This window comes from Streptomyces boninensis, from assembly GCF_048572725.1.
Lineage (GTDB): Bacteria > Actinomycetota > Actinomycetes > Streptomycetales > Streptomycetaceae > Streptomyces > Streptomyces boninensis.
In genome coordinates this window covers 4,892,139-4,947,043 of sequence record NZ_CP183837.1, presented here as the reverse complement: position 1 = coordinate 4,947,043, position 54,905 = coordinate 4,892,139, and the positions used below count along the sequence as shown (strand labels likewise).

Sequence of the window (54,905 nt, the reverse complement as noted above, 5' to 3'; positions counted from 1 at the left end):
GTGTTCGAGCCGCTGGCGGCGGATGACCCGCAGGTGGTGGCCGGATACCGGCTCGCCGCGCGGCTCGGGGCCGGCGGCATGGGACGGGTCTATCTGTCGCACACCCAGGGCGGGCGCCCGGTGGCGATCAAGGTCGTACGGCCCGAACTGGCCGACGACTCCGACTTCCGGCGGCGCTTCCGGCGGGAGATGGATGCGGCGCGACGGGTGCGGGGTGCGTACACCGCCGAACTGGTCGACGGCGATGCGGACGGTACGCCGCCCTGGCTCGCGACCCTCTACGTACCCGGCCCCTCCCTCGCGGCGGCCGTGGCCCGGCGCGGACCGCTGCCTCTGCCCGCGCTGCTGTGGCTGACGGCCGGAGTGGCCGAGGCGCTGCAGGTGATCCACGCGGCAGGCATCGTGCACCGCGACCTGAAGCCGTCGAACGTCCTGCTGGCCGCCGACGGCCCCCGCGTCATCGACTTCGGCATCTCGCTCGCCGCGGACGGCACGTCGTACACGGCGACCGGCGCCACCATCGGCACCCCGCAGTTCATGGCGCCGGAGCAGGCGGCCGCGGGCCCGGTCTCGGCGGCCACGGACGTCTTCTCGCTCGGCCAGACGGTGGCGTTCGCCGCCCTGGGCCGCTCCCTGTACGGGGACGGCCCCGCGGTCAGCGTGCTCTACCGCATCGTGCACGACCGGCCCGACCTGTCCGTACTGCCGGCGGAACTGCGCCCGCTGCTGGCCCGCTGCCTCGCCGCCGATCCGGCGGAGCGGGCCAGCCTGGCGGAGATCGTGGAGTGGTGCCGGGAGCGGCTCGGGCAGGACGCGGATGCCGGTGCGGTGTGGCGGGAGGTCACCGGGCCGGAGATCACCGTGCCGTCGCCGGCGGCGGCCGTCCCGGCTGGCCCGGCACCGACGCGCACCGACGCCACCGCGGTGCAGCCGCGACCGGCGGCCGTGGGGCCGGGCTCGCCCTGGGGAGCCGCGACGCGGCAGTCCACGCCGCAGCCCTTCAACCGCCGTGCGAAGTGGCTCACCGGGGTGGGAGTGACGGCGGGGGTGCTGGTGCTCACCGTGCTGGCGTGGACGGTGATGGACGCGACGGGGACGTTCGACCGCGGCGCGAAGGCGTCGGGTAAGTCGGGTAAGGGGAATTCGGCGGGGACATCGGCATCACCGTCGCCGTCGGCGTCCGCGTCGGGATCCAAGACCGGAGCGGGAACCGGAACGGGATCCGGATCAGGGTCCGGGGCCAATGGCGCCAACGGCGCCGACACCTCCGCGTCGCCGGTCGCCACGCCCTACCCCATGCAGTGGCTGGACGAGAAGAACTCGATGAGCCTCCCTGACGGCGTCAACCGCGAGGACCGCAAGGGAGACATCCGTTTCACCTGCGCCAAGGAGCAGAGCTGCGCGCTGGAGACCACCACTAGCGTGATCGTCCCGGTGCTCGGCAAGCCGGGCGCCGGCCTCGACGACTGCCGCTCCTTGCTCGCCGGCAAGGGCGCCGCCAAGCGCCTTCCGCTCGCCATCATCACGACCGGCAGCGAAATCTGCTTCAAGCACCCCGACGGCTACATCGGTCTGTTCGTGGTCCAGACGAAGTCGACAGCACTCCCGAAGAGCGGGTCCAGCTTCCTTACCGGGGCGCTGACGGTATGGCGGGCCACCTAGGGCGGGACGGCGCGGCCGACTGCGGGGTTCCGCGCGGGCGATCGTAAACTCGGGACCATGAGCCTGCGTCTGAGCACCGTCATCCTGCCGATCAAGCGCTGGCACGAGGGCGGCCGGGACGTCTGGCAGCGGGCCGAGGAGCTGGGCTTCCATACCGCGTACACGTACGACCACCTGACCTGGCGGGTGCCGTTCCGCGACGGCCCGTGGTTCGGCGCGCTGCCGACGCTGACGGCGGCGGCGGGGGCGACCTCGCGGCTGCGCCTCGGCACGCTGGTGACGTCCCCGAACTTCCGCCACCCGGTGACCCTCGCCAAGGAGCTGACCTCGCTCGACGACATCTCCGGCGGCCGGGTGACGCTCGGCATCGGCGCGGGCGGCACCGGCTTCGACGCCACCACGCTCGGCCAGCAGCCGTGGACGCCGCGGGAACGGGCCGACCGGCTGGGCGAATTCGTGCCGCTGCTCGACCGGCTGCTGAGCGAGCCCGAGGTCACCCACCAGGGTGTGCACTACTCGGCGCACGAGGCCCGCAACCTCCCCGGCTGTGTCCAGCGCCCGCGCCTGCCCTTCGCGGTCGCCGCCACCGGGCCGCGCGGCATGCGGCTGGCGGCGCGGCACGGGCAGGCGTGGGTGACGACGGGCGACCCGAAGATCTCCGCTACGGGCACGCCGGCGGACTCCCTCGCCGCGATCCGGGGGCAGCTCGCGCGCCTCGCGGAGGCGGGCGCCGAGATCGGCCGCGACACGACCGGTATGGAGAAGATCCTGCTGACGGGCTTCACCCCGGACCGCCCCCTGGACTCCCTCGCCGCCTTCCAGGACTTCGCGGCTGCGCACGCCGCGATCGGCATCACCGAGCTGGTGCTGCACTGGCCGATCCCGGACACTATCTTCGCCGCCGACCAGAAGGTCTTCGAGCAGATCGCGGCGGAGGGGCTGAGCTGAGCACGCGAGAAGGGGCGCACCCGGCGGTGCGCCCCTTCTCGCGTTCGTTGTTACGCGCTACCGGGAGTTACGCGTTCTCGGGGATGGGGATCGTCCGGACGCCTGTGCCGCGATAGCGCGTGGGACTGCGGGTGAGCACCGGGCGGCCGAGCGGCCATTCCACACTGGGGCGGGCCAGGTGCAGCGCATGCGTGCCGCCCCAGTCACCATGGGCGTGGTCGCGTGCCCGTCCGGCCACCGCGGTGATCGCGGGGAAGTCGAGCGGGGTGATGTCCACGGACGGCAGCGAGCTCACGTGGTCGGCGACGCCCGCCCGTTCGGCCTCGGCGAGCGTCAGGCAGAGCGCCGGGATGTAGACGCGCAGGGTCGGGTCCGTCTCGGCCTCGACCACGAGGCGTGAGGCCGACGGAGTGCCGGCGCCGAGCGCCAGCAGCGCGGTGTCGTCGAAGATCACGGCGCGGGGCGGCTTGGGCTTCACTGGACCTCCCCGAGCTTGCCGGCCGCGATGTCGGCCCACATCTGCTCGCCTGCCTTCGCGTCCTCCTCCGTGTACGGGCGGCCGAGGAAGTGCTTCTCCACGTACGCCTTCGTGGCCTCGTAGCGAGCCTGCAGCTCCTCCTCGGTCGGCGTGGCGCCGGCGAGCTCCGCCAGCAGGTCGCGCATCGAGATGCCGCGCTCGCGCGCCAACACCATCAGGCGGTCGCGGACAGCGGGGTCAACCTTGATCGTGGTGTCGGCCATGAGGACAGTATACTGTCGGTATACCGTCTCAGGTGCAGGTTTCTCCAGGGGCAGCGTCATGCTTCTTCCTTTTCCATTCTCAGTCGACAGCCCTGTCGTTGGTGCCGAGCCGGTAGACGGGGTAGTGGTTCGATTTCGGCGCGCTGATGTGGACCAGGCAGCCGGCGGCGACGAGGGTGCGGAGGCCCATGGCGGCGTCCTGGGGGGAGAGGTTGGTGCTGCGGGCCAGCTGCTCCGGGGTGGTGCGCAGCTCGCCCTGGATGACGAGGATCGGCAGGGCGTGGGTGGCGACGGTGCGCGCGGTCTCGTCGAGGAGGTGGTCGCGGCGCCAGCGGTCCAGCAGCTGCAGGGCGCGGGTCCGGCTGCCGAACAACTGGGTCGGCGGGTTGCCGCTGGGCAGCGGCGCCAGCCGTCGCAGTAGCTCGGTGACCTGCGTCGAGGTGGCGGCGAGCTCGGAGATCAGCTTCGTCTGGCGCCGCTGGACGGCGGCCAGCATCGCCTGCGTCTCATGGGCGAGGGCGGTGAGGGGATCGGGCTCCGGGGGCGTGGAGGTTGTGGATTCGGGCATGCCCGAATGAACGCTCAGCAGACGATCAGGCCGCAAGTGGTGACAACGCGTAGTTGTCACTGGCTAGTTGGGGTTTCGCGGCACCGGAAGGCGGTCGATGGCGAACGCGTTCTCGCAGGCTGCGGCGACATGTTCGATTGATCGACGGGTGGCGGTGCGGGCCCTCCCCAGCCGTCGGCCACTTCATCAATGTGGGTTACCGCTCCCAGTCAACCCCCAGCCAATGCGTACTTCGTCCGGACGACGTATCCCCGCGATTGCGTCGCCCCGCATGGCATCAATCGAGGTCAACCGCGCATTCGCATCCGCATCAGCCTCGGTACCTCTCCGTCAGCGCGTCCATGCGCCGCGCCTGCACCTCCCGCTCCACCGCCGCCGCGACAAACTCCGCCACCCCCTGCTCGCCCACCAGTTCCCGCACCGCCGCCACGGTCCCCTCCGGCAGCGCCACCGCGGGCCGCTCCTCCTCCGGGCGCCCCCGTACGGCCGGGCGTCCTCGTACGGCCGGGGGCTCGGCCAGGCGGCGGCGCAGATGGCCGGTGGCCTTTGCGCGGAGGGCGCGGGCGAGTTCGGCGTCGATGGTCTGCTGGGCGAGGGGGCGCAGGCGGCGGACCAGGGCCGCCGCCTCCGCGGCCTCGGCGTCCGTCGTCGGGTGGTCGAGGTAGCGCTGGAAGAGATGCTCGGTGGTGAAGGTGAGCAGGCTGTCGGCGATGTCCTCGACCTTGCGGCGCAGCTTGCGGGTGTACGCCGTGATCGCCGCCAGCGGCACACCCGCGGCGTGCAACTCGGCGGCGACCCGCAGCTGCTGCGGGCTGGGCACCCGGAAGAGCCCGTCGTCGTCCGCCACCCGTTCGAGCACCCCCAGCGCGACGGCGTCAGCCACCGCCGCGTCGTCCGGTATGCCCCCGAAGAGCAGGTCGAGCTCGGTGCGGGTGAGGTGCGAGGGCTCCTCGTCCGACCAGGGCCCGTCGAGCTCGGCGACCAGGCCGAGCACGCCGCGCAGGCCGCGGCCCGCGTCCCACGCTTCGAGGAGCTCCTTGATGGAGACGAGCGTGTAGCCGCGGTCGAGCAGCTCGGCTATCTGCCGCAGCCGCGCGAGATGCGCCTCGCCGTACACATTGGCGCGGCCGCGCCGCTCCGGCCTGGGCAGCAGTCCGCGGTCGGCGTACGCCCGTATCGTGCGCACCGTCGCGCCGCTGACATGCGCGAGGTCCTCGATGCGGTACTCGACGCGGTGCTCGGGCGCTGCGACCTGATCCTCCGTGCTCAACCTGGCACCCCTCCTACGAGACCGCCTTGCGCGCGATCTGCCCCGCCGCCGCCCGCGCCGCGGGCGAGCTGGCAAGATACTCGACCGCCCGGCTCAGCGACCCCTCCTGGGACGGGTGGTACGACCTGCGCAGATACCGGGGTATTGCGCGGCCGAGCTCACCCCACGTGGGCAGCAGCCCCTTGCTTACGGCCCGATTGTGCGCGCCCAGCGAATACCGCAGCCGGCCGCGCAGCTGCGGGTCGTGCTTGATCAGATACGCGGCGCCGGCGAACCACAGATACGCCAGCACCGGTGCCGTCACCGCCATCCCGCCGATCCGGCGGGCATAGCGGGGCAGGCCCTCGCCGCCGCAGTGCTGGTACATGTCGAAGGCGACCGCGCGGTGCTCGACCTCCTCGGCGCCGTGCCAGCGCAGCAGGTCCAGCATCACCTCGTCCGGGTCGGCCCGGTCCAGGCCCTCCGCGCCCAGCACCCAGTCGCCGAGCACGGCCGTGAACTGCTCGATCGCCGCGACCAGCGACAGCCGGAAGCGCAGCCACTCCTTCTGCGGTATCGGGGCGCCGAACGGCGGCGTCTCGCCGAGCAGCACCTCGAACATCCAGTCCACGTGCCTGGTGTACGGCTGCGTGTCCAGGCCCTGCTCCGCGAGATGGTCGAGGACGTAGGAGTGCTGCACGCTGTGCGTGGCCTCCTGGCCCATGAAGCCCTTGACGTCCTTCAGCAGCTCCGGGTCGCGGACCAGCGGCAGCCCCTCCTTGAACACCTTCACGAACCACCGCTCCCCCGCGGGGAGCAGGAGGTGCAGCACGTTGATCACGTGGGTGGCGGTGGGCTCGTCCGGTATCCAGTGGAGCGGCGTCTCCTGCCAGTCGAAGGCGACCCGGCGGGGCTTGATGGCGTAGTGATCGTCGTCGAGCGTCATCGGGTCCTCCTCACAGGGGCGGATTGATGCGGGCCAGCGCCCGCAGGGCGCGCGGGGACAGGCGCGACAGCGCCCTCGCCCCGCGGGCCTCCGGCGTCACCGGCACCACCGCCTGGTTGCGGGCCACGGCGCGCAGGATCACGGCGGCGACCTTCTCCGGCGGATAGCCCCGCTGCCCGTACAGCCGGGTGGCGCGGCGCTGCCTGCGCTTCTCCTCCTCCGCCGATACGCCGGTGAAGTGGGTGTTCGCCGTGATGCTGGTGTGCACGAAGCCGGGGCATATCGCCGACACCCCGATGCCCTTGCCGGCCAGCTCGGCGCGCAGGCACTCGCTGAGCATCAGCACCGCCGCTTTCGACGTCGAATACGCGGGCAGCGCCCTCGACGGCTGATAGGCGGCGGCAGAGGCAGTGTTGACGATGTGGCCGCCCTGGCCGCGCTCGGCCATCTGCCGGCCGAATATCCGGCAGCCGTGGATGACGCCCCACAGATTGACGTCGAGGACCTTCCGCCAGTCCTCCGCGGTGGTGTCGAGGAACGCGCCGGACGCGCCCACCCCCGCGTTGTTCACCAGCACATCAAGCGCCCCGTACTCCGCGGCGGTCTTGGCGGCGAGCTTCTCCATGGCCTGCTCGTCCGCGACGTCCACCGTCTCCGCCCACGCCTCCGGCGCCCCGATCAGCCGCGCCAGCTCGGCCGTCCTGGCCGCCCCCTCCGCGTCCCGGTCCACCGCGATCACCCGCGCCCCGGCCTCCGCGAAGGCGAACGCCGTGGCCCGCCCGATCCCGCTCGCCGCGCCCGTGATCAGCACCAGCCGGCCGCCGAACCGGTCGGCATACGGCCCGTCCGCCGTCACCTGGTCCACCGGCTTGCCGTCCTCCTGGGCCCGTACGAACTCGGTGATCCACGAGGCCAGCTGGTCCGGGCGGGTGCGCGGCACCCAGTGGCGCGCGGCGATGGTGCGCCGCACCAGCCGCGGCGCCCAGCGGTCCAGGTCGTCGTAGAGCCCGGGGGACAGGAAGGCGTCGCCGGTGGGCGTGATCAGCTGCACCGGCACATGGGCGTACGCGTCCGAGCGCGGGCCGCGCAGCCGCGAGCGGACATTGTCGCGGTACAGCCAGGCGCCGCGGGCGGCGTCCTGCGGCAGCGACGCCGTCGGATAGTCGGCCGTACGGACCTTCTCCATCGCCTCGACGATCTTCGGCCAGCCGCGGCCCAGCGGCCCGCGCCACGCCAGCTCCGGCAGCACGGGGGTGTGCAGCGCGTACACATACCAGGACTTGGCGCCCTGGCCGAGCAGCTGCGCCGCCCGCCTCGGCGTGGGCCGCTTCAGCCGGCCCGAGATCCAGTGCCCGAAGTGGTCGAGCGAGGGGCCGGAGATCGACGTGAACGACGCTATCCGCCCCTCGGTCCGCTTGACCGTGGCGAACTCCCAGCCCTGCACCGAACCCCAGTCATGCCCGACCAGATGAACCGGCGCATCCGGCGACACCGCGTCGATCACCGCGAGGAAGTCGTCCGTCAGCTTCTCCAGCGTGAAGCCGCGCTTCAGCGGCGCCGGGGGCGTGGAGCGGCCGTGCCCGCGCACGTCGTACAGCACCACATGGAAGCGGTCGGCGAGCCGGCGGGCCACCGGCGCCCACACCTCCTTGCTGTCCGGATAGCCGTGCACCAGCACCACCGTCGGCTGCGCCGTCTCGCCCAGCTCGGCCACGCACAGCGACACGTCGTCCGCGCCCTGCACCCACCGCTCCCGGAAACCGGCCGTCGAAGAAGCCGAAGAAGTCGAAGAAGTCGAAGATTCCGTCATGCCGCCGCCCTTCCCTCGGCCCAGCGCCGCACATGCGGCAGGTCGTCATCCAGCCAGAACGCGCTCTCCTGGGGGTCGGCCGAATCCGTCACCACGAGGATCTCCTCGAACTTCGCGCCCGTGCCCCTGAATCCCAGATGCGGCTCCACCGCCCACAGCCCGGGCTGCGGCGGATGCTGCGAGAAGCGATACGGGCTCCACAGCGGCGACCAGCCCTCCCGGTGCCCGTGCAGCGCGTCCTTCGCCAGGCCCTTCAGCGATTGGGTGCCGAACCCGAAGACATGCGGCGATATCCGCCGCTCGCGCACCCGGTCCACCTTGTGAGCGATCACGCCGAAGGGATACGCCCGATGCCGGTTCGCATACCCCTGCTTGATCATCAGCCGTTCGACGTCCTCATAGATCTCCCGCAGCGGCCGCCGCTCCCGCACCTCGGCGAGGATCAGCTCCCGGTGCGCCTGCAGATCGTCGAGCAGCCGGTCGTGTACGGGATTGAGGCCGAGGCAGCCGGAGTATCCGATATCGGCCGTATATCCCTTGAATACGGGCGCCATGTCGAGGATGAACGGCATCCCCGGCTCCAGCCGCCGGTTCGTCGGGAAGAACTGCAGCGGCACCTTGAAGCCCGTGAACGCCGTACGGTCCCCGAACCAGGCGAACGGCAGATGGAACCAGTCCCGCACCCCGCGCTCGCGCAGCCAGCGCCGCTGCATCCGCGCGGCCTCCCGCTCCGTCACCCCGGGCCGCAGCTGCGCGGCCACCGCCTCCGCGCACTCGTACGCGAGGCGCTGCACCTCGCGGAACCCGCGCAGCTCACTGTCAGCCATCTCCGGCCCTCCCTCGGGTCGTTGACGTTGCCACTGACGACTGTGACAACGACCGGAGGCAGGGTCAATACATGTGCACCGCCTGTGGATACCGGAGGTAACACCTGTCGAAGGATGCACATCCCCTACGGGCCGCTCCACCCTTCGGCGTACAAAGATGAGAGCAGAACGAGACTTCCGTCCGTACCCCTGCACCCGCCACGGCCACTACGGTCGGTGGCGTGACTGTGATCGCGACCGAAAGCCTCAGCAAGCGGTTCCCGAGGGTGACCGCGCTCGACAGGCTGACCGTCGGCATCGGGCCGGGTGTCACCGGCCTTGTCGGCGCCAACGGGGCAGGTAAATCAACCCTCATCAAGATCCTGCTCGGCCTGTCTCCCGCCACCGAGGGCACCGCTACCGTCCTCGGCCTCGACGTCTCCCGCGACGGCTCCGCCATCCGCGAACGCGTCGGCTACATGCCGGAGCACGACTGCCTGCCGCCCGACGTCTCGGCCACCGAGTTCGTCGTCCACATGGCGCGCATGTCGGGCCTGCCGCCCACCGCCGCCCGCGAGCGCACCGCCGACACGCTGCGCCACGTCGGCCTCTACGAGGAGCGATATCGCCCCATAGGCGGCTATTCCACGGGTATGAAGCAGCGCGTCAAGCTCGCCCAGGCGCTCGTCCACGACCCGCAGCTGGTCTTCCTCGACGAGCCGACGAACGGCCTCGACCCCGTCGGCCGCGACGACATGCTCGGCCTGATCCGCCGCATCCACAGCGAATTCGGCATCTCCGTCCTGGTCACCAGCCACCTTCTCGGCGAGCTCGAGCGCACCTCCGACCACCTTGTCGTCATCGACGGCGGCAAGCTGCTGCGCTCCTCCTCTACCTCCGACTTCACCGGCGCCACCACCACCCTCGCCGTCGAGGTCACCGACACGGACGCCACCCCGGACGGCACGGGCGCGGTCCGCACGGCATTGTCAGAGGCGGGACTTAGCCTTCAGGCAGATGGACACGTGCTGTACGTGGAGGCCGAGGGCGACGCCACGTACGACACCGTCCGCGACACCGTCGCGAAGCTCGGCCTCGGCCTGGTGCGCATGGAGCAGCGCCGGCATCGCATCGCCGAGATCTTCAGCGACAACAACGGGGGTACCGATGCCGCCTGAAGCCATGAACCAGCAAGCCACCCAGCAGCCGGGCCGGCAGCCGGGCCAGGGAGCCGCCACCGAGGCGGCCGCCGACGTCATCCACGACATCGGCTATCGCCACTACGACGGCCCCCGCCTCGGCCGCGGCTATGCCCGCCGCTCGCTGTACTCGCAGTCCCTGCGCGGCGCGTACGGCCTCGGCAGGTCCGCGAAGTCCAAGGTGATGCCGATGATCCTCTTCGGCGTCATGTGCCTGCCCGCGGTCATCATCGTCGCGGTCGCCATCTTCACGAAGGCGGACGAACTCCCCCTGGAGTACACCGCCTACGCGGTCAACCTCCAGATGGTCATCGCCCTGTACGTCGCCGCCCAGGCCCCCGTCTCGGTCTCCCGCGACCTGCGCTTCAAGTCCGTACCGCTGTATTTCTCCCGCCCCATCGAGCGCCTCGACTACGTGTCGGCGAAGTTCGGCGCCCTCGCCACGGCCCTCTTCGCCCTCACCGCCATCCCGGTGCTCATCCTCTATGTGGGCGCGCTGCTCGCGAAGCTCGACTTCTCCGAGCAGACCAAGGGCTTCGTCCAGGGCATCGTCTCCGTGGCCGTGCTCTCCGTCCTCCTTGCCGCGATCAGCCTGGTCATCGCCGCGCTCACCCCGCGCCGCGGCTTCGGCATCGCCGCCATCATCGCGGTGATGTTCGTGCCGTACACCGCGGTCAGCGCCGTCCAGGCCATCGCGTACGACCAGAACAACCCCGACGCCGTCCCCTGGATCGGCCTGTTCTCGCCGACCACGCTCATCGACACCATCAGCGCCGCCTTCCTCGGCGCCACCCCGTCGAGCCCCGGCCAGGTCGACCCGAGCAAGGGCGCCGGCGCGCTCGCCATCCTCGTCACCGTCGTGCTCATCGCCGGCTGCATCGCCCTGCTGCTGCGCCGCTACCGGAAGGCGGGCCTGTGACCGCGATCCAGATCGACCGCGTATCCCGCTGGTTCGGCAATGTCGTCGCCGTCAACGACATCACCATGACCATCGGCCCCGGCGTCACCGGCCTCCTCGGCCCCAACGGCGCCGGCAAGTCCACGCTGATCAACATGATGGCGGGCTTCCTCCCGCCCTCCTCCGGCGGCGTCACCCTCGACGGCGCCCCGATCTGGCGCAACGAGCAGGTCTACAAGGCCATCGGCCTCGTCCCCGAGCGCGAGGCCATGTACGACTACCTCACCGGCAAGGAATTCGTCGTAGCCAACGCCGAACTCCACGGCCTCGGCGACGCCGCCGCGCAAAAGGCCCTCGCCACCGTCGAGATGGAGTACGCCCAGGACCGCAGGATCTCCACGTACAGCAAGGGCATGCGCCAGCGCGTGAAGATGGCCTCCGCCCTGGTCCACGAGCCGTCGGTGCTGCTCCTCGACGAGCCGTTCAACGGCATGGACCCCCGCCAGCGCATGCACCTGATGGACCTGCTGCGCCGCATGGGCGCCGAAGGCCGTACGGTCCTCTTCTCCTCCCACATCCTGGAGGAAGTCGAGCAGCTCGCCGCCCACATCGAGGTCATCGTCGCCGGCCGGCACGCCGCCTCCGGCGACTTCCGCAAGATCCGCCGCCTGATGACCGACCGCCCGCACCGCTACCTGGTCCGGTCGTCCGACGACCGCGCCCTGGCGGCCGCCCTCATCGCGGACGCCTCGACCGCCGGCATCGAACTCGACTGGTCGGAAAAGGCCCTGCGCATCCAGGCCATCGACTTCACCCGCTTCACCGAGCTGTTGCCGCGCGTCGCCCGCGACCACGGCATCCGCCTCTACACGGTCTCGCCCTCCGACGAGTCCCTGGAATCCGTCTTCTCGTATCTGGTCGCGGCGTAAGGAGCCGATGTGTACAACCCCACGGTTGCCCGGCTCACTTACCGGGCCCTCCTCGGCCGCCGCCGCGCCCTGATCATGTTCGCCCTGCCCGCCCTGCTGATCATCATCGCGTCGGTGGTACGGGCCCTGGTCGGCCCGGACGACGACGTCGCCAGCGAACTGCTGAGCTCCTTCGCCCTAGGCGCGATGGTCCCGCTCATCGGCGTCATCGCGGGCACAGGCGCGATCGCCCCGGAAATCGACGATTCCTCGATCGTCTACGTCCTCGCGAAGCCGATCCCCCGCTCGACGATCATCATGACGAAGCTGGTGGTGGCGGTAGGCGTCACGATGGCCTTCTCGGCGATCCCCACCTTGATCGCCGGCTTCATCCTGAACGGCAACAGCCAGCAGCTGGCGGCGGCATACGCCATCGCCACCCTGATCGCCTCGATCGCATACGCAGCCCTCTTCCTTCTCCTGGGTACGGTCACCAAGCACGCGGTCGTCTTCGGCCTCGTGTACGCGCTGGTCTGGGAGGCGCTCTTCGGCAGCCTGGTCCCCGGCGCCCGCGCCCTGAGCGTCCAGCAGTGGGCGCAGGCGGTGGTGGAGAAGGTGGGCAGCGGCGACTTCATCACGTCGGAGGTGTCGACCGCGACGGGGGCGGTGTTGTTGGTGGTCGTGACGGTGGGCGCGACTTGGTATGCGATGCGGAGGCTGCGGGTGCTGACGCTGGCGGGCGAGGAGTAAGGGCCGGGGGGCGGGACGGGCTGACTAACGCCCTCGCTCGGCGCCCCCATTGACCTGAATCACCTGCGAGGTGACGTGCTGCGCAGCGGGAGACGCCAGCCACCGCAGTGTCTCGGCGATGTCCGCGGTGCTCCCGGCCCGCCCGGTCACGGTCTCGCCGATCCGCTGCTGCCGCCGTTCCTCAGGGATCCCGTCCCCGAAGAACTCGGTGCCTTCGGTATAGCCGGGCGCGACGAGATTGACGGTGATCCGGCGGGGTCCCAGCTGCCGGGCGAGATCGTGCGCGTACGGATGCAGCGCGGCCTTGGCGGCTGCGTACGCCCCGGAGCCGGACCCGCGATAGGCGGCGATGGAGGAGAGGAAGAGCACGCTGCCACCGTCGGCGATCTGCGCCTTGAGAGCCTCGGTGAGGAGAGCGGCGGTGAGGACATTGATCCGGAAGTTGGTGGCCCAGTCATGGGCGACGACATCGAGCGGATCGGCACCCTCTGCGCCGGCGGCGGGCTCCAGCAGCCCATTCCCCCCAGCAGAGTTGACCACCACATCAACGGACCCGAACCGCTCCTCCACAAACGCGGCCACCCGCCGCGCCCCGGCCGGCTCGGCAAGATCAGCAGCACAGACCACAGCCCCAGGCACCTTGCCGGCAGCCCGCTCAAGGACATCGGCCCGGCGGCCGATGAGTACGGGGGTGTCGCCGCCCTGGGCAAAGAGCTCAGCGGCGGCGAGGCCGATGCCGGTGCCGCCGCCGGAGATGACGATGGTGCGATTCATGGGGCCGAGGGTAGACACACGAACGCCGCTTGGGGCAAGGACCCTTGCCCCAAGCGGCGTTTAGCGTGACCGGACGTCACGCTTACCGGCGTCGCCTCATCCGGTCCTCGACCTGATCCATCCGGTCCTCGGCCCGATCCTGGCGATCCGAGATCCGCCGCAGTACGCGACTGAGGTCCCGGGCGGCTGCGCCGACGTCATCCAAATCCACTTCGGCGACGTCGGTCCATGAGCGCTCCTCGGCGTCGAGGAGATACGTGCGCACGCGCCGAGCGATGGTGCTGTCGCGGAGCAGCATGGCCGCGTTCAGCACGGCCCGGCGCGGCCACAGCGCCATGTGCGGGCGGCGCCCGACCGCGGATGTAAGCTTCAAATTGAAGCTTACATATTCCTGCAGGTCAGCGCCTCGTAGAACCTTGAGTCCGTTCGACTCGAGCTCCTCGCGATGACGGACGAGCAAGTTGTTCACAGCCCGCTCGGTGACCTCGAAGTACTCGGCCACCATCCGCGTCGTCACATGCAGCCCATCAGGCAGCAGCTCCAACACCCGGACCTTGTCGAGGACTTCCATGCGTCGGCAGACGCTCTCGCGCAGGGCGCGCGACTCCAGTAATGCAGTTTCGGGCGGCATCGAGCCAGCCCCTTCCGTGTGGAAACGGTCATTGGACTTGCCCGTATCCAGGGCACAGGAGCGGAGGCTGCAGTTTCGACCCACGTACTCAGTGACCGGCCGTTCCGTCACACCAAGACCGGCAATCCCCAAACCCACACGTTACGTATCAACTAGCGTTCCGTAGTTGCCTCCACGCACCAGGGGCAACGAACGGATTATCGGAAAGTTACGTACCTCGGGACCTACGTACCGCTAGGTACTCAGCCCACCCAGCCTCACCCACCGCTGCCCCCGTCGATCCACCGCCACCGCACCATCCTCGATCCGCATCCCCGCCGCAGCACACGCATAGGCCAACTCGCCAGCGTCGTACGGAAACTCCCTGCAACGCTGCCAGAACCGAAAGTGCCAGTGCGCAGCCGGGTCCGCCTCCCGCGGCCACAACCCGATCTCCTCGCGCATGACGACCTCCCCATCCCGAGCCAGCGTCCCGGGCGTCCCACCCTTCGGGTTGAAGTAGACCCCGTACGCCACCGTCCCCACCGACACCGGCCGCAGCACGTCGCCGTCGCCCGGCAGATAGCCGCTCTGCGTGATCACACACCCGCCCGGCCTGCCCCGCACCCGCGTCACCGCCACATGGCGCAGGGACTCCTCGAAGTCCTCACGGTCAAAGGGCAGATCGTCTGAATCCACCACCCGGCACCGCGCGGGATCGGCACCCAGCCGCCGTAACACCTCCGCCTCAGTCACACCCCTCACGAAGGCGATCCCGAGTCCTTCGGTAAACAGTTCCGCCCGCCCAAAGGCCGCGATCAGCGCATCAGCCGCCCTGAACGCCGCCACCTCCGCCGCCGGCAACTCCACCGCCCCCGGCAGCTCCGCGACCATCGAAGCCAGCGGCGTGGTGAGCAGCAACCGCCCCGGCGACCACGGCCCGACCTGCGGCGTCCACACATCAGCCCCGGCCTCGATCAACGCCCGCACGCAGCCCGCATCCACCCGACAGGCCGCATACCAGAGCGGCGTGTGCCCGTCCTCGTCCTCCGCATCGACCCGCGGCCTCGGCTGACGCGACAGCAGCTCCGCCACCGCCTCGCCCGAACCCTGCTTCGCGGCGTGTAGCAGCGGCGTCGTGCCCTGCCGGCCGCCCGGCTCATCGACCGGCGCACCTCCCTCAAGACGGGCACGTATCAGCCGCACATCCGCCCAGTCCTCGTAGACCATCCCCTCCCAGTCCGCCCGCGGCACATAGCGCAGCCGCGCCTCCTCCTCGCGCCGCCGGGCCTCCAACTGCTGCTCGGTCAGGGGCGGCGCCAGAAAGCCGGGCGGCCCGCTCGCCTCCACATACGTGACCACGCGCGACCGCCCCGCCGGACCAGGCCCTGCCGCCTCCGGCTCCGGCGGCTCAAGCCCCGGCCACACCTCCACCACCCGCCCCGCCGCGGCCCGCAGCGCGGCCACATCCACCGGCACCCGCGTCTCGGCTATCCCCTCATCCGGCCACTCCACGACCAACTGCGCCTCACCCGCAGGCGGCAGCTCCGCCAGATACAGATCGACATCGGTCCTGAAGCGCGACCGGCGGGCCGCCCCCAGCCCGGTGTCCAGCGGTATCAGGCCGATGGCCTGCGACGTCTGCGTGAAGTCAGGCCGCCTGCCCGGCCCTCGCACCATCCGCTGAATCGTGCCGTCCAGCGACGTCACCCGCCGCCCGTCCGCCAGCAGCAGCCCCACCCGCAAGCCCGACTGCCGCCCGCCGATCGATGGTCCCAGGCTCCGCCACCGGGTCCTGAAGAAGACCGCCAGATGCAGCGTTACGGACCGTGGCCACACCGACCAACCCGTCAGCAGCACCTTGGCATCGGGCCCCGAGCCCACCTCCTCAGGCGCCCCGCCACGAAAGCAGCACAGGCGCGCACCAGTCCACGGGCGGCGCATACCGCTCCGCGTCCTCCCCCGGCGGCCTTAACCGGGCCAACACGGCCCGCTCAGCGGCCGGTTCGTCCGGCATCACGAGATCATCGAAGAACCCCATGCCACGATCGTGGCAGCCGGGTCTGACAATTCAGCCGCAGTACAACTCAGCCGCCGCACAACTCAGCCGCCGCACAGCTCACACCCCGTACAACCGCTCCAGCACCACAGCGATCCCGTCCTCGTCATTCGACGACGTGATCTCGTCCGCCACCGCCAGCAGCTCCTCGTGCGCATTCGCCATCGCGACGCCGTGCGCCGCCCAGCCGAACATCGGCACATCGTTCGGCATATCGCCGAAGGCGATCGTGTCCGCCGCCTTGCAGCCCAGCCGCCGCGCGGCCAGGGACAGCCCCGTCGACTTCGACAGGCCGTGCGGGAGCAGCTCGACCGTGTCCTTGCCCGCCATCACCACACCCACCAGGTCGCCGATGACCTCCTGGGCCGCCGCCGTCAGAGCGTCGTCGTGGAGGGAGGGGTGCTGGATGTAGAGCTTGTTCAGGGGCTCGGCCCACAGCTCCGCGCGGTCGTCGAAGGTGATCACCGGAAGGTCGCCCCGCGCCACCGCCCCGAAGCCGGGGCCGAACAGCACCTCGCCCGCCAGGCCGTCGCGGCTCGCCGCCACCGCCAGCGGGCCGACCTCGGCCTCCAGCTTCTCCAGCGCCATCGCCGCCAGCCGGCGGTCCAGGGTTACGGACGTCAGCAGCCGGTGCTCGCCCGCGTGGTAGACCTGCGCGCCCTGGCCGCAGACCGCCAGGCCCTCGTAGCCCAGCTCGTCCAGGATGTCGCGGGTCCAGGGCACCGCCCGGCCCGTGACCACGATGTGCGCCGCCCCCAGGGAGGCGGCAGCCTGCAGCGCCCCCCGCGTGCGCGGCGAGATCGTCTCGTCCGTACGCAGCAGGGTGCCGTCGAGGTCCGTCGCGATCAGGCGGTACGGGAGGTCACCTGCCACGTCGCCCGGAAGGTCGTGCGCCCCGCTCACTTCGAGGACACCGGCTCGAGCACCTCGCGCCCGCCCAGATACGGCCGCAGCACCTCCGGCACCACCACCGAGCCGTCCGGCTGCTGGTGCGTCTCCAGGATCGCCACGATCGTGCGCGGCACGGCGCACAGCGTGCCGTTCAGCGTGGCCAGCGGGCGCACCTTGCGGTCCTCGCCGGTGCCGCGCATCCGGACCGACAGCCGCCGCGCCTGGAACTCATTGCAGTTCGACGTCGAGGTCAGCTCGCGGTACTTGCCCTGCGTCGGGATCCACGCCTCGCAGTCGTACTTCCGCGAGGCCGAAAGCCCCAGGTCGCCCGTCGCCGTATCGATCACCCGGAAGGCCAGGCCGAGCGAGGTCAGCCACTGCTTCTCCCACTCCAGCAGCCGCTGGTGCTCGGCGTCGGCGTCCTCCGGCGCGATGTACGAGAACATCTCGACCTTGTCGAACTGGTGGACCCGGATGATGCCCCTGGTGTCCTTGCCGTGCGAGCCCGCCTCGCGGCGGAAGCAGGGCGAGAAGCCGGCATAGCGCAGCGGCAGCTGGGCCTCGTCGAGGATCTCGTCCATGTGGTAGCCGGCGAGGGTGACCTCCGAGGTGCCGACCAGGTACGCCTCGTCCTTCTCCAGGTAGTACACGTCCTCGGCCGCCTGGCCGAGGAAGCCGGTGCCCTCCATGGCGCGCGACTTGACCAGCGCGGGCGTGATCATCGGCGTGAAGCCCGCCGCGCCCGCCTGCGCGATCGCGGCGTTGACCAGCGCGAGCTCCAGGAGCGCGCCGACGCCGGTGAGGTAGTAGAAGCGCGCACCCGAGACCTTGGCGGCCCGCTCGGTGTCGATCGCGCCGAGGATACGGCCGAGCTCCAGGTGATCCTTGGGCTCGAAGCCCTCCGCGGCGAAGTCGCGCGGGGTGCCGACCGTCTCCAGGGTGATGAAGTCGTCCTCGCCGCCGACCGGGACGTCGGGGTGGACGAGGTTGCCGATCTGGGCGAGCAGCTTCTGCACCTCGGCGGCGGCCTCGTCCTGCGTGGCGTCGGCGGCCTTGACGTCGGCGGCGAGCTGCTTGGTACGGGTGAGGAGCTCGGCCTTCTCCTCGCCCTTGGCCTGCGCGACCTTCTTGCCCAGCTGCTTCTGCTCGGCGCGCAGCTCGTCGAAGCGCACGCCGGACGACCGCCGCCGCTCGTCGGCGGAGAGCAGGGCGTCGACGAGGCCGACGTCCTCTCCACGGGCGCGCTGCGATGCGCGCACACGGTCGGGGTCCTCACGGAGCAGGCGAAGGTCAATCACGCGGCCAAGGTTACCGGGGTGGGGGAAGGTGCTCGACCTGATATTCCGTTGTGTCCGGTTTTAGTCTTCTGTGAGGGGTTTGAGAGTTCAGGTCAAGGGGATTTTCGGGATTCGCTTAAAAGGGTCATACGGCGCATTTTGCATGACGCTTCGATCTTGGACTGACCTTGATCGGAGAGGGAGTTGAGCCCGCACCCCTTAGCTTTTCCACAGGCTGGCGGGGGTGGCGGCTTCCTTATCCACAGGCTGTCGATGTGGTCTGTGGATGATGGAAGTGATCATTCCTGGGGGCTGCGCTGCTGCCACAGGATTCCCGCTTCAAACGTCATCTACACCGTCTTTAGAGTGGGATTGCCTAACTCCAAAGAGTGGATCGATGGAATTGAGTGGACGAGGTGGGATCTGTCCCCCTGTGGAGGAAAGTGGGTCAGTAGACCGACTTGTCGACAGTGTCCGATTGCTGTGTCGACTTATTCACAGGTCGAGAGACGCAGCCTGTGGATAACTTCACGGAGCTGTGTACAAGTGAAGCCGGGGTGTGACGATCCCCTGATCAGCCCCGACCATCGAGGCAGCGGTTCAGCCAGTCCGCCGCCGATGTGAAGTCGTCGTCCGAGGTCCCCGCGCGAGCCGGCGACACATCTTCCGCGCCGACCCCCGCCCTCGGGTACGAGCCCAGGAACCGCACCTTCGGGCACACCCGCTTCAGCCCCATCAGCGCCTCGCTGACCCGACGGTCCGAGATGTGTCCCTCGGCGTCGACCGAGAAGCAGTAGCGCCCGATCCCCTCACCCGTCGGCCGCGACTCGATCCGCAGCAGGTTCACCCCGCGCACGGAGTACTCCTGCAGCAGCTCCATCAGCGCGCCGGGGTGGTCGTCGCCCAGCCAGATCACCGTCGACGTCTTGTCGGCGCCGGTCGGCGCCGCCGGGCGGGCCGGGCGGCCGACGAGGACGAAGCGGGTGGCGGCGTTCTCCGCGTCGTGGATGTCCTTGACCAGGGGCTCCAGGCCGTACGTCGCGGCCGCGAACTCACCCGCGAAGGCGCCGTCGATCTTGCCTTCCTGGACCTGGCGGGCGCCGTCGGCGTTGGAGGCGGAGGACTCCCACACGGCGTCGGGGAGGTTGGCCGCGAGCCAGCGGCGGACCTGGGGCTGGGCCACCGGGTGGCCGGTGACGGTCTTGATGTCCTCGATCTTCGTCCCCGGCCGTACGAGCAGCGCGAAGGCGATCGGGAGCAGCACCTCGCGATAGATCATCAGCGGGTCGCCGAGGGCGAGTTCGTCGAGGGTGGCGGTGACGCCGCCTTCGACGGAGTTCTCGATCGGGACGAGGGCGGCGGCCGCGTCGCCGGTACGGACCGCGTCGAGCGCGGCGGGCACCGAGATCATGGGGACGAGTTCGCGGGTGGCGGACTCGGGGAGGGTGCGGAGGGCGGCTTCGGTGAAGGTGCCTTCGGGGCCAAGGTAGGTGTAGCGGCTCGCGGACATCCGCTCACGATAGCCGGGGGCCGGGGCCTGCGGCTGGGGGTGTCCAGGTTGTGGTCCGTGGTGATTGCGCGCCCGCGGTGTGGGTCTACGCCTCCAGGAGCCGCTGTCCTACGTACTCACCTGGTGCGCAGCCGCCCGGTACCGCGAACAGCGCGCTTGCCTCGTGGCGGAGGAAGCGGGACAGCCCGTCGCCCCGGTCGAGTTTCCGCTGGACCGGAGTGAAGCCGTGGCGCGGGTCCGCCTGCCAGGCGATGAAGAGGAGGCCCGCGTCCGGTGCGCCGTCGTCGCGGAAGCCGTCGTGGTACGAGAAGGAGCGGCGCAGCATCGTGGCGCCGCTGTTGGATTCGGGGGCTGCGACCCGGATGTGGGCGTCGCCGAGGATGGCGAAGGAGCCGTCCTTGTTGATCTTGTTGAGGGCCACGGGTGTCGTTTCCGTGCCGCCGGAGAGGGGTGCGCCGTCCGATTTGCGGCGGCCTATGACCCGTTCCTGGCGGTCGGCGGGGAGGTGGTCCCATGTGTCCAGGAGCATGCGGATGCGGCGGACGACGGCGTACGAGCCGCCTGCCATCCAGGCGGGAGTGCCGTCTTTCGGTACGAAGATCTTCGCCGCGAAGTCCTTGTCCTCCGGCTTGGGGTTGTTGGTGCCGTCGACCTGGCCCATCAGATTGCGCATGGACATGGGGTGTGCGGTCGCGCCCGGGGTGCGGTTGAAGCCGGACATCTGCCAGCGGAGGGTGGCTGTGTCGGCGGCCTCGCGCTGCAGGGTGCGGAGGGCGTCGAAAGCGACGAGGGGGTCGTCGGCGCCGATCTGTATCCACAGGTCGCCGTTGCTGCGCTTCGGGTCGAGGTGGTCGGCGGTGAAGTCCGGTAGTGGGGTCAGCGCCTCGGGGAGTTGGGCCTTCAGGTCCGTACGGGCGAAGAAGGTGCGGCCGAAGCCGAAGGTGATCGTGAGGGCTGACGGGCCCGCGTCGCGGGCGATGCCGGTGTCGCGGTCCGGAGGGTTGCCCTCGGTCAGTGCGGCGGCGGTGCGGGTCCAGCGGCGGAGGAGGGCGGCGGCCGAGCGGCGGTCGGCGTCGGCTGCCAGGTCGAAGGCGGCGAGGTGGCCGGCGGCCTGGAGGGGGGTGGTGATGCCGGCCTGATGTTTCCCGTGAAACGGGATGTGGGCGCGGCCTACTGATGCCAACTCCGTGGGCTGGTCGCGCACAGCGCTCGCCGCGGCCGCGCCGCCGGCGCCGCCGGCGACGAGGCCTGCGGCGCCGGTGGCGCCCGCGGCGCCGAGGAGGCGGCGGCGGGTGAGCTTGCCGGGTTTCTCGGTCATCGTTCCTCGGTCATGAAATCTTGATCTTCTTTGTCTCGGTGACCTGGTCGACATCCGAGGTGCGGACGGTCAGCGAGATCTCCCACTCGCCCGCCATGGGCAGCTGTACGCCGGCCGCCGACCAGTGCCCGGCGTCGGCCTTGCCGAGCTTCGGGGTGAGCGGGCCGAGGTCCTTGGCGGGGAGGCGGAAGGAGACCTTGACCTCGGGGGCGTCGACCAGTTCGCCGTTGTCGTTGGTCAGGTAGACGTGGAGGGTGTTGTCGGTGCCGGCGCGGGCCGGGTCCATCGTCAGCTCGGCCTTGCCCTTGCCGCCCTGGCCGCCGGTGTCGTACGGGATCTCGACGGTGACCGGTCCTGCGGCGGCTTCGGATTGTGCGGCGCCGCCGGCTTGCTGGTCGGTTTCGGCGCGGCCCGGCTGGGTGCCGGTCAGGACGGTGGTGACCGACAGGAGGATGAGGGCGATGGCGACCTCCACCAGTACGGATTTGCGCAGTCCGCTGCGGTTGGGGTCGGCGTCGCGGGCCCGGCGCTCGCGGGCGGCCTCGACGGCGGCGCGCTGGCGGGCGAGCTGGGCGCGGCGGTCGGGTGCTGCCGCGTCCGAGTCCGAGTCCGAGCTTGAGCCCGCGTCCGCGTCCGCCTCCGCGTCCGAGTCCTTGCGCCCCCGGCCCGTTTTCGCCGCGGCCTTCACCGGCTCCGCGGCCTTGTCCCGCTCCCCGGCCTTGGCGGTTGCCTCCGCCTGTGCCGGCACGGCCCCCGCCTCCCCCAGCCGCGCCGTCCAGCGCCGCGAGATCCAGGCGACGCCGACCAGCACCGCGACCAGGCCCACCTTCACCAGCAGCAGCTGTCCGTACCTCGTCGAGGTCAGCGCGCCCCACGAGCCGACGCCGCGCCAGGCCTGGTAAAGCCCGGTGGCGACGAGCACCAGCACGCTGCCGAATGCCAGCTGGGAGAAGCGCTGCACGACCTTCCGCTCGACCGGCGGCCCGCTGCGCATCGACACCGCCAGCGCGGCCAGGCCGCCGAGCCATACCGCCACCGCGAGCAGGTGGATCGCGGTCACCGGCATGGCCAGCCAGGGCTGGATGCCGGCGGAGGCGTGTTCTGCCATGGCCCAGGTGGCGGCGAGGCCGGCGGCCACCACGGCGCCGCCGATGCCCAGGCCGTACGCCAGGTCGCGCTGCTCGCTCGCGGTGCGGTCCGTATCGCGGCCGTTCTTGCCGCCCGCGCGGCTGCGCTCGTACGAGCCGAAGAGCACCGACAGGAAGACCGCCGCGGCGCCGAGGAGGAGCAGTCGCGAAAGGAGCGCCGCTCCGGGGCGGGTGGCGAGCACCTCGCGCGTCTCGGTGAGGCCGAAGCCGGCGCCGGTGTACGGGCCGCGGAGCAGCAGCAGGGCCACGGTCGCGGCGAAGAGCAGCACCCAGCCGCCGGCCGCGAGGCGGCGCACCATGGGCGAGCGGCCGCCGCACCAGCCGGTGAAGACGCAGCCGCCGACCATCAGCACGAAGCCGCCGTAGGCGATGTAGCGGCCGGTGTCGTAGAGCGTCTTCACGCCGCTGTCGGAGGCGCCCGAGCCCACCGTCACGGAGGTCTTGGATTCCTTGCCGATGGAGAAGGTGAAGGCCCCGGCCACCGGGTGGCTGTCGGCGGAGACGGCCTTCCATGCGACGGTGTAGGTGCCCTCGGGCAGGCCGCTGTGGAGGGCGACCGCCGCGGATGCGGCCTTGCCGCCGACGTGGTGCGGTTCGCCCTTGGCGACGTCGCGGCCCTTGGGGTCGAGGACCCGTACCGAGTCGTCGGACAGCTGCACGCCCTCGGAGAAGGAGAGGGAGATGTCCTTCGGCGCGGTCTGGACGACCGAGCCGTCCTTGGGGTCGGTGCCGGTGAGCGCGGCGTGGGCGGCGGCGGGCGTGGCGCCGAAGAGGCCGCCGGCGAGGGCGCACAGCAGCGCGGTGAGGACGGTGGCGGCCAGCTTGACTATGCGGGGCCGCCGCCGCGCGATCCGGGAGGTCATGCCGCTCAGTCCTTCTTCGGCGGTCGGTAGGTGGTGGGCTCGACCGGCACCTCGACCTTGATCGGCTGCGACTTGGCGAAGTGCAGGGTCAAGGTCACCTTCTCACCGACCTTCGGCTTGCGGCCGAGCTTCTCCAGCATCAGGTGGTTGCCGCCGCGGGCGAGCTCGAGTTCGCCGCCGGCGGGGACGTCGAGCTGCTTCACCTGCTTCATGGTGTTGTCCGTGGTGGTGTGCAGGGTGACCTTGCCGGCGAGGGCGGTGGTGACGGAGGTGAGCTCGTCGGCGGCGTCGCCGTCGTTGCGGACGGTGACGTAGCCGGCGGCCATGTCCTCCATGAGCGGCTGCGGTACGAAGCCGCCGAGGGCGCTCAGTTCGGGCTTGCCGTCGCCGCCGGAGCAGGCGGCGAGGGTGGTGAGCAGTACTCCGGCCGCGGCGAGGGCGGCCGGCCTTGCGTAGGTCACGGCTTCTTCCCCTTGAACGGCTGCTGTCCCTTGATGAGCTTGGGGAAGTCCTTGGCGTACTGGCTGGAGTCGACGCCGGCGAGGTAGATGACGTGCGCCTTGTCGTCCGTGGGGGAGTAGGCGAGGACCTCGGAGCTGTGGGCGACGGTGTAGGAGCCGTCCTTCTCCTTCTTCGGCGGGTCCATGAAGATGCCGACGGTGCGGGCGCCGGCCTCGATGGTGTCCCAGTCGCCGGTCAGGCCGATGAAGCTCTTGTCCTGCATGCCGAGCCACTTCTTGAGCCGCTTCTCGGTGTCGCGCTTGGGGTCGGTGGTGACGAAGACGACCTGCAGCTTGTCCTGCTCGGCCTTCGGCAGCTTGGACTTGGCGAGGGCGATGTCGCTCATGATGACCGGGCAGACGTCCGGGCAGTGGGTGTAGCCGAAGAAGACGAGGGTGGGCTTGCCCTTGGTCTCCTTGATGAGGTCGTACTTCTTGCCGTTGAAGTCGTTGAGGATGAGGTCCGGCTTCTCCTTGGGGGTGTCCAGTACGGTGCCGGCCTTCTTGGCGCTGTTGTTGCCGCCGGAGATCTCGACGGCGGGCTTGGCCTCGTCGCCTGAACCGCATGCGGCGGCCGTGACGCCGAGGAGGAGCGCCGCGGCGACGGCGGCGGCCTGCCGGGTCCGGCGCCCGGCGCGGGGTGAAAGTTGAGCTGTGCGCATCTGCTGCTTCTCCGAGGGGTGTGTCATTCCAGACATTGCGTGCCTAGCGTGGCTCCGGCGCGCGGGTCCGGGACGGGCGGCGCGCCCGTCCCGGACCCGCGGGGTCGCGGGGTGACCAGCCGTCAGGCGGACTTGCGGCGGGCGAGTACGCCGAAGGCGACACCCGCGGCGCCGACGACGATGCCGACGATGCCGAGGGCGCGGGCGGTGGTGTCGCTGCCGCTGTCGTCGCTCTCGGCGCCGGCGTTCGCGGTGTCCTTGTCGGCCGAGGCCTGGCCGGCGCCGGCCTTGGCGTCGTCGCCGTGGCCGCCGTCCTTGGCGGGTACGAGCTTCAGCACCGGCGCGGGGCTCTCCGGCTCCGGCTCGCCTTCCTTCGGCTCCTCGATCCAGCGCACGACCTCGTTGTTCTTGTCGTACGTCTGCAGCGCCTTGAAGACCAGCTGGTCGGCGTCCTCGGGCAGCTGCCCGACGGAGACCGGGAACTGCTGGAACTCGCCCGGCTGGATCTTCCCGCCGGTCCAGGTGATCTTGGAGACCACCTCGGTGATCTTCTCGCCGTGCGATTCGATCGGCTTGTCGAGCTTCTTCTTGCTGACCTTCACATCCCAGCCCGGCACCGGCTGCGGCATGGCGGAGGTGAGCGGGTGGTCCTCGGGGAGGGTGACCTCGAGCTTGACGGTGGAGGCGTTGTCGCGCTCGTTGGGCACCTTGAAGTTCACGGTGGCGTAGCCGCCCTGCTCGGCCTCGTCGGGGTTGACCGAGACGTGGGCGGAGGCGGGGACGGCGAGCAGCAGGACGGCGCCGGTGGCGAGGCCGCCGATGGCGGACAGGCGGCGCAGGGACTTGGCATGCATGGCAGGACACTCCTGGATGCGGTGATGGGTGAAGGGGATCGATCGCTCGGCGATGCGCGCGTGCGGCGGCAGCGCGCGTCCCGCACCCGTGCAGCGCCCCTGCTGGGGCGGGAGTGGTGGAGCCGCGCGTGTCAGGCCGCGAGGGCGAGGGCGGGCGGGCCGCGGCGCTGGACGCTGTGCTGGAGTTCGGCCGTTATGGCCGCGGGGCCTGGTGCTTCGGCCGTACGGGCCGGGCCGCCCGGCTCGGGCAGCGTGGCCCGCAGCCCGGCGCGCAGGGCGGCGGCGAGGCGTACGGCAGCGCGGAGCGGAGCGCTCGTGGTGCGGGCGGCGCCTGCGGTGAGGCGTACGAGCCGCCACACCGAGGCCTCGCCGCGGCGCAGCAGCCAGCCGGCGGCGAGGGCGGCGAGGACGTGGCCGAGCAGCATGGGGAGGGAGTAGACGGAGGCGTCCCAGAGAGAGGCGGCGTGGCTGCCGCCGTCGGCCATGGCGCCGTGGGTGGCGCCGCTCGGGGCCAGTCTGTCCGGGTTGATCCCGGCGTTGGCGACGATCTCGCGGGCGCGGCCTTCGCCGAGCGGGATGGTGTGCTCGTTGCAGAGCAGCCGCTTGGCCAGGGACATGGCGCCGCTTTCGTGGCCGGGGCCGGCCCCGGACGTGGCGGCGGTGTGCTGCCCGGTCCCGTAAAGGCAGTGCAGTCCCAGCTGTCCGATGGCGAGCAGCGCGGCGATCCCCGGCAGTGAGCGCTCGCGTCCGGCGCAGGCCGTGGCGACCGCGAATACGGCGGCGGCCGCGAGGCCGAGCGTCCACAGCGGGACGGCGGTGCCGGAGGCGAGGACGTGTCCGCCCGCGGACAGCGCGATGCAGACCGCGGTGAACACCGCGGCCCGGGTCAGGCGCAGATCGGCGCCGGCGCGCTGGGCGGGGACAGTCATGGCGGCGCAATCATCTCACCGCGTCCCGGGTACTCGTCCGCCAGCCCCGGCACTCGGTCGAATCCCGCCACCAGGCAGGCCATCGCGATCCGGCCATGGGCGCCGAACGCCTATATCGCACCAACCGGAATAAACACATCCGCCGGATGAGCGTTCTCACCCGCGAAGGGCGATTGGGCGGCGGGCTTCGCGGTTATACGTACCGATGTGTCGAGCCGCAGCCGGGAGGCTGAAACACGATGAGCATCTGGTGGTCGCTGCGATTGCGGCGTGAGGCCGCGAGCGTCCCCCTCGCCCGGAAGCTGCTGGCCGGAGCCATGGACACCGCGGGTGTCGACCCGGACATCTCCTTCGACCTCTCCCTCGCGCTGACCGAGGCCTGCGCCAACGCCGTCGAGCACGGCGGCGCGTCCGGCGACTACCGGGTCACCGCCTTCATAGACGGTGACAAGTGCCGCATCGAGGTCATCGACTCCGGGCCCGGCTTCGCCGGGTCCCCGCCGGCGCCGGACCCCGCCGACCCGCCGCGCACGGACGAGGGCGGCCGCGGGCTCTTCCTGATCGAGCACCTTGCCGATCACGTCGACATCCACAGTCGGCCGGGCCGGGGTGCGGTGGTCGCGTTCGACAAGATCCTCAAGTGGCGGGCGGATGCTCCGCTGATGGCGGTCTGAGCGTCGCCTGACGGCGGTCTGATCGTCATCCGTTCGGCCGGGGACCCGTGCTCCGCACGGGTGGTTGCGGTTGCGCGCCAGCCAGTTATGTCTCATTTATATGTGATTGCTCCGATGTACTGCTTTCGCTTCACGCGTTCCGGAGTCGTGAACGATCAGGGAGAGCAGAGTGCGGAGCTTGAGACAGGTGGTGAGCGGCGCCGCGGTGGCGGTGCTGGCCGCCGCAGTAGTAGTGGTGCAGGCAGGTGGCCTGGGGGCCGTCGCCCAGCAGAAGCAACCGGTCGAGATGAAGCAGACCGAGATCCCCGTGACGATCGCCGGCGGCGACGGCACGGCGAAGCTCTCGCTGCTGTCCGGCGGCGATTCCGTGGAGCCGCTGGAAGGCGACCTGCTGCGCATCGAGCCGCCGACGGGCACCAAGCTCAAGGACATCTCGTGCGGCACCATCAAGGAGATCGACCCGAAGGGCGCCTGGGGCACCTGCCTGGAGCCGAGCTACGGCACCAACTGGGGTACGGAGCGCCTCGCGACCGTGACGGTCGACCCGGACACCCAGCCCGGTGACCTGACCGACGGCAAGGCCACCTTCGTACACAACGACGGCACCCCCGACACCGTGACGTCCTGGACCGTGCGGGTCCTCGGCGCCAAGGTCAAGCAGGACTCGGTGCCGACGCTCGCGGCGGGCACCGCCACCGAGACGACGTTCACGCTCCAGATGGAGAACGGCGGGAAGGTGCCGCCGGTCGAGGGCGACGTGCTGCGCTTCGAGCCGCCGACGGGCACGCGCATCATCGACCACTCCTGCGGCACCATCAAGGAATCCGACCCCGACGGCGCCTGGGCGACCTGCACCGTGCCGGGCAACGGCTCCGACTGGAACCCCAAGCGCCGGGTGACGGTCGCGGTCGACAAGGACACCAAGCCGGGCAAGCTGGACGACGGCAAGGTCACCCTCTCCGCCAAGGCGAGCAACCGCGCCGCCCAGACCGCGCCGAAGGCCGAGAACAACTGGACGGTGCTCGTCCCCGGCGCCCAGGAGCCCGCGCCCGCGCCGCGCACCGTAGAGCTCGCGCAGGGCGGCGACGCGCCGACCGCCGGGGCAGGCGCCCCGGACCCGACCGAGGTGCCGCTCACGCTGAAGCAGCCGGACGGCTCCGCGGTCCCCGCCGAGACGGGCGACGTGCTGCGGTACGAGGCGCCTGACGGCATCACGATCACCGACATCAGCTGCCCCGACGGCATGACCAAGGCGGTTGACCCGAGCGGCACTTGGGCGACCTGCACCAACACCAGCGGCACCACCTGGGACACCGAGCCGACGGTGTCGGTGAAGGTCGGCCCGGACGTCGAGCCGGGTGAGTACGAGGGCACGGTCAGCCTCAAGGACCAGGACGGCACGCTCCTGGACGAGGGGCCCTGGACCATCAAGGTGCTCGCCCCCGAGGTCACGCAGGAAGGCGCCGCCCCGACGCTCGACCCGGGCCTGGCCAAGGAGGTGCCCGTCACCCTGGCGCTGGAGGACGGCTCGGCGGCTCCGGCGGCCGCGGGCGAGGTGCTCCGGTACGAGGCGCCGCCCGGCACCGAGATCACCGACACCACCTGCGACAAGGACGAGGAGATCGCCCCCGACGGCTCGTGGGCGACCTGCACCTCCCCCGAGGCCGGCACGTGGAGCCCGGACGAAGGGGTGACGCTGCGGCTGGCCCCGAACGCCCAGCCGGGCGAGACCAAGGGCAAGGTCACGCTGTCGGACGACGACGGCAATGTGGAGGCGCAGGGCCCGCTGACGGTGCGGATCCTGGCGGCGGAGCCGGAGGTCGAGTCCGAGCCCGAGGCCGAGGCGGCGCCGGAGCCGGAGGCCGACGCCGATCCTGCGGCGGAGCCGGAGGCCGACGCCGCTGAGGACCCGGCCGCGACCGATGGGTCGACGGACGGTGCTACGGATGGCACGACCGATGGCTCCACGGACGGCTCGACGGATGGCACGACCGATGGCTCCACCGACGACTCCACGGACGGACCGACCGGCCCGGCGGCCGACTCCGCGGACGAGCCGGCGCCCGACGCGGCCGCAGACGCGACCGACGGCACCACCGCCGGCGCGACCGGCGGCTCGACCGCCGGGTCCACGTCCGGCTCCACCTCCGGCTCCACGGACGGCGCCACCGCGAGCACCTCGGAGTACTCCACCGCCTTCTCCACCAGCGGCTCCGGCACCTTCTCCGGCCAGTTCTCCACCGGCTCCGGCCGTACGGAACTGTCCACCGAGTACTCGTCGGAACTGAACGGCAAGCCCGGCGAGTACTCCAGCCTGATGTCCACCACCTTCTCCACGGAGATGGCGACGGAAGGCCCGGGCGACAAGGACAAGGACAAGGCCCTGGCCGCCACCGGCGGCGAGAGCCTCGCCCTCCTCGGCGGCCTCGCCGCGGCCCTGATCGGCATCGGCATCCCGCTGGTCATCTCGGCCCGCGGCCGCCGCAGGTCCTGACCGCATCGCCACAACACAACTGAACACACCGAAGGCCGCCCCGACCCGGGGCGGCCTTCGGCCTTGTTCACGTAAGCCCGCAGCTCACGACGCCAGCTCCCGCCAGTGCTGCCGCGTCCCCTCATCCCGTACGACATACCCCAGCCGCTCCGCCTCCTCGCGCAGCTCCAGCGCATCGGCGGCGTCCTTCTTCTCCAGCGCCGACTTGCGGGCCCGCAGTACGGCGTTGACCGCCGCCGGCAGCTCCGGGGCGCCCGGGATCCAGCGGTGGTACGCGTCCGCGTGCGGGTCGGCGGGCAGCCAGCGGTGGCCGTGGGCGGTGAAGGCCGCCGCCAGCCGGGCGGCGGGCAGTTCGCAGCGGCCGCGGAACAACTGGCGGGTGCCGGCGTCCAGGACGACCAGGTTCTTGCCGGCGGCGAAGACCACGTCGATCGCCGCGGCCGCCACGGTGGCCTCCTCGCCGTCCTGGACGATCCGTACCTCCGGGCCGTCGAAGGTCACCTTCGCGCCCATGGCCACCGCGAAGAGACCGCCGCCGAGGCCGACCAGCAGGCCGACGCCGACCACGGCCCACGGACCCCAGCGGCCGTTCGCCCCGGCGATCAGCTCGAACCAGCTCCCGAACGGCGCCGACGGCAGCCGGGTCACCCAGTCCGCGAGCAGCGTCACGAGGTAGCCGAGCAGCGCGCCCGCGGCGGGCCCGCCGAGGAGCAGCAGCCACCGCTCGCCGGCCGGCTGGCCGACCTCGGCGGCCGCATCGCCGTGCTTGCGCAGGTTCATCACGTCACCCGTCGTCATCGCCCACACCTTCCTTCTCTCGCTCCCTTCCGACGCTAGGCAGAGCCGGTAAGGCGGGGTATCGGCCGATGGTTTGCGGGCGGCCGGTGCAGTACGACTTTGGTCTACGCCTCTGAGCGCCGCAGCTACGGTGGCGCGAACCCTTCCCGCCCTGTCATGTACGAAGTAAGGTGCGCTGTCACTCTCCGCGTGACGCAGGCCACATGCCGACCGCGCGCGGTGCCCACGACGATGTGGAGGCAGGGGGTCACCCATGGACTTGAACGGTGGCGAGATCTTCCTATGGGAGCTGCTCGGTACCACGCTGCTGCTGCTCCTAGGCTGCGGCGTCGTCGCAAACCATGTGCTGCGTAAAACGAACGGTCATGCGGCCGGCACGTTGTTCATCAACATCGGCTGGGGTTTCGCCGTGTTCACCGGCGCCAGCGTTGCGAACCCGACGGGCGCGCATCTGAACCCCGCGGTCACCCTCGGGCTGTGGGTCAGCGACAAGATGGACGGCGGGGACGTGCCCTGGTATCTGCTCGGGCAGATCTGCGGCGGTATCCTCGGCGCGATTCTGTGCTGGGCCACGTACAAGCTGCAGTTCGACGACCACCCCGAGCCGGAGAACACGCTCGGGGTCTTCTCGACGATTCCGCAGATCCCCAACAAGCTGTGGAACACGGTCACCGAGGTCATCGGCACCTTCGTGCTGGTCGCCTGGATCCTCTTCTCGCCGGGCTACTCGGAGTCCGGCGGCAGCCCGGTCTTCGGCAACGCGGCGCTCGGCTACGCCGGTGTCGCCTTCGTCGTGCTGGTGATCGGCACCTCGCTGGGTGGCCCGACGGGCTACGCCATCAACCCGGTTCGTGACCTCGGCCCGCGCATCGCGTACGCCTTCATCCTGCCGATCAAGGGCAAGGGCGACGCGCAGTGGGGCTACTCCTGGGTCCCGGTGGCCGGTCCGCTCCTCGGCGGTCTGCTGGCGGGTCTGCTCTACAACATCTGGCCGGAGTTGCCGTAGGGCTAGCCCTCTCGCCGACCAACGGCAGCGGCGCCGCGGTCCCCGACAGCGGGGGCAGCGGCGCCGCTGCCGTTTCCGCGCAGCCCCGGAATCAGCACGGCCGCCACCGCCAGGTGCATCAGCGCGAGCGCGGTTCTGGTGCCGCCGTCCATGTCGCCGGTCAACGGCAGGAAGGAGACGGCGAGTACGGCCACGGCCGACGCTGTCCAGACGGCGCGGGCGCGCCGTGCCGCGAAGCGCTCCAGGGCGGCAAGCAGCCCCCATCCGGCGAGCGCCGCCAGCAGCGCGACCGCGACGACGGGCACGACGCCGAGGTCGAGTGTCTGCTCGCCGTCGGTGATCTGCAGTCGGTGCCCCAGCACCGGGTCCGTGACCAGCCATATCAGGAGCGGTCCCAGGACCGCCGCCCCCGCGACCGCCAAGCGGCGGCGCCGCGCGCTCACTTGGCGCCGCCAGGCTGTCCGAGCGCGCCGTGCAGGAAGACCTCCACCAGCTCCTGCGGGGTCAGTTCGGGGGCGTCGTCCGCGCGCGGCTGGGTGAAGAGGAGGCCGAGGAAGAGGGCGGCGATCTGCTCCGGGGGGCGGCGCAGGGCGGCCTGGTCGGGTTCCAGCAGCTCCGCCAGGGCCGCGCGGGTCCGGGCGGCCGACTCCTCGCGGCCGGCGCCGCGCACCGTGCCGGGGTGCTTGCCGCCGCGGTGTCCGAGCGAGCCGACGATGGCACCGATCCGGTCGAGGTGCGCCTGCAGCGCCTCGGCCGCCTCCGCGAGGCGGTCCGGCAGCGGCTGGGTTACGTCGATCGCGGCGAGCTCGCGGACCGCGTGGTCGGGCGAGAGCGCCTCCTGCACGCAGGCCTGCAGCAGCTCGTCCTTGTCGGCGAAGACCCGGAAGATCGTGCCCTCGCCGATGCCGGCGGCGCGGGCGATCTTCGCGGTCGTCACCGCCGATCCGTACTCGGCGATGAGCGGGATCGCGGTCTGGATGATCATCGTGCGGCGCTCGTCCGGCGACATGGCGGGGGCGCGGCGGCGGGGGTTCTTCGCTTCGGGGGTCATGGGTACGACAGTACGGAGTGAGTCCTCACTCCGTCAATGAGTGAGGACTCACTCCGTAAGGATTACTCCTTCACCGGCACCCCGGCCAGCTTCGACTCGTCGACGTCGATCGCGACCGTCGACAGGAAGCCCTTCTCGGGGCCGGTGATATGGGCCATGTACGTCGAGCAGTCGTCGCCCTCGCATACCTTCTGGCCGGTATTCACCTGGTAGTCGACGGTGACCTTGTCCGCGCCTGCCGTTGACTTGTTGATCGTCCCGACCGCCTTCGAGCCCGGGTCGGCCGTCTCGTGGACCACCCAGCGGGTGCCCCAGGTCGGGAAGGACTTGCCCTCCGCGGGCGGGGGCTGCTCGCCGCCGTTGCCGCCGCCTGCGAGTTTCCTCAGGTCCTCCAGGCTCTTGCGGTAGACGTTCACGTCCACGGCGTCGTCCGGTACGCCCGGGACCTGGCCGTCCGAGGCGTACTGCCAGATCTGCCAGGGGGCGCCGGCGCCCGGGATGTCCTGCGGCTCCATGTCGCCGCTGCCGTAGCGGGGCTGCCAGAGGAGGTAGCCGCTGAAGACGGCACCGTCGCCGCCCATGCACTGGTCGGTGAAGGACTTCGACGTATAGACGATCGGCTTGACGCCGAGGCTGCTGTGCACCGTGTCGAGCCAGGCCTTCACCTGGGCGGTGTCGAAGCTCGGCGGGCAGCCGCCGTTGATCTGCTCCAGGTCGAGGACCGGGGGGAGTTCGCCGGCGTTCTTGCCGGTGTAGCCCTGCTCCTTGATCGTCTTTACGAAGAACTCGGCCTGCTGGGCGCCGTCCCCGGGCCCGGCGGGGTTGTAGAAGTGGTACGGCGCGCGCAGGATGCCCGCGTCGGTGGCGGCCTTCCAGTCGCGGGCGAACCAGTCGTCGGTGTAGTCGATGCCCTCGGTCGACTTCATGAAGGTGTACTCGAAGCCAGCACCCTTTGCGGCGCCGTAGTCGATCGGCGAGCCGTCCGGGTGCTGGTGGTGGCTCGTATCGAAGCCCTTCACCGGATACGCGTCCGGGGGCGCGGCGCTCGCCGTGGGGTTCACGGCGAGCAGGGTGCCGGTGGCGATGGCGGCTGCGCCGCCGAGGGCCGCGGCGATGGTGCGCTTGCGCATGCGGCGGTTCCTTTGGGTGGGGGACAACGGAGCGGTTTACGCTGCCGCTTGGTCCGCCTGCGCGGGGAGGGCTTTGCGTCTCGTCTTGCGTCTCGGGACGATGGTGCCCGCCCACCCGCCCGTTCCTCCGTGGCGCAAGGCTGATCACCGGGGCTCCGCCCCGGGCCCCGTCGGCGCTTCGCGCCTCGCCCTCAAGCGCCGGGCGGGCTTGAGGGCCACTCGCCCTCGAGTTCCGGGCCTGCCTGGTTCACGCCGCTGATCGCGCCAGCCAGCGTCCGCCGCTCCGCTCCACCGCGATCGCGCGGCCGAAGCACTCCGTCAGCCGCGCCCCGGTCAGCACGTCCGCCACCGGGCCCGACGCCTGCGTCCGGCCCTCCCGTAGCAGCAGCGCGTGCCCCACGCTCGGCGCCAGCTCCTCCAGGTGGTGCGTGACCGTCACCGTCGCCAGTGACGGGCGGATCGTCGCCAGGTGGTTCATCGTGTCGACCAAGTCCTCGCGGGAGGGCAGGTCCAGGGCGTTGAACGGCTCGTCCAGGAGCAGCAGGCCCGGGGCGGACATCAGTGCCCGTGCGATCAGGATGCGGGCGCGCTGGCCGCCCGAGCAGACGCCGTACGGGCGGTCCGCCAGCTCCTTCAACTGCAGCTCGGAGAGCAGCTCGTGGGCGCGGTCGCGGGTCTCCGTGTCGTACTTGCGCCACAGGGGCTGGACCGTTCCCGTCGCACCCGTCAGCACCACCGTGTGCGCCGACGCGTCCAGCGGGACCTTCTGCGCCGGGCTCACGAAGCCGATCGCCGCGCGCAGCTCGCGCATGTCGACGCGGCCGATGCGGTGGCCGAGGACGTCGACCGTGCCGGTGGTCGGGTGCATGACGGCGCCGAGGAGGCGCAGGATCGTGGTCTTTCCGGCGCCGTTCGGGCCGAGGAGCGCCCAGTGCTCCCCGGCCCGTACGGTCCAGGAGATCTCGTCGAGGATCACCTGGTCCGTCGTGTAGCGCCGTACTCCGACGCCGGTCAGCTCCGCGACAACATCCGCCATGTGCAACCTCCTTCGGATCTTGCGGAGGTTACGCCTGGCGGTGCCGGGAGTGCTGGGCTGTCTCAGCCCTTGAGCTGCGCCATCCACGCCTCGACGTCGGCCGAGGTGCGGGGCAGCATGCCCGAGAGGTTCCGGTTGCCGTCCTCCGTCACCAGGATGTCGTCCTCGATGCGGACGCCGATGCCGCGGTACTCCTCCGGCACGGACAGGTCGTCCGCCTGGAAGTACAGGCCCGGCTCGACCGTCAGGCAGATGCCCGGCTCCAGGTCGCCGTTCACGTACTGCTCGGTGCGGGCCGCCGCGCAGTCGTGCACGTCGATGCCGAGCATGTGGCCCGTCCCGTGCAGGGTCCAGCGGCGCTGCAGGCCGAGCTCCAGGACCTTCTCCACGTCGAGGTCGCCGAGCAGGCCCCACGCGACCAGCTTCTCCGCGAGGACGCGCTGGGCGGCGTCGTGGAAGGCGCGGTACGGGGCGCCGGGCTTGACCGCGGCGATGCCGGCCTCCTGGGCCTCGTACACGGCGTCGTAGATCTTGCGCTGGATCGGTGTGAAGGTGCCGCTGATCGGCAGCGTCCTCGTCACATCCGCCGTGTAGAGGTTGTTCGTCTCCACACCCGCGTCCAGCAGCAGCAGGTCGCCGGAGCGGACCGCGCCGTCGTTGCGGACCCAGTGCAGCGTCGTGGCGTGCGGTCCTGTGGCGCAGATGGAGCCGTAGCCGACGTCGTTGCCCTCGACGCGCGCCCGCAGGAAGAACGTTCCCTCGATGTAGCGCTCGCTGGTCGCCTCGGCCTTGTCCAGGACGCGTACGACATCCTCGAAGCCGCGCGCGGTGGCCTCGCAGGCGAAGGTGAGCTCGGCGATCTCGAAGTCGTCCTTGATCCGGCGCTGCTCGGAGAGGAAGACGCGGAACTCGTCGTCCCGCTCCGCTGTCACCTTGTCGGTCAGCGCGGCCTCGATGCCCGCGTCGTAGCCGCGCAGCACGCGGACCGGGCCGGTGGCCTCCTTGAGCGCCTCGGGCAGCTCGCGGACGTCCTTTACGGGCATGCCGAGGAGCTTCTCGTTCTCGGTGAGGCTGTTGCGGCGGCCGACCCACAGCTCGCCCTGGCCGGACAGCCAGAATTCGCCGTTCTCGCGGTCGGAGCGGGGCAGCAGATACGCCGTGGCCTGGTGGCCGCCGTCCTTCGGCTCGAGTACGAGCACGCCGTCCTCGGTCTTGTCGCCGGTCAGGTAGGCGTAGTCCGAGGAGGGGCGGAAGGGGTAGTCCGTGTCGTTGGCGCGGACCTTCAGATTGCCGGCCGGGACTACCAGGCGCTCGCCCGGGAAGGCGGCGGAGAGTGCGGCGCGGCGGCGGGCGGTGTGCGCGGCCTGCGGGACCGGCTGCAGGTCGTGCCGCTCGGTGTCGGCCCAGCCCTGCTTCATGTTCTCCGAGAGCTCGTCGGAGACGCCGCCGTAGAGGCCGTTCTTGCGCTGCTTTATTGCCTGCTCCTGCTCGCCCTCGGTGGTCTCCGGGGCTTCGGCCTCGGCCTGCTCCTCGGTCACGGCTGCCTCCTGCCAGATGTTCTGCGTATGCCATCCATCGTATGGGCGTGACAAGGGGACGAAAGGGGCATCGGCCTGTGAGAGGTCACACCTGCCCCAGCCGCCTCACGCGGTCAGCCGCGCCGCCAGCAGGACGACATCCTCCGGGTGGTCCGCCTCCGGGTCCGGGATCAGCATCCGCAGTACGTGGTCGGCCAGCAGCTCCGGGTCGCGGCGGACCGCGGCGGGGGCGCAGGCGGCGGCCTGGTGGAGGCGGGCCATGGCGCGTTCCATGGGGTCGCCGGTGCGGTGCAGGAGGCCGTCCGTATAGAGCAGCAGCGTCTCCCCCGGCGCCGGGGTGATCTCCACGCTCGGCGCCTCCCAGCAGGCCAGCATGCCGAGCGGCGCGGAGAGCGTGGTCTCGGCGAACTCCGTGCGCGCCTCCCCCGTGATCAGCGGCGGGCAGTGGCCGGCGCCGGCGAGGACGAGGCGGCGGCGGCCCGGCTCCGCGTATCCGAAGAGGGCGGTGGCGCTGCGGGACGGCTCGGTCTGCCGCATCAGCAGCTCGAGGTCGCTGAGTACGGCGACGGGGTCCTCGCCCTCCATGACGGCGTACGCGCGCAGGGAGGCGCGCAGCCGGCCCATGGCCGCCACCGCGGGCGCGCCTGCGCCGTTGACGGAGCCGATGGCGAGGCCGAGGGCGCCGTCGGGGAGCGGCAGCACGTCGTACCAGTCGCCGCCGCCGCGCGGGCCGCTCAGGTGCCGTACGGCCAGGCGGGCGCCGGGGACCTGTGGGAGGCGGGCGGGGAGGAGGCCGTCGCGGACGGCGGTCAACGCCTTGGTGGCGCGGGCCAGTTCGAGGCGGCGGGCGAGGTGGTCGGCGGCGTGCCGGGCGTAGAGGGCGATGAGGTGGCGCTGGCGGTCGGTGGGCTGCGCCGGTTCGTCGTACAGCCAGACGAGGGCGCCGATCCGGCCGCCGCCGGAGGTTTCCCCAAGCTCTCGGCTTCGCTCGAGCAGGGGATGCCCCATTTCGAGCGGCACGGCGTAGCTGGCGGCGGCGCCGAGGCGGCGGGCGACCTCCTGGTGGCGCGGGTCGAGGCCGGACTCGCGGGCGAGGTCGGGGTGGCAGATCTCGCTGGGGAGGGGGGCCGGGGCGGGTGGCTGGATGGATGCCGGTGTGGGCGGCTGGGCGGCTGCCAAAGGGGCTGCCGGGGTGGGTGCCGGGGTCGATGGCGACGCCCCCGTGGCGTCGCCATCGAGGAGCCGGCCCGGGGAGGACGACTGCCGCGGCACCGTCTCGATCGCGCCGAGCTCGGCGCGGCCGAGGCCGAAGCCGGTGCAGGTGTCGGGGCCGCGGCCGTCGGGGGGCTGCAGCACCAGGTAGCCGCGGCGGGCGCCGGCGAGCGCGGCACCCGCGCGGACCACCTCGTACAGCGCCCCGTCGAGGCCCGCGGTGCTGGTGAGGCGGGCGATCAGCTCGTGCAGCGTGGTGAGGTCGGTGACCCAGGCGGCGAGGTGATCCTGGCTGAAGTCCGCGGTTCCGGAGGATTCGGCGGGGTGCGCGGCGGCGGCTCGTGGGAGTTCAATTCCGGCCACATTCCGGAGTGGTGGCGTGCTCAAGGCCGTCGGCTTTCGCGCCGTGCGGCCGGTTCGGATTCGCGTGGAACTTCGCTGCTCACAGGCATTTGCAACCCCCAAGTCCTGCGACTGCCGTCAGCAATACGTCCAGATTTAGTCCACATTTACACGGACTGGTGACGTGATGTCCAGCGTTGCCGCGGTGTGAATGGTGGTGTCCATGGGGAAGTTGTGTTGGCTGAAAAATGACCCATTCGAGTGTCATCTGCTGTCGACTTGGCCCTGAGGGAACAGGACCAGCAGGGCCCGAAGGAACCCGCCGCAAGGGCGCGGCGTCCTAGAAAACGTACGGTGGCTGGTACGTGTTGAATACGTGCCGAGGGCCCGCGGCAATGAGCGGCACCACAGGCGCAACCCGCCCGCGAGCGCAGACTCGCGTCATGCTGAACGTACGACCCGCACACCGCTTGTGAACGGCCCAGTATGTGAACGGCCAGAGTTCCTTAGGCGATCATGCCTGCCGATGTTGCACGGAAAGGACGAGCGCTGATGCGCGAGACCCCCGGAAAGCGGCGCAGGCTCCGGCGCAAGCTGCGACCGCAGACCGAGTCCGAAATGGCATTGACCTGCGCCACGATTTGGCGGTGGCCCGTGCTCCCCGGCGCGGGGCTGCGAGCGGAGCCGCGCTCGGGGCGTACCGGGCGCGCGGGCAGGGCTGTGCAAGCCTCCCGCGGTGCCGGGTGCGCCTGTCCGTATCCCGAATGTGCTGCCGCCGGCGCGCATCCCTTCGAGCCCGGGCTGCTGGCCGCGACCACCGATGCGCGGATGGTGGGCTGGTGGTGGGAGCAGCGGCCGGATGCGCCGGTGCTGCTGGCGACCGGGCGTGGGGCGAGCGCCGTGAGCCTGCCGGCGGTGGCCGGGGCGCGGGCGCTGGCCGCGCTGGAGCGGGCGGGGGTACGGACCGGGCCCGTCGTCGCCACGCCTGACCGGTGGGCGGTGCTGGTGCGGCCGTATTCGCTGGCCGAGCTCGGTGAAGTGCTGAATGCGCAGGACTGGGTGCCGGGGACGCTGCGCTTTCACGGGGACGGCGGTTATCTGGCGCTGCCACCATCGCGGACCGGGGCCGGTCCGGTGCGGTGGGAACGGACGCCCGGGGGGCGCGGCGAGGTTGCGACGCCGTGGCTGCCGGATGTGACTTCTGTGATCGGTGAGCTCACTGCGGCCTGTGCGCAACTGGCGGCGCGGGCGGGGCAGTAGGGCCGGGGGCGGCCTCGGGGCGGATCCCGGGACTGCCCCGAGACAGACAAGGGCCCGGTCGCTGGCGACGGGGGATGCACCAGCGACCGGGCTAAGAGTGACGGTAACAAGGAATGGGCGTATCGCAAATTCGATCGCCCGAATCCGGCGAGATATACGCCACGCCTAAGGGCGGGTCATACCCGACGGTATGTAATTGATCAGCTGAGAGTGATCTGTCGGTTGGTGAGGCCGCCGCGGGCCCGCCGCTCGTCGGCGGTCAGCGGCTCCTTGGCGGCCAGCGCCGTGGCCAGGCGTTCGGCGAATTCCGCGGCCGGCTTCTCGCAGTCGTCGGCGGACATGCCGGAGGGCAGGTCCCAGACCGGGACGGTCAGGCCGTGGGCCCGGAACGAGCCGACGAGGCGGGTGCCCTCGCCGAGCGAGGAATGGCCGGCGGCGTGCAGCCGGGCGAGCGCGTCGAGGAGTTGCTCCTCGGGGTGGGTCATCACCCAGCGCAGGTGGTTCTTCTCCGGGGTCTCGCACCAGTACGCGGCCTCGACGCCGGGGCCGGCCAGGCGGGCGGTGGGCAGCACGGCCTCGTTCGCCCGCTCCAGGGAGGCGTTGACCTCGGCGGTCGCGGCCTCGGCGTCGTCGAGCCAGAACTCGAAGCCGTCGTGGACGGCCGGGCTCAGGGGCGTATCCGGGTCGAGCAGATCCTGCAGGCGCGGGCCGTCGGAGGTGGTGCGCTGGGCCGCCTCTACGGGGGAGCCGGGGTCGGCTTCCAGGGCGCGCTGGAGTACGTCCGCGAGGTCGCGGCTGATGTCGCCGGTGGCGGTGTCGTTCTGGAGGCCGAGCATGACCTCGCCGTTGTCGCGGCGCAGCGCGGGCCAGGCGGTGGGGAGGACGGTGGCGAGGGTGACGGCGGGCACGCCGTCCGGGAGCCCGTCCTTCAGCTTGAGCTCGGCGGAGCCGGCGGGGACCAGCTCGCGGAGGGCGACCCAGTCGGCTTCGCCGGGGAGGCCCTCGAAGGGGCGCTGCACGAGTTCGGTGGCGGCGTGGGCGGCGGCGCGGCCGTGGCAGGCCTTGTAGCGGCGGCCTGAGCCGCAGGGGCAGGGCTCGCGGGCGCCGACGACGGGGATGTCGGCGTCGGCCTTCACCTTGGCGGTGGGCTGCTGGGGGCGGCGCTTCTTGGCCATGGTGACTCCGTCGTCCGGGGTGTTCGTTTCCTACGGAGGGTGAGACTACCGCTGGGGCATCCTGTGGCTCCGCCACGGAGTCCTCAAGCGCCGGACGGGCTTGATCGGTGGGTGGGCCGGGCCGCCCGCGGGCGGAGCCCGCTATCAGAAGCAGCCGCGACACTACCGAAGAAAACCTCTGTGGCTGGCCTGGGTACGTTCCGGGGTTTTCTTCGGCAGCGTCGCTCCACTCGACCCTCCTCCCGGAGGGATTAGGTCGACTCAGGCGCCCGCGAGTTACAGCAAGTCGTCCAGCCCGGGGAACTCGCGTCGCAGCGCCCCGCTCGGGCCGATCACGGCCCACACCGTGACCTCGCTGACCGCGTAGGACACACCCCAGTCGCGGGACAGGCGGCGGATGATGGCGAGGCCTCGGCCGCCGCGGGCTGTTACCGAGGGCTTGGCCGGAAGGGGGCGGGTGGGGCCGCCGCCGTCCGTTACGGAGACCGTGATGCTGCCGTCCTCGTCGAGGGACCAGTCGGCGCGGACGTTGTCGTCGCCGGCGTCCTCGAGCGGGCGGGCGTGGCGGCATGCGTTGCTGAGCAATTCCGAAAGGATCAGGACAGCATCGTCGACCGCCGGCTCCGGCGCCCCCGCAGCGAGAAGCTCATTGCGCATCCGCCGCCGCGCCGTACCCACGCCCGCAGGACCATGGGCAACGGCCATGGTCGCCGACGCAGGCACCTGCTGTGCCACCAAGTGCGTCACCACCCCCGAGACCTCCTCTGCCCCACGCCACGGGAGAGATGCCCCCGGGTGATGGATCGGAAACCGGCCATCTGTGATCCCTTGATGCACTCGTTACGATCGATAACGCAATGGATGCGCCGGTGCGCGCTGCGTAGTGGTCAGTCCTGGCGGAGTCGCGCCAGCGCATCGCGGGGGCGGTTGGTGATGACGGCGTCGACGCCGAGGCGGGCGCAGAGGTCGAGGTCGGCCGGTTCGTTCACCGTCCATACGTGGATCTGGTTGCCGGCGCGGTGCACCCGGGATACGTAACCGGGGTCCCGGCGGACGATGCGCAGGCTCGGGCCGGCGATCGTGACGCCCGGCGGGAGCCGGCCCTCGCGGTAGCGGGGGCGGACGAACTGCATCAGGAAGACCGTGGGGATGGCGGGGGCTGCCGCCTGCACGCGGTGCAGGGAGCGGGCCGAAAAGCTCATCACACGGATGGGGGACGGGGTGTTCGGCGTGCCTGTTGTCAGGCCGAAGCGGGTGAGGAGCTCGATGAGGCGGGCCTCTACCTGGCCGGCCCAGCGGGTGGGGTGCTTGGTCTCGATGGCCAGCTCCACGCGGCGGCCCGAGTCCACGACCAGTTCGAGGAGGCGCTCCAGCGTCAGTACGGAGGTCAGCTCCTCGTGGGTCCAGTCGGGGGCCTCGTCGGTCTCCTTCCAGGAGCCGAAGTCCAGCTGGGCCAGGTCGGCGAGTTCGAGGGTGGAGACGGCGCCGCGGCCGTTGGAGGTGCGGTTCACCCGGCGGTCGTGCACGCAGACCAGGTGACCGTCGGCGGTGAGCCGGACGTCGCATTCGAGGGCGTCGGCGCCCTCCTCGATGGCGGTGCGGTAGGCCGCGAGGGTGTGCTCGGGGGCTTCCTCCGAGGCGCCGCGGTGGGCCACGACGGCGGGCCGGGGGCGGGCCGGGGAGGGCTGCGGAGCGGGTAGGGCGCTGCTCATCGGGTCATGGTGCCACCCTCGTCTGCCCGCGAGCGGATGCGCCCGGATTGTCCGGCGTAAAGGATTTAAGAATCATCTCAGCTGGAGCCTTATAGGCGCCTGATCCGCCGTGAGGCAACCTAGCGAGAGGGTATTCGCACGAACGTGGCGTGAGTACTAGATGAGGAGAGAGCTGTGAGCACCTCGAACGACGACGGGACGCCGCCGCGCCCGGACACCCCGCCGGCGGCAGGGGCTCCGAGCGAGCGTGGCGATGAGCGTACGGTCGAGGACGCCGGCACCACCCGCCCGGTGGGCGGGCCGGAGCCGACGGCGCCTGGGCCGACGGCGCCGCCCGAGCCGCCCGAGCGGCCGGCGTGGGGCGCGGCGGAGCCGCCGCCGCCCGCCGGTGGCGGTGACGGCTCTGGTGGCTGGGCCGGCTGGGGTACGCCCGGGGAGCCGCTGCCTGCGGAGCCGGGTGACGGCGGCAAGAAGAAGGTCGCCGGCGGCCTGATCGCGGGCGCGCTCACCGCCGCGCTGGTGGCGGGCGGCATCGGCGGCGGGATCGGCTACTGGGCCGCGAACGACAACAACTCCGACGGCTCCACCCCGGTCTCCGCACCGCAGAACAACCAGAAGATCGAGAACCCGCCGGGCTCGGTGGCCGCCATCGCGAACAAGGCGCTGGCGTCCGTCGTCACGATCGAGGCGCGCGGCAGCGGCGGCAGCGGCGGCACCGGCACCGGCTTCGTATACGACAAGCAGGGCCACATTCTCACCAACAACCATGTCGTCGCGGGGGCCGCGCAGGGCGGTCAGCTGACGGCGACCTTCTCCAACGGCAAGACGTACGACGCCAAGGCGGTCGGCACGGCGCAGGGCTACGACATCGCCGTCATCAAGCTGGAGAAGGCCGACGACCTCAAGCTCACCCCGCTCCCGCTCGGCAACTCCGACAAGGTCGACGTCGGCGACCAGACCATCGCGATCGGCGCCCCCTTCGGCCTGTCCGGCACGGTCACCACGGGCATCATCAGCGCCAAGAACCGCCCGGTGGCGTCGTCCGACGAGACCGGCTCGAAGAACTCCTACATGAACGCCCTCCAGACCGACGCCTCCATCAACCCCGGCAACTCGGGCGGCCCGCTGCTCGACTCCGGCGGCAATGTCATCGGCGTCAACTCCGCCATCCAGACGGGCGGCGGGGGCGGCGAGAACCCGTTCGGCGGCCAGCAGGGCGGCTCGGTCGGCCTCGGCTTCGCGATCCCGATCAACCAGGCGAAGTACGTCGCCGGCGAGCTCATCAAGACCGGCCAGCCGGTGTACGCGATCCTCGGCGTCTCGGTCGAGAACGGCTACCAGGGCTCCGGCGCCAAGGTCAGCGACTCGGGCGCGGACGCGGTCACCCCGGGCGGCCCGGCGGCAAAGGCGGGCATCAAGCCCGGCGACGTCATCACCCGCCTCGACGACACCGTCATCGACAGCGGCCCCACCCTCATCGGCCAGCTCTGGACCCACAAGCCCGGCGAAAAGGTAAAGGTCACCTGGAAGAGCGACGGCAAGACCCACACCGAAACCGTCACCCTGGACGCCCGCAAGGGCGACAGCTGACACCCGGTAGGCTGTACGGGCTCCGCGCCCCCCGGGCCGCGAAGCCCAGGAGGGTTGCCCGAGCGGCCTAAGGGAACGGTCTTGAAAACCGTCGTGGCAGCAATGTCACCGTGGGTTCAAATCCCACACCCTCCGCAGCAGAGCTGCCCCTGACCAGCGCGAACGGTCGGGGGCAGCGTTGTGCCCCGGGACTTGTGTCGGGGTTGATTAGTCGGTTTCCTCGATGAGGTCGTCCCAAGTCATGTCCTGGAGCGAGGCGTTGATCCCGAGGCGGGTCTTCTCGGCGTGTGGGGCTGGGGCCGGCTGACAGCGGGGTGTCGGGTGGTGGCTAGGGCAGCCGGTCCAGCAGCCAGGAGCCGAGTTCGCTGGTGATCAGGGGGCCACCCGGGTTCCGGGCGCCGGTCGTAGTGTCGTCGAACGGCCCCTTGTCGAGGTCGAAGTCCAGCTCGTTCGTGAATTCCTCGCTGGCCAGGCCGAAGAGCCGGGGCAGCTGTGGCCACTCGCCCATGTCGTGCAGTTCGCCGGCTTCCTGCTGGGTGGGGGAGGTTCCGTTGTACGAGTAGTACACCGCGGTTCCGTGCGCGAACCGCATGTTCTCCAGCTTGACCAGGCCGTAGCGGGCGGCCAATGCGCCCCGGCCGATGCCGCCCGCGACCAGCGGCGCACTCCCTACTCGCTGGGCGAGGGCCCTTTGAACGGTCTCCGTTACGGCTTTTGCCAGGTTGGCGAGCCCGGCAGTGCCGTCGTCGTAGCCGATCAGGATCAGACTGCGGCTCCGCTCGTGCAGCGCATCGAGAAGCGAGTACGAGGAATGATCGACGCCATCCCTGAAGGCGGTGTAGTCCGTCTTGCCGGTCCCTCCAGCAGCGGCCAATATGAACGACCTCGTGAGGGGTGCATCCCCCGGGGAGAGCATCCACGCGGTTCCTGTGCTCAGCTTCCATTCCTGCGGCGTGACCAGTGCCATGGCTCCTCCATCAGGACACGTCGGTGCAGACGGATGCGGTTGCGGTGACGGTAAGAGCGCACCGGTCCCGTAGGCAGGGGTCGAAGGGGCCACGCTCCGCGCCGGACCGGCCTATTGCCCCAGCTGGAAGGCGCCCCATCCGCGCCCGACACCGGGCACGGATGAGTAGTGGCGCTCATGACCGCCCGGCCGGAGACCCGGAGACTGGCCGGCATGACAGATGCCATCGCAAAGTGGATCTACTTGGCCATGCTTCGATTCGCCGCAGTCAGGCTGGGGACACCGCGGCAAGGCCGCGCTCTTCTGGGAGGTGTCCGGCTCCATGCCGCCCGCCGGCGGCCGCATGGCCGTACACGCTCTGCTCGACCACTGGCGGGCCCGCGGATATCGGATACGACGCGTCCGCCTCGCGCCGACGGGTCGCGGCCACATGGACGTACGTGTCTCCGTCCCGGGCGGCATAACGGCCCACGCGGCAATTTGGTCGCATCGGAAAGACTCCGGCTTCTCCTGCTCCGCCCACTCGCGCCACGTATGGCGCTACGGCGTTCCCCACCGCAGGGGGCCAGCCGCCTCTTGATCTGACGTGCTCCGGTTCTGATGATCGGCGATAACATGCAGTGCAGGTTGGGGAGTTGAGGGGCGGGAGGGGCGGATGACGGGCAGGTCGGATGGTGGGCGGGATATAGATCTGCGGACGGATGTGCCGCATTCGGCTCGGGTGTACGACTACCTCATCGGAGGGAAGGACAACTACGCCGCTGATCGGGCTGCTGGGGATGCTTCCGTTGCGGCTTGGCCCAGCCTGCCGACCTCTATGAAGCAGACGCGGATCTTTATGCATCGGGTGACTCGGACGCTTGCCGCCGAGTACGGGATGCGGCAGTTCCTCGACATCGGGACCGGGATTCCTACGCCGCCGAATCTGCATGAGGTCGCTCAGGAGGTCACGCCTGAGGCGCAGGTCGTGTATGTCGACAACGATCCCATTGTGCTTGCGCATGCCCGGGCGCTGCTGCAGAGCAGTCCGGAGGGGAAGACCGGGTATATCCAGGCCGATATGCGCGATCCCGAGGCGATCCTTCGTGATCCGAAGCTGCATGAGGTGATCGATCTCAAGCAGCCTGTGGTGCTGTCGCTCATCGCCATCGTCCACTTCATTCTGGACGAGGACGATCCGCACGGGATCATCGGGCGGCTGTTGCGCGAGCTGGCGCCCGGGAGCTTTCTCGCGCTCACCGTCTTCACCGGCGATACGGACCCGGAGCGGGTCGCCGGCGTGGGGCGGACGTACAACGAGCGCGGCATCCCGCTGCAGATCCGGGACCGGGCGGAGGCCGAGCGGTTCTTCGACGGGCTCGACCTGATCGACCCGGGCGTCACCCTCGTCCATCACTGGCGGCCGGATGGGATGAGCGACCAGGTGCCCGACTCGCACATCGCGATGTACGGCGGCGTGGCCCGTAAGCCCGTCCAGGTACTTAGAGCCTGAATGAGTAGCAGCGCTCTCCCCGCGGTCCCTGGCTATGTCCGACGCTGGCCGTATGTGGCAAGGAGTAGTGCGCAAGCTCGGATCCCAGGCCGGTGCCCTCGTCCTGACCGCCGGTGTCGCGATGGGGCTGTGGGCGGCCTGGCTGGGGTGGGATCAGCGGTACGACGAGCACCCCGACGGCACGGTGAGCGGGCCTTACGAGGCGTGGCAGGTGGTCGGTCTGGTGCTGACGCTGCTCGCGCCGGTGGTGTTGGCTGCGCTGCGCGGGTACGCCGTGGGGGCCGTGATCGGCACGTCGGCGGGGCTCACCGCGGCCGCGTTCATCGACTGGTCGGATGACGAGAGCGGGCTGTTCATGGTCGGGGTGATCCTGGTCATGGTGGGGAGTCTCGTCGGGACGCTGGTCGTCAGCGCCATTGCCCAGGCCGCCGGGCCGAGTGCGGAGCGGCGCCAGCCGCACGGTGTGCGCTAGCGCCGCACCAGGGCCGCACCGGCGCCACGGGCGCCGCACCAGCGCCCCCCTCACATCGCCGTATGCCGCGCCGCCGACGCCACCGTCGACGTCGCCTCCCGCTGTGGCAGCCCCGTCGCGACCGCCGCCGCCACCAGCGCCGCGCCGACGTCGTGACCGTGGCCCGACTCGTACGCCCGGCAAGCGGCCCAGAACAGGCGCGCGTTGCGTTCCCCGGGGCGGGAGGCGCCGACGAAGCGGATGAGGGCGTCCGCGCGCCGGTCCCAGGGGCCTTCCGCCGGGGGTGGTTCGTGGCTGGCGGGGGGCGTGGTGAGCAGGCGCAATAACGGGGCGGGGGCCGGGGCCGGGGAGAGCGCCGAGTGGGGGGCCAGGCGGTAGCTGCCCTGGAGGGTGACCGAGCCGGGGCCGACCAGGTAGCCGCCGGAGCCGCGGATGTCGATGCCGGGGCCGAGCCGGCCCGCCGAGTTGGGCACCTGGGCGCCGGGCGGGCCCGCGAGCCAGAGGTGGCGGCCGCCGCTGGGGGTGATCACGGTGACCGTGGCGGGGATCGTGAAGCCGAAGTCGTCGGCCAGGGATTCGAATGCTGCCAGGGAGTCCGTGCCTCCCTTCACGTCGAGGTCGATGCCGATCAGGCGGTACGGGGGACGCCCGCAGGCGATCCCGTAGCCGGTGGCCCAGGGCGCCGCTTCGAACAGCGCGCGGACCATATCGGGGTGCGTCGAGGCGTCGTGGACGCCGTGGCCGAGCCGGCCGCACTCGCCGCGGCAGGGCACCCGCGGCCAGTCCTGGTGGTGCGGGGAGCGCACCGCGGGCTGCTTGGCGCGGGACAGCGGGAAGACGGGCAGGCCGCGTTCGGCCGCGGCGAGGGCGTGTTCGAGTGCGTGTGCAGGGGCTGAGCCTTCCATGGCTCCAGTATCGAATATTTGTTCGAGACGCGAAAGTGGGGGGCGTGTGCGGGTTTACGGCGGGCGGATCATGCGGTCGAGCGAATCGAGGGTTGTGTGGTGATAACCCTCGGATTCGGGGGCAACGATGCTGTCGCGACGTCGTGCAAGACCCCAGGGGCCGCCGGCCGGTGGCCCCGGAACGTAACCAGGCTTTACCAAAGCCACTGGGAGGGACCAGAACCATGGCCAGCATCCGCACCGCCCGTGTCCTCGCCGCCGTAGCCTCCGTGCCCCTGGCAGCGGCGCTCTTTACGGGCGTCGCCACGGCGGACAACGGGGCCTTCGCCGACGACGGCTCCATCTCCGGCGCCACCAGCCAGACCAACGGCGGCGACAACTACGGCGTCAGCGTCAGCAGCTCCAACCAGCAGAACAACACCGGCATCGGCAACTCCAACCAGGGCGCCTCGGCGATCGGCGACGGCAACGTCCAGACCCAGATCGCCTTCTCCCCGCTCTGGTAGCCGCCCGGTAGCCGTCCGCGGCAAGCGGTAGTCCAGGCCGGCGAGGCCGCACCCCAGCCGGGGGTGCGGCCTCGCCGCCTTGTCGGCGGGTTACCGGTGGTCTTGACTCCGCCAGGTATCTGACGGACAGTCAGATCCTTATGAGCCAGGACGACGATGCGCTCTACGAGCGGCTGAAGACGTACGAGGGCCAGTCCGCCGGCGAGGCGGGCCGCGGCCACGACCCCGTCAACGAGCCCATGATCCGCCACTGGTGCGAGGCCCTCGGCCACCCCGTACCGCCGGACGGCTCGGCGCCCGCGACGATGCTGCAGGTGTGGACGATGGCCGGGTACAACGGGCCGACCGGGCGGTCCGGCACCTACCTGGAGCTGTTCGCGCTCCTGGAGGAGGCCGGCTGCACGTCCATCGTCGCGACCGACTGCGAGCAGGAGTATCTGCGGCCGCTGCGGCCCGGCGACGACCTCGACTTCGACTCCGTCATCGAGACGATCTCGCCGCGCAAGACCACCAAGCTGGGCAGCGGGCACTTCATCACCACGCGGATGCAGCTGCGGGTGGCGGGGGAGGTCGTGGGGACGCATCGCTTCCGGGTCTTCAAGTACGCGCCCGCCAAAGCTCAGAAGGCCCGTCAGCCCGCGGCCGACAAGCCCAGGCGCCCCCGCCCCGTCGTCAACCGCGACAACGCCGGCTTCTGGGACGGCGTCGCCGACCGGCGGCTGCTCTTCCAGCGCTGCACCGGCTGCCGCACCGCCCGCTTCCCCTGGCTGCCCGGCTGCAACTCCTGCGGCTCGCCGGAGTGGACGGCCGAGGAGGCGGCGGGCGAGGGGACCGTCTATTCGTACGTCGTCATGCACCACCCGCGCTTCGAGGCCTTCGAGCCTCCCTACGCCGTCGGGCTGATCGAGCTCGACGAGGGCGTACGGATGATCAGCAACGTCGTCGGGGTGCCGTACGACAAGGTCCGCATCGGCATGCCGGTGCGGCTGGAATTCGCCGAGGTGGAGGACGACTTGGTGCTGCCGGTGTTCCGGGCGACCGGAGAGGGGGAGGCGGAGTGACCTCGACCTCACAGACGCTTCCTGAGCTGCGGATACCCGTCACCCGCAAGCTGATCGTGGGCGGCGCCATCGCCACCCGCGACTACCAGGACGTGCACCACGACGCCGTCGCGGCGAAGGAGCGCGGGTCACCCGACATCTTCATGAACATCCTCACCACCAATGGCCTGGTGGGCCGCTACGTCGCCGAATGCCTCGGTCCGGGAGTGGAAGTGCGGGCCGTACGCATCCGGCTCGGCGTCCCGCAGTATCCGGACGACGAGCTGGTGTTCACCGGCGAGTTCACCCCTGGTGAGGACGGGACAGGACAGGTGTCCGTGGTCGGTACGAACCGCCTAGGTGCGCACGTCACCGGCACGATCACCGTCGTATTGCCAGGGGAGGCGCGCGCATGAGCCGGAATGCTCCCGATCGGCTGGGCGGCCGGGCCGCGATCGCCGGGATCGGCGCGACCGAGTTCTCGAAGGACTCGGGGCGCAGCGAGCTCAAGCTCGCGGTGGAGGCCGTGCGGGCGGCGCTCGATGACGCGGGTCTTGGACCTGAAGACGTCGAGGGCATGGTCACCTTCACCATGGACACCTCGCCGGAGATCACCGTCGCGCAGGCGGCCGGGATCGGCGAGCTCAGCTTCTTCTCCCGTATCCACTACGGCGGCGGCGCCGCCTGCGCCACCGTGCAGCAGGCCGCGATGGCCGTCGCCACCGGGGTCGCCGAGACCGTGGTGGTCTACCGGGCGTTCAACGAGCGCAGCGGCCGCCGCTTCGGGTCAGGGGTGCAGCAGCGGCAGCCGTCCGCGGAGGGCGTCGCGCTCGGCTGGGCGCTGCCGTACGGGCTGCTCACCCCCGCCTCCTGGGTGGCGATGGCGGCGCAGCGCTATCTGCACACGTACGGGCTCGACGCCGCCGACGCCCTCGGCCCGGTCGCCGTTACGGCCCGTAAGCACGCCGCGAACAACCCCGCCGCCTACTTCCACGAGCGCCCCATCACCCTCGCCGACCACGCCGCCTCCCGCTGGATCGCCGAGCCGCTGCGGCTGCTCGACTGCTGCCAGGAGACGGACGGCGGGCAGGCGCTGGTGATCACGAGTGTCGAACGCGCCCGCGACCTGCGCCGTAAGCCGGCCGTCATCACCGCCGCCGCGCAGGGCGCGGGCCGGGCGCAGGAGCAGATGACCAGCTTCTACCGGGACCGGCTCACCGGCCTCCCCGAGATGGGCGTGGTCGCGCGGCAGCTCTGGCGGACGGCGGGGCTGGCGCCCGGCGAGGTGGATGTCGGGATCCTTTACGACCACTTCACGCCTTTTGTGCTGATGCAGCTGGAGGAGTTCGGCTTCTGCGGGCCCGGGGAGGCCGCGGATTTCGTACGGGAGGAGCGGCTGCCGCTCAACACCCACGGCGGGCAGCTCGGCGAGGCGTATCTGCATGGCATGAACGGGATCGCGGAGGGGGTGCGGCAGCTTCGCGGCACCTCCGTGAACCAGGTGGCGGGGGCGGGCAGCGTACTGGTGACGGCGGGGACGGGTGTGCCCACGTCCGGGTTGCTGCTCGGCGCAGACGGCTGACGGGCGCGTGTCGCCGGGGCGTTGACCGGCCGGCGGCACCTTCACTGTCCGTATGCATGGAACGGTTACGGCACCTCGACGGACTCTCGTAATCGCCGCGGCATGTGCCGCCCTCGCAGGACTCGCCCCGGCGTCCGGCGAGCGGGCGGCCGCGGCCGGCCCGGAGCCCTTCCAGGGCGAGGCCTTCGACACGTGCAGCGCCCCGCCGCTGGACACGATGCGGGCCTGGCGGGCCTCCCCGTACCGGGCCGTCGGCATCTACTACGCGGGCCGCGGGCGGCACTGCCAGGAGCAGCCGCAGCTCACCCCGTACTGGCTGCGGGAAGTGGACCGGATGGGGTGGCGGGTGCTGCCGGTGTACGTGGGCTCGCAGCCGCCGTGCATCAAGGGCGCCAAGAAGGCGGTGCGGATGCACGGGGAGGCCGGGAAGGCCGCGAAGGCCGGGCGCTCCGAGGGGCGGGACGCGGTGGCGAAGGCGAAGCTGCTCGGCATGGCGAAGGGCAGCCCGCTCTTCCTCGACATCGAGGCCTTCTCGTACAAGGACGCCAAGTGCCGGGCCGCCACGCTCGAGTTCGTCCGCGCCTGGAACCGTGAGGTCCAGCAGCGGGGCTGGCTGGCCGGCTTCTACAGCAGCGCGAGCTCCGGCGTGCGGATGGTGGAGGCGGCGCGGCGGGCGGGGCAGGACGGGATGCCGGAGGTGATGTGGTTCGCGCGCTGGCACGTCGGGCCGAGCCTGCACGATGAGCCGCAGCTGGCGAAGGACGCCTGGCAGCCGCACCGGCGGGTGCACCAGCACGAGGGGAACGTGGAGGAGACGCACGGCGGGAAGACGCTGATGATCGACCGGAATGTGGTCGATGCGCCGACGGCCGTGCTGAAGTGATGAGGGTCATCCCCGGGGGGTAGTCCCCCGCGCCCTCCACCCGTGGGAGGTGTAGCCAGCACCACCCCTACTCCCTGAGGTGGAGCCGCCATCGCGACCTCCGGCCGATCCATTTCGTACCGGCCCGCTCTTAGCGTTATGCCATGGCCGCAACAGTGTGCAAGACCGCATCGACCCCCGCGTTTCCGACGTTCACGTCGTACGTGTCGGACCGGGGCCCGGTCCTGCTGCGTACGGCCCGTTCGCTGACGCAGAACCCCGCCGACGCAGAGGACCTGCTGCAGACGGCGCTGACGAAGACGTACCTCGCCTGGGAGCGCATCCAGGACCCGCGCGCGCTGGACGGATACGTGCGCCGGGCCCTGGTCAACACGCGCACCTCGCAGTGGCGCAAGCGCCGCGTCGACGAGTACGCGTACGGCGACGACCTCCCCGAGCCGGATGTGCTCCCGGCCCCCGACCCCGCCGAGGCGCAGGCGCTGCATGACGCGATGTGGAAGGCGATCATGGGGCTGCCGGCGCGGCAGCGGGCGATGGTCGTCCTCAGGTATTACGAGGATCTGAGCGAGCAGCAGACCGCCGAGGTGCTCGGGGTGTCGGTGGGCACCGTGAAGAGCGCCGTGTCGCGCGCGCTGGCGAAGCTGCGGGAGGACGCGGCGCTGGGTGAGCTGGGCGGGCTCGCGGGCTAGCCGCGCCCGGCCTGGAGTTGGCGGCAGGTCGTCACGAAAGAGACGAGTTCGTCCACCTTGTCGGACTTTGCGTTCACTGCCCGGTTCACCACCTTCACCAGGTGGTCGTACGCCTCGGTGTGGTCGTAGCGGGCGGTGTCGGCGATCTTCAGGGCCCAGCGCCAGTACCCGCGGATGGTGTCCGCGAGCGGCATCCGGAACTCGGCGATCACCTCGCGCATGGGCTCCACCACCGCGTCGCCGTAGCGCTCCAGGTAGAGCCGGACCATGCCGGCGAAGAAGGAGAAGTGCCGGGCCTCGTCCCGGCTCAGCCGGACCAGCACGTCCGAGAGGAGCGGGTCGCCGACCACCTGCCGCAGATGCTGGTAGTAGATCTGGGTGGCCTTCTCCTGGACCAGGGGATACACGAAGAACTGCACTGCCTGGTCGTAGGGGAGCCGGAATGGCTTGCGGCCCTCTGCCGCCAGTGCGTCCCACAGCTCCTCCTGGCCGGCCAGACCGGTGGCCACTTGGTAGCGCGCCAGCACCTGTGCATGCGTGTCCTCCTCCTGGGCCCAGCGGACGGTGAAGTGGTACAGCTCCCGGTTGTGGATGTACGTGGGCAGGTCGACGGTGTCGTTCACCGGGAAGTTCTGGTCGTACAGAGCGAAGTAGCCGGGCAGATGGTCCTCGATGATGGTGATGAACCGCACCGCGGACCGTTCGCCGGCGGTCAGCCGGTTGGCGTCGGCCCGGGACCAGTCGAAGCTGTGGTCGACGTCCCAGCGCTTTGACGGCGGTGAGGTGCGCAGGAAGGCGCCGGCCGCGGCGGCGACGTCGGCCGCAGGCAGCAGCGGTCCGGACAGGTGAGCGTTCATCCGGGCCGCCATCAGCGGGACTTCCGCAGGGTCAGCGCGTAGTGCTTGGTGGTGAAGCCCCACCCCGCGTTGGCCGTCTTCAGATAGCGCTCCAGCCGCCCGGACAGGCCCGGTTCGAGCGCGTCGAGCGCCGCGGCGTTGCGCTCGACATTGGCCAGCCAGTCCTCGATCGTGCGCCGGTAGTGGCCGGTCAGGTCGTCGACGGCGGCGATCGTGAAACCGGCGTTCTCCGCGCCGCGCACCAGGTCGGAGAGCGGGCGCATATCGCCCCAGCCGAAGATCGAGTCCCGTACGAAGAGGGAGTTCTCGCGCCCGGCGAAGGCGGCGCGCTTGGCCGCGTTGCGATAGCAGCTCTCGGATACGTACATCCGGCCGCGGGGCCTGAGCGCCGCCCAGGCCTGGCGGAAGACCGCGTCCGGATCGGGCATGTGGACGATGGAGCCGAGCATGGTGATCGCGTCGTAGGACCGCGGCTCCAGGTCGAGATCCTCGATCCGGCCGATGCGGGTCGACACCCGGCCGGACAGCTTCGCCGCGGCGGCCCGTCCGGCGATGTAGGCGTGCTGGTTGGGCGCGGGGCTGATGCCCTCCGTGGTCGCGCCGTACTCGGCCGCCATGAAGAGGATCAGCGAGCCCCAGCCGCAGCCGATGTCGAGCAGCCGCATTCCCGGGCGCAGGCCGAGCCGGTCGGCGACGAAGTGCAGCTTGTTCTGCTGCGCCTGGTCGAGGGTGTCGTCGTCGGTGCGGTAGAGGCCGGCGCTGTACTTGCGGGTGCGGTCGAGATACAGCTGGAAGATCCGCGGATCCTGGTCGTAGTGCTGGTTGGTGCGCGCCTCGGTGGTCACCGGTCAGCCCTGCCGGCCGAGGAGGCCGGAGACCGCGCCGGCCACGTCGCGCACCGTCTTGAAGCCGAAGACCTGGTCGTCCTCCAGCTCGACGTCGAATTCCCGCTCGATCCGGGCGACGGCACGCAGCACCTTCACCGAGTCGGCGCCCTCGACCGCGGTGAGGTCGAGGTCGGGGGTCAGCTCGGCGGCCGGGCGGCCGAACTCGGTGGCTATCAGGTCGGTCACGGTGGCGACGATGTCGGCCGCGGTCCTGGTCTCGCTCATCTCTTCCTGCTCCTCGGTCGTGGTCAGTTGGTACGCAGCTCGGCCAGCGCCTGGTCGACCAGGCGCGCCTCGTGCTCGGACATCGCCATCCGCGTCTTGGCCTGCTCGGGCGTCACCGGCTGGTACGAGCCCGAGACGAAGACGATGGGCTGCCCCTGGGCGTCGAGAATCTGGGCCCGCGCCTGGTACGGGCCGGTGTCGCCCGCCATCGCGCCGGTGCTCGCCAGGCAGCGGTAGGAGGCGCCGATCGCCAGCGGCTCGATGTAGCGGGTGCGCATGCTGGTGGTGAAGACGGAGACGCCCAGGCGCAGCACCAGCAGGTTGCCCATGGCCTCGTCGCAGACGGTGGCGGACATCCCGCCGTGGACCACGCCCGGGTACGACTCGAAGGTGCGCGGCAGCGTGAACTCGCACGCGATGCCGCCGTCGCCGGTGTGCGTGAACCGCAGTTGCAGGCCCTGGTCGTTGGCGGACGAGCAGCCGAAGCACTGGTAGCCGGGCAGCACCCGCCAGGGCAGCCGCACCGGCCCGGAAGCGGGGTCGGCGGTCTCCTCAGGTGCGGTCATGCAGCGATCACCTCGGCGAGCGAGCGGCGCACCTTGCCGTTGCTCGACAGGTCCTTGTCCACGATGCCGCCGATCACCCGGCGGATCTTGTCCTGGAGTTGCTGCAGCTCCTCCGCGTCGGCCACGCTCTCCAGGAAGAGCTCGAAGGCGGTGTCGATGGTCTCGTGGTCCTGGAGTTCGGTGAGGTTGCTCTTGAAGATGGCGACCGGGTGCTTGATCCGCTTGTCGGAGGTGTAGACGTAGAGCGTCTCCAGCACCGACGCCATCTCCTCGGGGTGGTGGGCCAGCCGCTGCCTGCAGTAATGGATGAACTCGCGCGCGTGGCCCGCCTCGTCGCGGCTGGCGTTCCGCAGCAGGGTCGCCAGCACCGGCTCGTCGACGGCTTCCGCCACCCGCCGGTAGATGTGGTTGACGGTCAGCTCGGAGATGATGTTGGTGGCGAGGGTCGCCGAGGGCGTGAGGCCGGGGTCGTACGGCGCCCGCATGGCGGCCACGGCCGCGTCGTCGGTCCGCTCGCCGACGGCCTCCAGCCAGGCCTTGAACATGTAGTGGTGCTGTACCTCCTGATTCCCCCAGATCACCGCGAAGGTCGAGAAGTCGTAGTCGTCGACGAACTCGTTCAGGAAGCCGTGCACCGCGGCGATCACATTCGACTCGCCCATCACGGCGCTCTTGGCGATGGTCACGTACTCCGGCTTGACCAGGTCCTGGCGGACCGCGGAGAAGTCGATGCTGGTCAGCTGCCAGTGATTGCGCTCGAAGTGAGTGAAGACCTCGTAGCTGTGCATTACTTGCAGTCCCCCTTGGTGAGTGAGTCGTGCTCGTGCCGTTGCATGAACTCCTGCTTCACGGCAGGCCGCTGGAGCTTTCCGCTGGTGGTACGGGGCAGGGAGTCCGGGGCCACGAATTCGACGCGCAGGTCGTCCAGGCCCAGCG

At 70.9% G+C, this 54,905-nt stretch carries 56 protein-coding genes and 1 tRNA gene (2 of these 57 cut by a window edge); 20 read left to right on the top strand and 37 right to left on the bottom strand.

Features of this window, described 5'->3' with window-relative positions:
- Both ACNNMR_RS22485 and ACNNMR_RS22480 read left to right on the top strand, forming a co-directional pair.
- A protein-coding gene (locus tag ACNNMR_RS22485) for a serine/threonine-protein kinase (protein ID WP_419996467.1) crosses the window boundary here: on the top strand, nucleotides 1-1,662 show its 3' portion. Its footprint begins 18 nt before the window's first position; the window shows 1,662 of its 1,680 coding nt (coding positions 19-1,680); its start codon lies off the left edge, out of view; it ends in the stop codon at nucleotides 1,660-1,662.
- Between the two features lie 57 nt (nucleotides 1,663-1,719).
- A complete protein-coding gene (locus tag ACNNMR_RS22480) occupies nucleotides 1,720-2,610 on the top strand; it encodes an LLM class flavin-dependent oxidoreductase (protein ID WP_419996466.1) in 891 nt (296 codons plus the stop codon).
- A 67-nt stretch (nucleotides 2,611-2,677) separates the two neighbouring features.
- Here ACNNMR_RS22480 and ACNNMR_RS22475 read toward each other — a convergent pair whose 3' ends face one another.
- The 7 genes from ACNNMR_RS22475 to ACNNMR_RS22445 form a co-directional block, all read right to left on the bottom strand.
- Entirely contained in the window at nucleotides 2,678-3,088 is a 411-nt protein-coding gene (locus tag ACNNMR_RS22475; protein ID WP_419996465.1) for a hypothetical protein, read from the bottom strand.
- Nucleotides 3,085-3,351, bottom strand: coding sequence for a hypothetical protein (locus ACNNMR_RS22470; RefSeq protein WP_419996464.1), 267 nt, complete (start codon nucleotides 3,349-3,351; stop codon nucleotides 3,085-3,087). The genes ACNNMR_RS22475 and ACNNMR_RS22470 overlap by 4 nt, the downstream gene beginning before the upstream one ends.
- Before the next feature lie 79 nt (nucleotides 3,352-3,430).
- The gene (locus ACNNMR_RS22465) at nucleotides 3,431-3,919 is read right to left on the bottom strand and encodes a hypothetical protein (RefSeq protein WP_419996463.1); all 489 of its coding nucleotides are present in this window, start codon (nucleotides 3,917-3,919) and stop codon (nucleotides 3,431-3,433) included.
- 310 nt (nucleotides 3,920-4,229) lie between these two features.
- The gene (locus ACNNMR_RS22460) at nucleotides 4,230-5,189 is read right to left on the bottom strand and encodes a MerR family transcriptional regulator (RefSeq protein ID WP_419996462.1); all 960 of its coding nucleotides are present in this window, start codon (nucleotides 5,187-5,189) and stop codon (nucleotides 4,230-4,232) included.
- A 13-nt stretch (nucleotides 5,190-5,202) separates the two neighbouring features.
- Nucleotides 5,203-6,114: a metal-dependent hydrolase gene (locus ACNNMR_RS22455; RefSeq protein ID WP_419996461.1), complete on the bottom strand. Its 912-nt coding sequence runs from the start codon at nucleotides 6,112-6,114 to the stop codon at nucleotides 5,203-5,205.
- 10 nt (nucleotides 6,115-6,124) lie between these two features.
- The gene (locus ACNNMR_RS22450) at nucleotides 6,125-7,924 is read right to left on the bottom strand and encodes an SDR family oxidoreductase (protein WP_419996460.1); all 1,800 of its coding nucleotides are present in this window, start codon (nucleotides 7,922-7,924) and stop codon (nucleotides 6,125-6,127) included.
- Nucleotides 7,921-8,751, bottom strand: coding sequence for a M24 family metallopeptidase (locus ACNNMR_RS22445; protein ID WP_419996459.1), 831 nt, complete (start codon nucleotides 8,749-8,751; stop codon nucleotides 7,921-7,923). Before ACNNMR_RS22445 ends, ACNNMR_RS22450 begins: the two co-directional genes overlap by 4 nt.
- Before the next feature lie 221 nt (nucleotides 8,752-8,972).
- Between ACNNMR_RS22445 and ACNNMR_RS22440 the strand changes: the two genes are divergently transcribed.
- From ACNNMR_RS22440 to ACNNMR_RS22425, 4 genes are read left to right on the top strand one after another with little or no spacing between them, the layout of a single operon-like run.
- Nucleotides 8,973-9,908, top strand: coding sequence for an ABC transporter ATP-binding protein (locus tag ACNNMR_RS22440; RefSeq protein ID WP_419996458.1), 936 nt, complete (start codon nucleotides 8,973-8,975; stop codon nucleotides 9,906-9,908).
- Nucleotides 9,898-10,848 carry an ABC transporter permease gene (locus ACNNMR_RS22435; protein ID WP_419996457.1) on the top strand — a complete coding sequence of 317 codons (951 nt, stop codon included), beginning with the start codon at nucleotides 9,898-9,900 and terminating at the stop codon, nucleotides 10,846-10,848. The genes ACNNMR_RS22440 and ACNNMR_RS22435 overlap by 11 nt, the downstream gene beginning before the upstream one ends.
- Nucleotides 10,845-11,756, top strand: coding sequence for an ABC transporter ATP-binding protein (locus tag ACNNMR_RS22430; RefSeq protein WP_419996456.1), 912 nt, complete (start codon nucleotides 10,845-10,847; stop codon nucleotides 11,754-11,756). The genes ACNNMR_RS22435 and ACNNMR_RS22430 overlap by 4 nt, the downstream gene beginning before the upstream one ends.
- Nucleotides 11,757-11,765: 9 nt before the next feature.
- Nucleotides 11,766-12,485, top strand: coding sequence for an ABC transporter permease (locus ACNNMR_RS22425; protein ID WP_419996455.1), 720 nt, complete (start codon nucleotides 11,766-11,768; stop codon nucleotides 12,483-12,485).
- Nucleotides 12,486-12,509: 24 nt separating this feature from the next.
- Here the strand turns inward: ACNNMR_RS22425 and ACNNMR_RS22420 are convergent, their stop codons facing one another.
- The 12 genes from ACNNMR_RS22420 to ACNNMR_RS22365 form a co-directional block, all read right to left on the bottom strand.
- Nucleotides 12,510-13,259: an SDR family NAD(P)-dependent oxidoreductase gene (locus tag ACNNMR_RS22420; RefSeq protein WP_419996454.1), complete on the bottom strand. Its 750-nt coding sequence runs from the start codon at nucleotides 13,257-13,259 to the stop codon at nucleotides 12,510-12,512.
- An 82-nt stretch (nucleotides 13,260-13,341) separates the two neighbouring features.
- Nucleotides 13,342-13,890 (bottom strand): hypothetical protein, encoded by a 549-nt coding sequence (locus ACNNMR_RS22415; RefSeq protein ID WP_419996453.1) that lies wholly within the window; start codon nucleotides 13,888-13,890, stop codon nucleotides 13,342-13,344.
- A 234-nt stretch (nucleotides 13,891-14,124) separates the two neighbouring features.
- Entirely contained in the window at nucleotides 14,125-15,753 is a 1,629-nt protein-coding gene (locus ACNNMR_RS22410; protein ID WP_419996452.1) for an ankyrin repeat domain-containing protein, read from the bottom strand.
- 235 nt (nucleotides 15,754-15,988) lie between these two features.
- Nucleotides 15,989-16,801 (bottom strand): HAD family hydrolase, encoded by an 813-nt coding sequence (locus ACNNMR_RS22405; RefSeq protein WP_420000437.1) that lies wholly within the window; start codon nucleotides 16,799-16,801, stop codon nucleotides 15,989-15,991.
- Between the two features lie 26 nt (nucleotides 16,802-16,827).
- Complete coding sequence (serS, locus tag ACNNMR_RS22400) at nucleotides 16,828-18,117, bottom strand: serine--tRNA ligase (protein ID WP_419996451.1); 1,290 nt, start codon at nucleotides 18,115-18,117, stop codon at nucleotides 16,828-16,830.
- A 553-nt stretch (nucleotides 18,118-18,670) separates the two neighbouring features.
- Nucleotides 18,671-19,606, bottom strand: coding sequence for a prephenate dehydratase (gene pheA / locus ACNNMR_RS22395; protein ID WP_419996450.1), 936 nt, complete (start codon nucleotides 19,604-19,606; stop codon nucleotides 18,671-18,673).
- Nucleotides 19,607-19,691: 85 nt separating this feature from the next.
- On the bottom strand, nucleotides 19,692-20,924 hold the full coding sequence (gene efeB, locus ACNNMR_RS22390; RefSeq protein WP_419996449.1) for an iron uptake transporter deferrochelatase/peroxidase subunit: 1,233 nt from the start codon (nucleotides 20,922-20,924) through the stop codon (nucleotides 19,692-19,694).
- Nucleotides 20,925-20,934: 10 nt separating this feature from the next.
- Nucleotides 20,935-22,935: a copper resistance protein CopC gene (locus ACNNMR_RS22385; RefSeq protein ID WP_419996448.1), complete on the bottom strand. Its 2,001-nt coding sequence runs from the start codon at nucleotides 22,933-22,935 to the stop codon at nucleotides 20,935-20,937.
- A gap of 5 nt (nucleotides 22,936-22,940) precedes the next feature.
- Nucleotides 22,941-23,396, bottom strand: coding sequence for a copper chaperone PCu(A)C (locus ACNNMR_RS22380; protein WP_419996447.1), 456 nt, complete (start codon nucleotides 23,394-23,396; stop codon nucleotides 22,941-22,943).
- Nucleotides 23,393-24,097 carry an SCO family protein gene (locus tag ACNNMR_RS22375; protein ID WP_419996446.1) on the bottom strand — a complete coding sequence of 235 codons (705 nt, stop codon included), beginning with the start codon at nucleotides 24,095-24,097 and terminating at the stop codon, nucleotides 23,393-23,395. Before ACNNMR_RS22375 ends, ACNNMR_RS22380 begins: the two co-directional genes overlap by 4 nt.
- A gap of 122 nt (nucleotides 24,098-24,219) precedes the next feature.
- A complete protein-coding gene (locus tag ACNNMR_RS22370) occupies nucleotides 24,220-24,951 on the bottom strand; it encodes a YcnI family protein (protein WP_419996445.1) in 732 nt (243 codons plus the stop codon).
- Nucleotides 24,952-25,082: 131 nt separating this feature from the next.
- The gene (locus ACNNMR_RS22365) at nucleotides 25,083-25,880 is read right to left on the bottom strand and encodes a hypothetical protein (RefSeq protein WP_419996444.1); all 798 of its coding nucleotides are present in this window, start codon (nucleotides 25,878-25,880) and stop codon (nucleotides 25,083-25,085) included.
- A gap of 239 nt (nucleotides 25,881-26,119) precedes the next feature.
- Between ACNNMR_RS22365 and ACNNMR_RS22360 the strand changes: the two genes are divergently transcribed.
- Both ACNNMR_RS22360 and ACNNMR_RS22355 read left to right on the top strand, forming a co-directional pair.
- Complete coding sequence (locus tag ACNNMR_RS22360) at nucleotides 26,120-26,554, top strand: ATP-binding protein (RefSeq protein WP_419996443.1); 435 nt, start codon at nucleotides 26,120-26,122, stop codon at nucleotides 26,552-26,554.
- Between the two features lie 169 nt (nucleotides 26,555-26,723).
- A complete protein-coding gene (locus tag ACNNMR_RS22355) occupies nucleotides 26,724-29,048 on the top strand; it encodes a hypothetical protein (protein ID WP_419996442.1) in 2,325 nt (774 codons plus the stop codon).
- A gap of 84 nt (nucleotides 29,049-29,132) precedes the next feature.
- On the opposite strand, the gene ACNNMR_RS22350 is transcribed toward ACNNMR_RS22355, so the two are convergent.
- A complete protein-coding gene (locus tag ACNNMR_RS22350; protein ID WP_419996441.1) occupies nucleotides 29,133-29,846 on the bottom strand; it encodes a YqeB family protein in 714 nt (237 codons plus the stop codon).
- A gap of 259 nt (nucleotides 29,847-30,105) precedes the next feature.
- Here ACNNMR_RS22350 and ACNNMR_RS22345 point away from each other — a divergent pair, with 259 nt between their 5' ends.
- The gene (locus ACNNMR_RS22345; protein WP_420000436.1) at nucleotides 30,106-30,852 is read left to right on the top strand and encodes an MIP/aquaporin family protein; all 747 of its coding nucleotides are present in this window, start codon (nucleotides 30,106-30,108) and stop codon (nucleotides 30,850-30,852) included.
- Nucleotides 30,853-30,854: 2 nt separating this feature from the next.
- On the opposite strand, the gene ACNNMR_RS22340 is transcribed toward ACNNMR_RS22345, so the two are convergent.
- From ACNNMR_RS22340 to ACNNMR_RS22315, 6 genes are all read right to left on the bottom strand, one after another.
- Nucleotides 30,855-31,295, bottom strand: a complete 441-nt coding sequence (locus tag ACNNMR_RS22340; RefSeq protein ID WP_419996440.1) for a DUF6069 family protein — start codon at nucleotides 31,293-31,295, stop codon at nucleotides 30,855-30,857.
- Entirely contained in the window at nucleotides 31,292-31,837 is a 546-nt protein-coding gene (locus tag ACNNMR_RS22335) for a TetR/AcrR family transcriptional regulator (RefSeq protein WP_420000435.1), read from the bottom strand. The genes ACNNMR_RS22340 and ACNNMR_RS22335 overlap by 4 nt, the downstream gene beginning before the upstream one ends.
- A 128-nt stretch (nucleotides 31,838-31,965) precedes the next feature.
- Complete coding sequence (locus ACNNMR_RS22330; protein WP_419996439.1) at nucleotides 31,966-33,033, bottom strand: glycoside hydrolase family 25 protein; 1,068 nt, start codon at nucleotides 33,031-33,033, stop codon at nucleotides 31,966-31,968.
- Nucleotides 33,034-33,280: 247 nt separating this feature from the next.
- Complete coding sequence (locus tag ACNNMR_RS22325; RefSeq protein WP_419996438.1) at nucleotides 33,281-34,069, bottom strand: ABC transporter ATP-binding protein; 789 nt, start codon at nucleotides 34,067-34,069, stop codon at nucleotides 33,281-33,283.
- 62 nt (nucleotides 34,070-34,131) lie between these two features.
- Nucleotides 34,132-35,607, bottom strand: coding sequence for an aminopeptidase P family protein (locus ACNNMR_RS22320; RefSeq protein WP_419996437.1), 1,476 nt, complete (start codon nucleotides 35,605-35,607; stop codon nucleotides 34,132-34,134).
- 105 nt (nucleotides 35,608-35,712) lie between these two features.
- Complete coding sequence (locus ACNNMR_RS22315) at nucleotides 35,713-37,182, bottom strand: PP2C family protein-serine/threonine phosphatase (protein WP_419996436.1); 1,470 nt, start codon at nucleotides 37,180-37,182, stop codon at nucleotides 35,713-35,715.
- A 531-nt stretch (nucleotides 37,183-37,713) separates the two neighbouring features.
- On the opposite strand from ACNNMR_RS22315, the gene ACNNMR_RS22310 reads away from it, so the two are divergent.
- On the top strand, nucleotides 37,714-38,421 hold the full coding sequence (locus ACNNMR_RS22310; protein ID WP_419996435.1) for a bifunctional DNA primase/polymerase: 708 nt from the start codon (nucleotides 37,714-37,716) through the stop codon (nucleotides 38,419-38,421).
- Between the two features lie 200 nt (nucleotides 38,422-38,621).
- Here the strand turns inward: ACNNMR_RS22310 and ACNNMR_RS22305 are convergent, their stop codons facing one another.
- From ACNNMR_RS22305 to ACNNMR_RS22295, 3 genes are all read right to left on the bottom strand, one after another.
- Complete coding sequence (locus ACNNMR_RS22305; protein WP_419996434.1) at nucleotides 38,622-39,596, bottom strand: DUF5926 family protein; 975 nt, start codon at nucleotides 39,594-39,596, stop codon at nucleotides 38,622-38,624.
- A 276-nt stretch (nucleotides 39,597-39,872) separates the two neighbouring features.
- Nucleotides 39,873-40,301, bottom strand: a complete 429-nt coding sequence (locus tag ACNNMR_RS22300) for an ATP-binding protein (RefSeq protein WP_419996433.1) — start codon at nucleotides 40,299-40,301, stop codon at nucleotides 39,873-39,875.
- 182 nt (nucleotides 40,302-40,483) lie between these two features.
- Nucleotides 40,484-41,308 carry a glycerophosphodiester phosphodiesterase gene (locus ACNNMR_RS22295; protein WP_419996432.1) on the bottom strand — a complete coding sequence of 275 codons (825 nt, stop codon included), beginning with the start codon at nucleotides 41,306-41,308 and terminating at the stop codon, nucleotides 40,484-40,486.
- Between the two features lie 174 nt (nucleotides 41,309-41,482).
- Between ACNNMR_RS22295 and ACNNMR_RS22290 the strand changes: the two genes are divergently transcribed.
- Nucleotides 41,483-42,898 carry a S1C family serine protease gene (locus ACNNMR_RS22290; RefSeq protein WP_419996431.1) on the top strand — a complete coding sequence of 472 codons (1,416 nt, stop codon included), beginning with the start codon at nucleotides 41,483-41,485 and terminating at the stop codon, nucleotides 42,896-42,898.
- A 48-nt stretch (nucleotides 42,899-42,946) separates the two neighbouring features.
- Nucleotides 42,947-43,033, top strand: a tRNA-Ser gene (locus ACNNMR_RS22285).
- A 193-nt stretch (nucleotides 43,034-43,226) separates the two neighbouring features.
- Here the strand turns inward: ACNNMR_RS22285 and ACNNMR_RS22280 are convergent.
- Complete coding sequence (locus ACNNMR_RS22280) at nucleotides 43,227-43,865, bottom strand: hypothetical protein (RefSeq protein ID WP_419996430.1); 639 nt, start codon at nucleotides 43,863-43,865, stop codon at nucleotides 43,227-43,229.
- Between the two features lie 655 nt (nucleotides 43,866-44,520).
- Between ACNNMR_RS22280 and ACNNMR_RS22275 the strand changes: the two genes are divergently transcribed.
- Nucleotides 44,521-45,357, top strand: coding sequence for an SAM-dependent methyltransferase (locus tag ACNNMR_RS22275; RefSeq protein ID WP_419996429.1), 837 nt, complete (start codon nucleotides 44,521-44,523; stop codon nucleotides 45,355-45,357).
- Nucleotides 45,358-45,424: 67 nt separating this feature from the next.
- Complete coding sequence (locus ACNNMR_RS22270) at nucleotides 45,425-45,829, top strand: hypothetical protein (protein ID WP_419996428.1); 405 nt, start codon at nucleotides 45,425-45,427, stop codon at nucleotides 45,827-45,829.
- A gap of 50 nt (nucleotides 45,830-45,879) precedes the next feature.
- Here ACNNMR_RS22270 and ACNNMR_RS22265 read toward each other — a convergent pair whose 3' ends face one another.
- Nucleotides 45,880-46,734: a bifunctional DNA primase/polymerase gene (locus ACNNMR_RS22265; RefSeq protein ID WP_419996427.1), complete on the bottom strand. Its 855-nt coding sequence runs from the start codon at nucleotides 46,732-46,734 to the stop codon at nucleotides 45,880-45,882.
- 224 nt (nucleotides 46,735-46,958) lie between these two features.
- On the opposite strand from ACNNMR_RS22265, the gene ACNNMR_RS22260 reads away from it, so the two are divergent.
- The 6 genes from ACNNMR_RS22260 to ACNNMR_RS22235 all read left to right on the top strand — a co-directional run bounded on the left by ACNNMR_RS22260 (nucleotide 46,959) and on the right by ACNNMR_RS22235 (nucleotide 51,434).
- Nucleotides 46,959-47,240, top strand: coding sequence for a hypothetical protein (locus ACNNMR_RS22260; protein WP_419996426.1), 282 nt, complete (start codon nucleotides 46,959-46,961; stop codon nucleotides 47,238-47,240).
- A 140-nt stretch (nucleotides 47,241-47,380) separates the two neighbouring features.
- On the top strand, nucleotides 47,381-48,301 hold the full coding sequence (locus ACNNMR_RS22255) for a Zn-ribbon domain-containing OB-fold protein (protein WP_419996425.1): 921 nt from the start codon (nucleotides 47,381-47,383) through the stop codon (nucleotides 48,299-48,301).
- Nucleotides 48,298-48,696, top strand: coding sequence for a MaoC/PaaZ C-terminal domain-containing protein (locus tag ACNNMR_RS22250; RefSeq protein WP_419996424.1), 399 nt, complete (start codon nucleotides 48,298-48,300; stop codon nucleotides 48,694-48,696). The genes ACNNMR_RS22255 and ACNNMR_RS22250 overlap by 4 nt, the downstream gene beginning before the upstream one ends.
- Nucleotides 48,693-49,862, top strand: a complete 1,170-nt coding sequence (locus ACNNMR_RS22245) for a lipid-transfer protein (RefSeq protein WP_419996423.1) — start codon at nucleotides 48,693-48,695, stop codon at nucleotides 49,860-49,862. Before ACNNMR_RS22250 ends, ACNNMR_RS22245 begins: the two co-directional genes overlap by 4 nt.
- Nucleotides 49,863-49,914: 52 nt before the next feature.
- A complete protein-coding gene (locus ACNNMR_RS22240; RefSeq protein ID WP_419996422.1) occupies nucleotides 49,915-50,745 on the top strand; it encodes a glycoside hydrolase domain-containing protein in 831 nt (276 codons plus the stop codon).
- A 143-nt stretch (nucleotides 50,746-50,888) separates the two neighbouring features.
- Nucleotides 50,889-51,434, top strand: a complete 546-nt coding sequence (locus ACNNMR_RS22235; protein ID WP_419996421.1) for a SigE family RNA polymerase sigma factor — start codon at nucleotides 50,889-50,891, stop codon at nucleotides 51,432-51,434.
- Here the strand turns inward: ACNNMR_RS22235 and ACNNMR_RS22230 are convergent.
- The 6 genes in view from ACNNMR_RS22230 to ACNNMR_RS22205 are tightly spaced (at most 23 nt apart) and all read right to left on the bottom strand, a layout consistent with a single transcriptional unit that may run on beyond the window.
- Nucleotides 51,431-52,291 carry an acyl-ACP desaturase gene (locus ACNNMR_RS22230; RefSeq protein WP_419996420.1) on the bottom strand — a complete coding sequence of 287 codons (861 nt, stop codon included), beginning with the start codon at nucleotides 52,289-52,291 and terminating at the stop codon, nucleotides 51,431-51,433. The genes ACNNMR_RS22235 and ACNNMR_RS22230 overlap by 4 nt on opposite strands.
- 11 nt (nucleotides 52,292-52,302) lie before the next feature.
- A complete protein-coding gene (locus tag ACNNMR_RS22225) occupies nucleotides 52,303-53,136 on the bottom strand; it encodes an SAM-dependent methyltransferase (RefSeq protein ID WP_419996419.1) in 834 nt (277 codons plus the stop codon).
- Nucleotides 53,137-53,139: 3 nt separating this feature from the next.
- Entirely contained in the window at nucleotides 53,140-53,403 is a 264-nt protein-coding gene (locus ACNNMR_RS22220; protein WP_419996418.1) for an acyl carrier protein, read from the bottom strand.
- Nucleotides 53,404-53,426: 23 nt separating this feature from the next.
- Nucleotides 53,427-53,969: a PaaI family thioesterase gene (locus tag ACNNMR_RS22215; protein WP_419996417.1), complete on the bottom strand. Its 543-nt coding sequence runs from the start codon at nucleotides 53,967-53,969 to the stop codon at nucleotides 53,427-53,429.
- Complete coding sequence (locus ACNNMR_RS22210) at nucleotides 53,966-54,757, bottom strand: ferritin-like domain-containing protein (RefSeq protein WP_419996416.1); 792 nt, start codon at nucleotides 54,755-54,757, stop codon at nucleotides 53,966-53,968. Before ACNNMR_RS22210 ends, ACNNMR_RS22215 begins: the two co-directional genes overlap by 4 nt.
- On the bottom strand, nucleotides 54,757-54,905 hold the end of the coding sequence (locus ACNNMR_RS22205) for an AMP-binding protein (RefSeq protein WP_419996415.1). It continues 1,546 nt past the right edge of the window; the window shows 149 of its 1,695 coding nt (coding positions 1,547-1,695); the start codon falls outside the window, past its right edge; its stop codon occupies nucleotides 54,757-54,759. The genes ACNNMR_RS22210 and ACNNMR_RS22205 overlap by 1 nt, the downstream gene beginning before the upstream one ends.

Excerpts from the sequence above, each read along its gene's own strand:
- ACNNMR_RS22480 (WP_419996466.1), top strand. The coding sequence starts at position 1,720 with ATGAGCCTGCGTCTGAGCACCGTCATCCTGCCGATCAAGCGCTGGCAC.
- ACNNMR_RS22470 (WP_419996464.1), bottom strand. The coding sequence starts at position 3,351 with ATGGCCGACACCACGATCAAGGTTGACCCCGCTGTCCGCGACCGCCTG.
- ACNNMR_RS22465 (WP_419996463.1), bottom strand. The coding sequence starts at position 3,919 with ATGCCCGAATCCACAACCTCCACGCCCCCGGAGCCCGATCCCCTCACC.
- ACNNMR_RS22455 (WP_419996461.1), bottom strand. The coding sequence starts at position 6,114 with ATGACGCTCGACGACGATCACTACGCCATCAAGCCCCGCCGGGTCGCC.
- ACNNMR_RS22450 (WP_419996460.1), bottom strand. The coding sequence starts at position 7,924 with ATGACGGAATCTTCGACTTCTTCGACTTCTTCGGCTTCTTCGACGGCC.
- ACNNMR_RS22445 (WP_419996459.1), bottom strand. The coding sequence starts at position 8,751 with ATGGCTGACAGTGAGCTGCGCGGGTTCCGCGAGGTGCAGCGCCTCGCG.
- ACNNMR_RS22435 (WP_419996457.1), top strand. The coding sequence starts at position 9,898 with ATGCCGCCTGAAGCCATGAACCAGCAAGCCACCCAGCAGCCGGGCCGG.
- ACNNMR_RS22420 (WP_419996454.1), bottom strand. The coding sequence starts at position 13,259 with ATGAATCGCACCATCGTCATCTCCGGCGGCGGCACCGGCATCGGCCTC.
- ACNNMR_RS22415 (WP_419996453.1), bottom strand. The coding sequence starts at position 13,890 with ATGCCGCCCGAAACTGCATTACTGGAGTCGCGCGCCCTGCGCGAGAGC.
- pheA (WP_419996450.1), bottom strand. The coding sequence starts at position 19,606 with ATGTCCGCGAGCCGCTACACCTACCTTGGCCCCGAAGGCACCTTCACC.
- efeB (WP_419996449.1), bottom strand. The coding sequence starts at position 20,924 with ATGACCGAGAAACCCGGCAAGCTCACCCGCCGCCGCCTCCTCGGCGCC.
- ACNNMR_RS22385 (WP_419996448.1), bottom strand. The coding sequence starts at position 22,935 with ATGACCTCCCGGATCGCGCGGCGGCGGCCCCGCATAGTCAAGCTGGCC.
- ACNNMR_RS22375 (WP_419996446.1), bottom strand. The coding sequence starts at position 24,097 with ATGCGCACAGCTCAACTTTCACCCCGCGCCGGGCGCCGGACCCGGCAG.
- ACNNMR_RS22370 (WP_419996445.1), bottom strand. The coding sequence starts at position 24,951 with ATGCATGCCAAGTCCCTGCGCCGCCTGTCCGCCATCGGCGGCCTCGCC.
- ACNNMR_RS22365 (WP_419996444.1), bottom strand. The coding sequence starts at position 25,880 with ATGACTGTCCCCGCCCAGCGCGCCGGCGCCGATCTGCGCCTGACCCGG.
- ACNNMR_RS22360 (WP_419996443.1), top strand. The coding sequence starts at position 26,120 with ATGAGCATCTGGTGGTCGCTGCGATTGCGGCGTGAGGCCGCGAGCGTC.
- ACNNMR_RS22350 (WP_419996441.1), bottom strand. The coding sequence starts at position 29,846 with ATGACGACGGGTGACGTGATGAACCTGCGCAAGCACGGCGATGCGGCC.
- ACNNMR_RS22335 (WP_420000435.1), bottom strand. The coding sequence starts at position 31,837 with ATGATCATCCAGACCGCGATCCCGCTCATCGCCGAGTACGGATCGGCG.
- ACNNMR_RS22330 (WP_419996439.1), bottom strand. The coding sequence starts at position 33,033 with ATGCGCAAGCGCACCATCGCCGCGGCCCTCGGCGGCGCAGCCGCCATC.
- ACNNMR_RS22325 (WP_419996438.1), bottom strand. The coding sequence starts at position 34,069 with ATGGCGGATGTTGTCGCGGAGCTGACCGGCGTCGGAGTACGGCGCTAC.
- ACNNMR_RS22310 (WP_419996435.1), top strand. The coding sequence starts at position 37,714 with ATGCGCGAGACCCCCGGAAAGCGGCGCAGGCTCCGGCGCAAGCTGCGA.
- ACNNMR_RS22305 (WP_419996434.1), bottom strand. The coding sequence starts at position 39,596 with ATGGCCAAGAAGCGCCGCCCCCAGCAGCCCACCGCCAAGGTGAAGGCC.
- ACNNMR_RS22300 (WP_419996433.1), bottom strand. The coding sequence starts at position 40,301 with ATGGCCGTTGCCCATGGTCCTGCGGGCGTGGGTACGGCGCGGCGGCGG.
- ACNNMR_RS22295 (WP_419996432.1), bottom strand. The coding sequence starts at position 41,308 with ATGAGCAGCGCCCTACCCGCTCCGCAGCCCTCCCCGGCCCGCCCCCGG.
- ACNNMR_RS22280 (WP_419996430.1), bottom strand. The coding sequence starts at position 43,865 with ATGGCACTGGTCACGCCGCAGGAATGGAAGCTGAGCACAGGAACCGCG.
- ACNNMR_RS22275 (WP_419996429.1), top strand. The coding sequence starts at position 44,521 with ATGACGGGCAGGTCGGATGGTGGGCGGGATATAGATCTGCGGACGGAT.
- ACNNMR_RS22265 (WP_419996427.1), bottom strand. The coding sequence starts at position 46,734 with ATGGAAGGCTCAGCCCCTGCACACGCACTCGAACACGCCCTCGCCGCG.
- ACNNMR_RS22260 (WP_419996426.1), top strand. The coding sequence starts at position 46,959 with ATGGCCAGCATCCGCACCGCCCGTGTCCTCGCCGCCGTAGCCTCCGTG.
- ACNNMR_RS22255 (WP_419996425.1), top strand. The coding sequence starts at position 47,381 with ATGAGCCAGGACGACGATGCGCTCTACGAGCGGCTGAAGACGTACGAG.
- ACNNMR_RS22245 (WP_419996423.1), top strand. The coding sequence starts at position 48,693 with ATGAGCCGGAATGCTCCCGATCGGCTGGGCGGCCGGGCCGCGATCGCC.
- ACNNMR_RS22240 (WP_419996422.1), top strand. The coding sequence starts at position 49,915 with ATGCATGGAACGGTTACGGCACCTCGACGGACTCTCGTAATCGCCGCG.
- ACNNMR_RS22235 (WP_419996421.1), top strand. The coding sequence starts at position 50,889 with ATGGCCGCAACAGTGTGCAAGACCGCATCGACCCCCGCGTTTCCGACG.
- ACNNMR_RS22230 (WP_419996420.1), bottom strand. The coding sequence starts at position 52,291 with ATGAACGCTCACCTGTCCGGACCGCTGCTGCCTGCGGCCGACGTCGCC.
- ACNNMR_RS22220 (WP_419996418.1), bottom strand. The coding sequence starts at position 53,403 with ATGAGCGAGACCAGGACCGCGGCCGACATCGTCGCCACCGTGACCGAC.
- ACNNMR_RS22215 (WP_419996417.1), bottom strand. The coding sequence starts at position 53,969 with ATGACCGCACCTGAGGAGACCGCCGACCCCGCTTCCGGGCCGGTGCGG.
- ACNNMR_RS22210 (WP_419996416.1), bottom strand. The coding sequence starts at position 54,757 with ATGCACAGCTACGAGGTCTTCACTCACTTCGAGCGCAATCACTGGCAG.